The organism is Mesorhizobium sp. M0983 (assembly GCF_040318975.1).
GTDB lineage: Bacteria > Pseudomonadota > Alphaproteobacteria > Rhizobiales > Rhizobiaceae > Mesorhizobium.
The window spans coordinates 1-40743 of record NZ_JAMYNH010000035.1 but is presented as its reverse complement, the minus strand read 5'-3'; the positions used below and the strand labels follow the sequence as shown (position 1 = coordinate 40743).

Genomic DNA, 40743 nt, shown 5'->3' with positions numbered 1-40743 from the left:
TGTGAATTGCAATCATCTCGACCATGTGCCTGCGTAGAACCGCGAGATGCTCTTCGTTCATCGGCTTCATGACGGTGGGGCGCTCCTCAACCAGTCTGCTGCCAGAGAGCCTTATATCCTGTTCGTCACGGTAGCGCCCGCGATCATTTCCATTACGGGTGCCCAGGGCAAGCGTGGGTGACAGTCACAGTCTTGGCAGGCTATCGCCGGCGGCGACTCTTGAGATTTTGGGCGCGCCGCAAGGGTCGGATCGATCTGCGACTCAGACGATTATCCGCGCCGCCCGCCCGAGCGTGCGTTCCGCGTCATTGTAGTAGTTCGAGGCCTGCTGCACAGAGCGATGCTGCGACTGCTGCATGGCTTCGGGCAACGGAATGCCGCGGCGTGCGGTTTCGGTGAGATAGCCGGAGCGCAGGCCGTGGGCGGAGAAGGCTTGCGGATCGAACCCGGCCTCGGCGATGCGGCGCTTCAGGATCAGATTGACGGCCTGCGGCGTCAGGGCGCGCGCTTCGAGATTGCCCCAGCGGTCGATGCCGCGAAACACGGCGCCTTCAGTGACGCCGGCGCGCTCGAGCCACGCTCGCAGCACCGTCACCGGCCGGCCGACGAGCAGCACGAAAGCGTCGCCATCGGCCTGTGTCGTCTTGGTCCGGCCGAGCCGGATTTTTAGGCAGGGAATTTTTTGCCCCTCTGAATCCTTGGGATCCGCTGGCACCGGCTCTTCTTCGATGAGCTGTTCGACGCGGAGGTCAGAAACCTCGCTGCGGCGGCGACCGCCCGAGGCGAAGGCGGTGATGAGCAGCGCGCGATCGCGCATGTCGACGAGGCGGTCGCCGGCGCAGGCCTTCAGGAGGGCGGTCAAAATGTCAGCGGTCACCGCTTTCTTGCTCTTGCGGTTCCGCGGCCGGGCGCCGGCGCGCACCGCCAGTCTGATGGCGCTCTGCAGCCCCGGCGCGTTGAAGTTTCCGACAAGTCCGCGCCATCTGGTCAAGGTGGACCAGCTCGACAGGCGCCGGCGCACGGTGGACGGCGCATGCGGTCTTTTTGTCACCCGTAACAGGCCCTGGGCTACCAGCGACGCCGCTATGTCAGCCGGCATGCCATGGGTCGGATCACTCTCGCGCCGGGAAGAATCCCACAGGTGGTGGGCGACGAATTTGATCAAAAGCGTTTCCGGCGCCGGCCAGGGCAGCGGAGAACCGGTGCCGGCAAAAGACCATGCCTCGAGATAGCCAAGGTCGGAGGCCAGCGCGCGGAGAGAGTTTGCGCCGATGCCTTCTTTGGCCAGGTGGCGCAGCGTTGCGACATCGTCGTCGGTCAGGATTTCGGCCAAAAGATCGCGCCGGTCGAAGGGCAGCACCGAATCCAATGCGTCGAGCGCCTCGGCGCGTCGAACACCATTGCCAGGTGGCCGAGCGACGAGGTCAGTTGCCATTGGCGAGCGGTCCGAAAATGCGGACTCCCTTGCCGCGCGCGGCAACGGCGAGCTTGCGATCGAGGGTCGCCAGCGGCAACTCGGTTTCGATGGCCAGCGCAAGGTAGGCGGCGTCATAGGCACTGAGACCGTGCGCGGCCGCTAGCGCCAGCACCGCGCCGTCCGACCCGCCGCCGGCGTCCTCCAGCGGCAATCGGCGCAGCCGTGCCATGGCGGTGGCCGCTTCGCCTGCGGCGATGCGGCTACGCCGCTCGGCCATCAGCACGACACTGCGCGCCTCGTGCCAGAACAGCGACGGCACCGGCGATCGCCCCGTCAGGCCGGCAACCAGGGTCTCGGCGACCGCGCTGTGCTCCTCCGGCAGCAGCCAGGCCGCGGCTATGGACGCGTCCAGGACGAGACGCATCAGTAACGGTGGCCTTCATGCTTCCAGGCCAGAATTTCCTCGGTGGTGACAGGTTTTGCGTGGGCCCGCGCGGCGCGGACCTCTTCGATCAAGGCGCCCAGATCCTGGTTTTGGGGAAGGCGGGACAGCTTGGCAATGGGATCGTTGCCGCGCGAAATGATCACCTCCTCACCGGCCTCGACCTTAGCGAGCAGTTCCGAAAGGTGGGTTTTGGCCTCGCCAATTTTCACCGTGATGGTCATTGTTTTGTCCTCGTAGGAGCTTGCTGTGCGCTATGCGACTCGCGTCGCGCTGAGCCCAGCCATGCACGACAAACACGGTTCTGCACCACGATAGCGCCGATTCCACAGGTTGGTCAAGCCTTGGTCTGATCGCTATCGATAAGAGAGAATTATCGATAGTGAGAAGGCCCGAGAAAATCCCCTGCAAGTCAGCTTAGATGCCGGATAGCTTGACTATCGCTGAAGGCGCAGCGGTAGTCGGCAAGTCAATGGTCCTCGCTTGCCAGTTCTACGACCGCCGCCTCGCTGCAGAGCCGACGATGCTCTTTGTTAGGTTCGTGCCCAACCAAGAGTAGGGCTTTCGGTCGCAGATGCTAAGGAGGCACTAGGTTTCCCTCTTCCTTGGCCGCTTCGCGAAACGCCCTGCGGACCACTTCGGGTTTCACCTGATCGATCATGGCATCCATGCAGAGCTGCACTGCGCTGTGCCACTTGGGGCCACGCTTGGTCCACTGCAACAGTTGCTCGGCGGCTCCCTCGACGTTGTTGCACTGATAAGCAATGCCAGGACGGGTGGTCCTTACGGAGACCGGCGGAGAGAACCAATGGAGCGACATTCGTACATAAGCGATGGCTTAACTAAGAGTTCCCTCAACCACGCCCGGTTCGAGCAAGGATCAGGTAAACCGGCTCGGGGCCTTACTCCTCCGGCCAGCCCTGTTGCGGAACCTATTCACTGGCCGCAAGGTTTGGGTGGAAGGTCAGGAGTGTGCCATGAGTTCCAAAGCTGGGGATGGCCAGCTCTCTTTCATTGAGTTCCAGTCGCCCACGCTGGTCGAGAATGCGCCCGAGGGCGGCGAATGGCTTCACGAGATCAAATACGACGGCTACCGCACCGAGCTGATCATTAAGGGCGGTAAAGCGCGGGCCTTCACGCGTCGTGGCTACGACTGGTCGCATCGATACCGACGAATTGTTCAAACAGCGGCGGGCTTGCCGGTGAAGGCGGCGATCATCGACGGGGAGGCTGTCGTTCTCGGCGACAGCGGCCTGCCGGATTACCAAGCCTTGGAACGGGAGTTGGGCAATCCAGACTCGGCGAGGCTCATCTTCTACGCGTTCGACCTGCTGCACCTCAACGGGCGCGATCTACGACAGCAGCCGCTGGTGAGGCGCAAGGCAGCCCTAGAGAAGCTGCTTAAGAACTCAGCGCCGACACTGACCTATGCCGAGCATCTGGAGGTGAGCGGCACGGACGTGTTTGAACATGCCTGCCGAATGGGCTTGGAGGGGATTGTCTCCAAGCGCACCGATGCCACGTACCGCTCGGGTATCCAGACGAGTTGGCTCAAAGTGAAGTGCATCAAGAGCGACACCTTCCCCATTGTCGCTTTCGTGGAAAAGCTCGGCGCTCACCCGCGCCGGATCGCATCGCTCTACATAGGCCGTCGCGAGGGCGACCGACTGCTCTATGCCGGCAAGGCTCGCAGCGGCTACACCTTGAGCGCTGCGCGACTGGTTCGAGAGCGGCTTGACCCGCTGATCATCAGCAAGTCGCCTCTGTCAGAGCCCATTGTGAAACCGAAGGCGACATGGGTCAGACCGGACGTGCTGGCCGAGGTGCAATTCAGTGGCGTAACAGATCGCGGCGTGCTGCGTGAAGCCGTGTTCAAGGGTCTGCGAGAAGACCTCGTGGCGATCCCGGCCAAGCCTCCTGCGCCATCAAAGCGACGTGGGCCAGCCCGGGAATATGGCGTTCCCAGCGAGAACATCCTGCAACTGCTGCCCGAGGCGGTCTCGCCGTCCAAAGAAGAGCTTGCGCGCTATTGGCAGAGGGTTGCCGATCACGCACTCGTCCATCTCGGCCACCGACCGCTGAAGCTGGTCCGCCATGCTCTCGGCGCAACCTTTTACCACAAGGGCGCGCTGCCGAAGATCCCGCCAGCAGTGCATCAGTTGCGCGTTCAGAAGCGCGAGGGTGGCGAAGGTGTGCGCGTGTGGGTGGACGACCTTGCCGGCCTGCTAGGGCTGGTCGAGATGGATGCTGTAGAGCTGCATGCTTGGAATGCCACCGTTGATGACATCGAGCATGCCGACCGCATCGTTCTGGACCTCGACCCGGGTGAGGGGGTCGAGTGGGATGAGGTCATCCGGACCGCGCTAGCGCTCCGCGACATCATGGGAGCAGAAGGCCTAGAGAGCTGGCCGAAGGTGACGGGCGGCAAGGGAATTCACCTGATGGCCCCACTTGCGACGAAGATCCCGCACGACAATGCCCGGCTCCTTGCCCGGTCGTTCGCCAAGCGCCTCGCTGAAGCTCATCCTGATCGCTATCTGCTCTCCGCCGCACCGGCAGCCCGAAAGGGCCGCATCTTCATTGATTACCTCCGCAATGGGCGCGGCAACACGGCGGTCGGCGCCTTCTCCCCACGAGCGCGACCTGGCTTCCCAATCGCTCATCCCGTGACCTGGAGCCAGGTTGAGGCAGCCATCCGTCCAGATGCCTTCACCATCGACCGTCCGTTCAGGGCGGCCGTCAGAAAGGCAGCGTGAGGATCAAGGGCAGGAAACGAAATTCCCGGCAGGGATTTTTGTCAGCAGTCGGCGAAGACGCCTAGCGAACAATGGATCACTCAACTATTTGCCGCAGAGGTCGAGCTCTATCCAGGCGAGCGCATGATCACTCGGCTTTTGCCAACCTCGCAAATCAGCGTACACGCCGGCATCACGTAACCTGTTCGAAAGTGATGGGCTCACGAGGAGATGATCCATCCGGAGGCCGGAACTCCGATCATAACCGCCCCGGTAGGAGAAGTTCCAATACGTGTAGATGCCTTTCTGTGGAGGGATGCGGCGGACGGCATCAATCCAGCCGTTACCCAGCATTTCGGCGTAGGCTTGCCGGCTCTCCGGAAAGGTGACTGCGTCCGCCTAGCCAACGTCTCGGCACCACGGTTGCCACGAACGAGCTTTTATCGGCCGCACGGCCGCAAGCCGCTCTCCCATCTGGTTTAGACATTGGTCATCCTCTCGGCTCTCCCTAACCGCCGAGCGTGGGAAAAGGTTCACTTCGCCGGTCTCGAGCATCGGGGATCACTTCAGGCGCCATATTCCGCGGAGTCCGTCAGGCTGGTGAACTTTTAGGGCCGGCGCTGCGTTCCGTGCAGCGAACTCGGTTGATGCACAATGACGGAATCCAACGCTCGTCCCGCGCCGCAGAAAAAGGATGCACGTGGTGCCGAGGCCCGCTTTTCGTTCGATCGAATGGCGATCGAGCGGTTTCAGCAAACCTTTCCGCGTGCCAGATGGAGCGACGAGCGCAGCAGCTGGTTCGTACCCGGCAAGACGGCGGCCCGGCGGATCGACCGCTGGCTGGCGCAAGAGGCAGCGCTACGGGCGCCCCATGACGATAGCAAGGGACGCGATGCCTTCGCCTTCGACCCAATATCGAGCCAGTATCTGGAGATCGCGGACGACCTCCGCATTCGCACCTCCTATTCGAGGACCGTGCTTGAAGAATTGCGCGCTGTTCCGTGGGCGAGTTGGGACGATGAGTTGCGGGCTTGGAGAGTTCCGTTCCGCTCATATGAAGAGCTACGGCGCCGATGGCCAAGCATCGAAAAAGCTGCGCAGCATGCCGAACCGGAGGAGAGGAAACGGCGACGAGCAGCCGCCAGGAACACCGAAGCATATAAAGCCGCACAAAAGCGGGCTGCTGAACGCCGGCGCCATCGCTATCCGCTGCCAGCTCAAGATCTACCTACTCTGGGCCGCGCTGTCGCAACCGAGCAGTACGGGATTGTCGTCTTCACTGAAATTTCCGGTGAACTGGTTGAGCTATCCGACGTAGCCGCCTTCTACCCCCGCGCAATGCCTGCGAACGGCGACTTCGTTTGGGGCAGGTGGCGTTCGGCTACGCTGGCCGAACTTGTGAGCACATGGCCCGCTCGGCTATCCGCCGGGCCGACCGAACGCTTCAGAGGCTGGTGGAGGCCAACGCTCGCCGAACTTAGAGTTGCCCGTCGAAAAGCCCGCGGCAGTGAGCGTAGTAGGCGAAGTCGCGAGCGGTAGATGCGGCGCTCACATCCGGCGTTAAGGCGGCCGCAACACACGGATTCTTCGGTCGGGCGGAGCTTGGGCAGGTCTACTGCTGACTGATGGCGACCGCCTTGGGTCCAGCCTGTGTGGAAACGCATTGATTTGGTAAAGTGATTCCCCGATCAGAGAGGGGAGTCGGGTATCGCTTGGAAGTTAACCGCAAGAATTGTCATATCGCTCCTTAGCAGCGTGGAGAAAATGTTCGTCGCTGGATACCGCCCTTACAAGGCGGAAAGGGCACCGCGGCGGAAATGACAAACCCGCCGAGCGCGAGGCGCGGCGGGCGGTCACGCGTCGCGCCAGGCTGGGCGGGGGCTTGGGGTACGCCTGGTGCAGCCCTGTTCCATGCCGGCGAAGCCGACTGACAGCGCGCCTGGTCAGGTGCCGGCCGCTGAAGGCGGCTCGAGCGTCGACGATGCGGAGACGCACACCCGTCCTTGAGGCCATGCAGCGTGCCAGTCTTAGCGACCCCCGGCCGGGCGTGCCGATCGGCGAGCTGATCGCCCGCCTGCCAGCCCGTCTCCGCGCCATGACACCTCCGAAAACAGGATCCTAACCGTCCTACAATATCCTCGGGGGTGTGGGGGCAGACAGCCAGGCAGACAGCCCCCACGGGGTAGCTCACCGCCCCAGCCGGCGCAGGAGCCGCCAGCTGAAGTAGAGCAGGGCCCACAGCACGGCCGAGGCCAGCCAGCTAACTGGTGAGCGTGACGGTCAGGCCGGCGAGCGTCAGCGCCGAGGCGCCGAGCACGGCGAGGAGGCCCCGGAACCCCTGCCGAACCGCGCCGACAGGCGCGTGAACCGGCCCATGTCCGCCGCGGATGTCCACAGCTTCAGAACATCCGCCGTGGCGCGGTAGCCTTGCGCCTTGGCGACGATGCCGAGGAGGTCGGCGGCGGCTGTGCGCAGGGTGGCCAACGGGGCAGGGCGCAGCACGCCCGTAAGCGTGGCGCAGGCGGCGGCGAGATCGCCGGCCCTGGCGAGAGTCACCGTGGCGCGCAGCGCCTCGCCATCGACGGCGTCGCCGGCGAGCCGCACCAATTCGCCGCGCAGCGGCTTCGACAGCCGGCCGCCCTTGCTGGCGGCCTTGAGAACCGTGGCCCCGACGCGTGCCGGCGTGGTGGCGCCGAGGATGGTCACCGTGACGACCGCGATGGTGAGCCCGACGGCGGCGAGGCCGAGGATGACCGGGTCATAGGCGGCGCCGTCGAGATAGGCGCAGCCTTCGTGGATCAGGTCGCGCACGTCGCCGATGCCGTGCATCGGTGACCAGGGCGCCAGCCAGGCCAGCGGGGATTGTCGCGTCGCCGGTGGCGGCGCCGTGCCACGTATCCCTGGCGACCCGGCCGAGGTCGGTGGCCTGCGCCGCACGACGCGGTCGCTCAGGCTGGCGGGCAGGGGGTGTGCAGCTGGTCGGCCAAGTCGTGCAGGCTGGCGGCGAGCTCGGGGGCGGCGTCGGTGAGCGCCTGGTCGACTGAGGGCCTCGAATACATGGGCTGATTCAACAAACCCGGCCTGGATTCGGTTCCATGGCCCGCGCGTCGAAGGATTGAACCGGAAGAGTCCGGCTGCGTTGTTGGGACTGGAACGGCAATCCTCGGAGGAAGAAATGGCAAGCACTGGAACAACACGTGGACGCGATCAGGACCGTGCCAGGGTCGCTGGTGGGCAGGATCATGAAATGAAGTACGAGGCGGGCAAAACCGGCGCCAGCAAAGCTGACGTCAAATCGGCGGTGAAGTCGCTCGGCAACAGTCGCAAGAAGGTCGAAGACGAGCTGGGCAAGAAGTGAACCTCGGCCGCACAGGATGCCGGCGAAGTTGGCGATACCAAGAGCTGGGGGTTCAGCGCAACGGGATAGGCCACGCCCCCCTGCGCGCCGGTCGCCGCCAGTATCTCATGAGAGGGCATGCACATGACCCGCATCGCCACCTTCAATGTGAACGGCGTCAACGGCCGGCTGCCTGTGCTCCTGAAGTGGTTGGGCGAAACCGATTACGACATCATTTGCCTGCAGGAATTGAAGACGTCGGACGACAAGTTCCCTGTCGATGCGATCAGAGAGGCGGGTTACGGCGCCATCTGGCACGGCCAGAAATCCTATAACGGTGTGGCAATCCTCGCTCGCCGAATCGAGCCGGTGGAACGTCGACGCGGCCTACCGGGCGATCCAGACGATACCCACAGCCGCTATATCGAGGCCGAGGTAGATGGGATAGTCGTAGGCTGCCTCTACCTGCCCAATGGCAATCCGGCGCCTGGCCCAAAGTTCGACTACAAGCTGCGCTGGTTCGATCGTCTCATCAGCTACGGCCAGCATTTGCTCGACGACGGGGCACCAAGCGTTCTCTGCGGCGACTATAATGTCGTTCCAACCCCAATCGACGCCGTGGTGCCGAGGCGATGGCTGGGCGATGCGGTCTATTTCCCGGAGAGCCGGCAGGCCTATGCCAAAATGCTCAAAGGTGGCTGGATCGATGCTGTCCGGCGCATCCATCCGGAGAAGGGCATCTACACCTATTGGAATTTCTCCTACCGGGGCGGCTTCGATCGGAGTTCCGGCCTGCGCATGGACCATCTCCTGGTGAGCCCCTCTCTTTCCGACCGGCTGCGTAATGCCGGCGTGGATGTCGAGCTTCGCGGGTGGGAGAAGCCAAGCGACCATGCGCCGGCCTGGATCGAGCTCAATTGAACCACGAGGAACACGGATGGTCGAACCGGATTATCCCGAAATGAACGAGTCAATCGACAATATCTCTCTCTACGCGGCCGGCGGCTACAGCTTTGCGGTTGAGACGCCCCAAGAAGGCCGGACGCAGAACGCCCACGATGCTGAGACCAGGATGTTGCGAGCCAAGAAACTGCTCACTTGGGTTTCGCGTTGCCTTTTTCGTTCGGCTTCTCGGTTCGACGCAAGCTGACGAAGGTGATCCAATGAAAAATGTCGCTGCTTACGGATCCCAATCTTCCGATGGGCTCACTGCTGCGGTGCCGCGCCCTCGGAGGAATCGCGGCGGATGTGTCGAGCGGGGAACCGCCAAACGCAACAACCGCCTACTGGCGGCACCGCTCCTGCTGCACCAGGATCATCCACCATATGAGTTCGCCTACATGCCACTGAACAAGCTCAAGAATATCGAGGACTACTTCGTCGGCTGCCAAGTCGCCGAAGGCAAGGAAGCGAAGATCGTGGGTCATCAGGACAAGTCCGAGGCGCAGAGCATTGTCAGGGAGGCGGTCGGGCCTTGACGAAATTGGACCAAGCCCTGCGGTTTGGACCGCTTCGTGAGCGCTGGGTTCACCTCTGCGTCGACATGCAACGGATGTTTGCCGAGGCGACTGAATGGCACACGCCGTGGATGGAGCGTGTATTGCCCAATGTCGTCGCCCTCGTCGAACTTGATCCGGCGCGGACGATCTTCACCCGGTTTATTCCCCCTCAATCTCCCGACGACGCAGTCGGCGCCTGGCGGCGGTACTATTACAAGTGGGGGACGATGACCCGCGATCGGCTCGATCCTCAGCTGATTGATCTTGTTCCGGAACTGGCGCGGTTCGTGCCGCCCGCTTTGCTGGAGGACAAACCCGTCATGTCCGCTTGGCACGGGTCACTGCATGCTCGCCTGCGGTCTGCGGGCATTGATTCACTCATCGTGTCAGGCGCGGAGACGGAGGTTTGCGTGCTCGCCACTGTGATGGGGGCGATCGATCTCGGCTACCGGGTGGTCATCGTGGCTGATGCGGTATGTTCCGGAGCTGACTCGACCCACGATGCCATGCTCGCGATCTATGAGAGCCGCTACGGCATGCAGGTCGAGACGGTGACCACCGCCGACCTCCTGGCCGCGCGGCTGGACGGAATGTTGTGACATCAGGAGCACCACTGCGCATGACGGAACAGGAAATGATCATCGACGGGTTGGGCGTCACTCCGAGTTTCGATGTCGCGCTGGAAGCGCGCCGGCGCGTGGACTTTCTCGTCACCTATCTTCGTGCATCGGGCCTCAGTGCGTATGTGCTGGGGATCAGCGGCGGAGTGGATTCACTCGCCGCGGCCCTTCTGGCTCAACGGGCCGTCGAGGAACTGCGAAAGGCGGGATACGAGGCAAAGATTCGTGGCGGTTCGTCTCCCGTACGGCACTCAGGCGAACGAGAAGGACGCCCAGCGAGCTTTGGACACCATAGGAGCGGATGAAGTGCACCGGGTCGACATCAAGCCGGCTGCCGATGCGATGCTGGATTCGATCAAGCTGGCCAGTGTCGAGCTCGGCGATGCCGGCCGCGAGGATTTCTTGCTTGGCAACATTAAGGCGCGTCAGCGCATGATCGCCCAGTTCGCGCTCGCCGGCGCCACCCGAGGGCTGGTCATCGGCACCGACCATGCGGCTGAGGCATTGATGGGCTTCTTCACCAAGTTCGGCGATGGTGCCGCCGACATTCTTCCGCTTTCCGGGTTGAACAAGCGCAGGGTTCGCGCCTTGGCAGCGCATCTGGGCGCTCCGTGTGAACTTGTTGACAAGATCCCGACCGCCGATCTGGAGAACCTCGTTCCGCTTCGGCCGGACGAAGATGCATATGGTGTCTCGTACGATCAGATCGACGACTTCCTCGAAGGCCGAGAGATCGACGAAGCGGCGCGCACGCGCATACTTCATGTGCATTCCAGCACAGCGCATAAGCGAGCGCTTCCGGTCACAGCCATTGCCATGACTAATTCGCCATTGCCGCATCGCCAATAACTGCCTCACGATACACGGCCGACGTGCTCGCCGCAGCCACCGCGAAGCCGAGCCAGAGCCATTCCACGCGAGAATGGTAGGGCCTGCGCGAGGCTCAAGACGTCCCCTTCGCCCGCGCCCAAACTGCCCGACGGCTAAGCCGGCATCATCGAAAACAATGAGATGTAGGCGCGACTGCAGAGTGCATTATTTAATCGATTGACTCGCGGAATGCACCGGCAGTTAATCTGCCCGGTAGGGCAAAAGAGGGGCCACGAACTGGGAGCAAACGATGACTGTGCAAAAAGAAGAGGACTATCGAACCAACAGAGCCGACTATGACATTGCTGCGACGCATAGCCGAGCGACCGCTGAAGGCGATCGCCACGATTTACTGGCAAGAAGAAAGTCGCTGTGGGTAAAAGATCGGCGATCTGCAAAATTGGCTGCAAACCCGTCGGAAAGCTCGCCAGAGCCGAAGGCCAAACCGCGCGGTTATTGAATCAACGCCAGTCACTTCGTCCTGCTATCGTCAAGCGCGCCCCTGCGGGGGGCGGCGCTTTGCAGTGCATAGCGGCCGAAATGGAAATCGGCGGATCGGGTCTCATTACGATCGTGCTGCGCGAGTGGCTGGAAACTAACGCCTAGCTGCCAAGGCGGGAGATCGACGAAAACGGATGGGGACGCGTAGACGCGTCTTCCGCGATCGCGGAATTACCTGAAACGCCAAGCTCGCTACTATTCACGTGGCGGACCCCAACCCGCCAGGCCGGCGCCGCCAAGCGTTCTTACCCCACGCCCCCAGAGGCGCCGGCCGCCTTCAGAAGGAAGGCAGCCGAGTTTGCGGGTTTCTGACACTCCATCGCCGGTCATGTCAGCAGCGTGTACTCTCATTCAGAAGAGGAAGCTTACGGCAAGTGCCACCACTCTCCGCGATTGGCTCACAGCATCCTGACACTTGCGGGTTCGGTCAGATCAGGCATGGCGCTTGAAGGGTCCGGCAACCTGTTGGCGTCTGGTCCAATCAACCAATGCGAGCCATAAGGCCGTTGGCAACCGCGACCTATAGCGTGCTCACTGGCGATGTGTTCTGTGGATGGCTCCCGTTGAAAGAGGCAATTCGTTGTTCTGGCGCATTGGTTGGGTGCCTGTTCATGCAGCCATTTGAAGCTGCTGGCCCTGATGGGGTCGGCGACGCTGCTGCTAGCCGCAACGTGCACACCGCGATCCATGACGCGCTTCGCCTATGCGCGATACTTTGTAGCGAAGCACAGGTTTGTCGAAAGGAGCGAAGTCCTTTTGCCATTTCAAGAAGCGGGAATCGCCGGAAATGCGAGTGGGCGTATAGCTACGATGCTGACCATGCCTCACCCCCTTGAAAGCCCGGAAGAGGGCCGGCAGCGGGTGGTCGCCTTTAAGGTGGCCTAAGTGTTTGATCCCGAGCTTTGATGGTGCATTCTTTTCTTCCGAATCGAAGGAGGCACTATGGGCCAGGTTCTTCACGGCAGCGCCACGACGACAGAGGCAGTCCGTCGAGCAATCAAAATAGTCAAGAGAGCCTGAGAGCGCTGGCGAAGCGCTACGGGATCAACCAGAAGACGGTCATCAAGTGGAAGGGGCGGACGTCGGTCGCCGATGTGCCGACGGGGCCGAGGAACCCCTCCTCGACGGTGCTTACGATCGAGGAAGAGGCAATGATCGTCGCCTTCCGGCGGCACACCTTGCTGCCGCTCCATGATTGCCTCTACGCACTGCAGCCAACGATTCCGACCCTGACGCGTTCATCCCTGCATCGCTGCCTGCAGCGACATGGGATCAGTCGTCTGCCGGAAGTCGAAGGCGACAAGCCGGCCAAGATCAAGTTCAAGACCTATCCGATCGGCTATTTCCACGTCGACATCGCCGAGGTGCAGACGGCCGAAGGCAAGCTGTACCTCTTCGTGGCCATCGATCGGACCAGCAAGTTCGCCTATGTCGAGCTGCACAAGCGGGCCACAAAAATGATCGCGGCCGAGTTCCTGCGCCATCTCACCCCGGCGGTTCCCTACAAAATCCACACGATCCTCACCGACAACGGTATCCAGTTCAAAAACCGCGAGCAGGACCGCACCGCCATGGAGCACATCTTCGGGCGCACCTGCCGGGACAGCGGCATCGAGCATCGCACGACCAAGGTGAAGCATCCCTGGACCAACGGACAGGTCGAAAGGATGAACCGAACCATCAAGGAAGCCACCGTCAGACGCTTCCACTAGGACAGAACCCGACTGCGCATCCCAAATCTCCCGCCTTCATTTCGCGCGAGACTTTCCCTTCCGAAAGAAAAACGCAAGCTCCGCCCGCCGGTGACCTAAGGGTTTAGTCCCGGCATTTGATGGAGAGGATCGAGCCTGAATCGTTTTGGCTCTTTTGTCCAGATTTTGCAGATGAATTCGTATGGTGTGAGTCCCTTCAGGGTCTTTAGCCTGCGTCCGAAGTTGTAGGCGCTGACGAAGTCTGCGAGATGGGCTTCGAGCTGCTGGTGTTCAGCAGGAATTGCTCCGCGAGTTGGCGCAGCAGATTGCAGCGTTGGAGATTAGAGTCAGCGAACTTGAACAGCGCTAGTCGAATGCCCCGCCAATCTATCGCTGAAGAGCTTGAAAGCGCCGCCGACCGCATCGCGGACATCTCACGCGCGGATCTGCAGGTCATCCTGCGCCGCGCCGCATTAATGCTTAGAAACGTCTCCGGCGCCCGCAACGGAGGACGCTCTCAACTCCATCGCGGCTGAAATGAAAATCAGTAGATCCGACCGCATTCAGATCGTGCTGGAAACCAACGCCTATCTGCCGGTCCGGGCGATCGATGAGGAAAGCGAGACGGACGGCAGTGCGCAGGCTGGTACGGGACCTCTATGCAGAAGACCCGCCGCTACATTTGCGAAGCGACGGGCCTCCGCCCCATTCCCCCATACTGACCTTGCAAGTGCGGTGCCAGACGCATTGACCCATTCCGGGGCACCTTATGGCTATACACAGCGGAATTTCCACCACGTACTTCGTTCGCATGTTTCGATTCCATTAGCTTGAGCGCATGTATTCGCCAGCCAGGCGAGCACCCCCGAAGGCTCGCTGGTCAGGCCCAGCGGCCTCCAGCTGCCAGTCCCCCCGCAACCAAGCCGCTGGGCCGTCCCCGTTAGGGCGAAGCGCTAAGACCTTGCTTGCACCGCTCAAATGAATGGCAATTTTCCGTCTGAATGCGTTTACGGTCCATTGTCTGCGACCAGCATGGGTGTCGCGTGGGAGGCACAGTAACTCCCCTTTTTAAAGGCGTCGAGATGCTACGAGCACCGCAAAGCCAGTTCCTGAGACCTGAAGATCGGGCGATCTGCCAGCGGGTGGTCGACCAAATAACCGCCGACGCTAAATGGTACAGCACCTCGATAGACGGTCAGATTCTGGCCTCGACGACGCTGACTCTCTTTCAATCCGGGGTCGTCAATGAAACGAATTTGCTGGCACATGTTCGCGCGCGCCGCCACGACTTCACTAAGCTGACCGGCTAGCTCTTCACCTTCGGCGTGATCTCTTCGATCTTGGCGCCGGCCCCCGATCTAGCGCGCCTCCGGCAAGTTGCTTGGACCTCTCCTGCAAAGATACTTTGGTGCAGATTAATTGAGGGAGGGCTAAAATGAAATGTGCAATTCTGGCCGTATTGGCGGCTTTGACCTTGGCTTTTGCGACCAGCGCCTATGCACACAGCGGCGGCACCGACAGCAATGGTTGTCACAAGAACCACAAGACAGGCGACTACCACTGCCACTGACTATGCGGCCCTCTGAATGACCCGCCTATCTGTTGCGGAAGAGCTTTGAAAGCGCCGCCGACAGCATTCACTTCCCTCCTCGTCATGACGAACAGTGTTCGTTCGAATGATGCTATTCCGTTGCCTTGAGCGCAAGTTTTTGGTCAGCCAGCACAGCGCCCCCTCTTAAGCTTGCTGGTGGTCAAGGCCCGCGATGAAACGGCCAATCAAATACGACCCCAAGCGCCACGTGCGCTACGATCCGGACCTGCTGCCCCGCACGGGGCACAGGTACAAGCCAGCCAAACCGGCCCACGATGCCGTATGGTGGCCCAATGTCATCTCGGCAATTGCTATTGCCGGTTTCTTCCTCACGTTCATCTGGAGCTAAGACAATGCTACCTTTTGTGCAGGCAGATGGCTCTCAGGCAGGCCGTGCTCAGCCTTTTGTGCAAGAAGTTCGTACCGCGGGTGCTCATTCCGTAGTTCCTTCGTCCCTGAAATCCTGCAACGACGCGTGCCGCAAGTCGTCCTCGCCGCGCAGATGCTTCACACGGCCAATGACTGGCGGCTGGAGAGTTTCCCGACGCTTGCGCAGGCCCAGGGCGCTGCAAGCCCGACCTCGCTTGCGGCGGAGGTCGCAGGCAAGGTCTGGCTGTTCACGCTCGGACCGAAGGATGGCTCCACGCCCGACGGAACCAAGGTCGTCGAGATCGGGCCCCTTCCTCCGATCAGCGCGAGCGAGCATTTGCTGCGCGTCAACCGCGCCGGTGGAGCGCCCGGCGCCAAGTCGCAAATCCATACACATCCGGGACCGGAGGCCTTCTACGTGCTGGCCGGCAAGCTCGGCCAGAGAACGCCCTACGGCGTGACCTATGCCGAAGCCGGCACAACCATGACCGGACACGGGGCCGACACGCCGATAGAAGTGTTCAGCGCCGGCACAACCGATCTCGATGAGCTGGCCATCTTCGTGCTAGACGCCGACCGGCCGTTCTCGTCGCCGGCCAAGTTCGACTGAGGCGAAATTTCGCGGGGTGGCGCGAATGTTCGTTCGTTGAGCAGGTTCAGCGCCCGCTTTAGGTCAAGATGCAGTTGGCCGATGGCATCGTAATGCTCACGAAACGGCTTGAGGCCAACTTCGCGTCCCGCAGTTCACGCTTCAGTAGCGAAGCCTGCTTTCACCACACGCTAGCAAAGCGCGAGGCAACCAAGAAGCCCGCGCCTCTGGCGGAGAGCGCGGGCCCGATCGGGTTGCGGCCCGATCTGCAGCGGGCAGTGGAGGGAGCGTGCCTAATGGTCACAGGCAATTATTAGAAATCCCTAAAGTTCCACCCTGACTAGAGCGACCGACGCCGGCAGCGCCGAGGAGTTTACTTTGGCTTTGTCGCGCAGATCGCGAAGCGGTGCTGGGTGGCGCGTTCGAGCGCCTTGGGCCAACTCATCTGTTGAGCTTGGGCGTGATGGATCGCAACCAGTTTCCAGACGACGACGGGCTGATCGAACCCGGCTTCGGCCAGCAGGCGCCCTATCTCTTCCGCCCGTGCGCCGCCCGAGAAATAGACACCGGCAAGAATGCTCTGGTGGCGTCTGGCCATGGAGGCGAGGTCATTGTCCACGACCCGCGACTTGCCGGTTGTGAGCTTCTCCCAAAGTTCCCGCAAACTCGTCGCCCAGTTGCGGCTGACAAAATCGCCGTCGATGACCAGCAGCTTGCCGCCGGGCTTCAGCAGCGAGAACCATTCGGCAAACGCGGCCTTTGGCTCCACCAGCGTCCAGACTAGGTGACGAGTGGCGATGACATCGTAGCTCGCCTTGTCCTCGAGCGTCCGCTCGGCGTCCCCTATGATGAAGCGTATACCGGCGCCGCGGTTTTGTGCCTTGGCGCGTGCCTTGGCGAGCATGGCTTCTGAGCAGGTCGAGGTCCGCCACCACAAACCCCAGATCGTGAATCAGATGCGAAATCACGCCCGTCCCACAGGCGAGATCCAACGCCACCCGTCCGACGCCGGGTCCGAGGTGTTTGCTTATGAGCGCATCCCATGCGGCGCGCTCCTGCTCGGAAAAAATCTCGTGACCGACCTGCAGGTCGAAGGTCTCGGCGCGATCGGACCAATGGTCCCGAATTTCGTCGCGCAGCGAATAGTTTGCGTGAGCCGTCATCACCCGAAATGCTCTCCCCCAAAGCGGTACATTGGAATTGCTCTGAAAGATAATTCTTGATTACACCTCCGGTTCGCCGACAAATGCATCGTTATCGCCGAGGGCCGGATGTTCGCCTGCGGCACGCCGGAAGATGTCGTCACGCCGGCGCTCTTGCGTGATGTGTACCGCGTCGAGGCGCGGATCGAGCGCTGCTCGCGGGGCATCGGTCATGTAATGGTGGATGGCGTCGCGGACGAAACGGCAGCAGCTTGGCGGTTCCAACTTCTCTGACGGGGATTGTTAGGGCCTCGCCAGTGGGAAACGCAGGGCGCGCGGGGGGCCTCGCGCGAGCCAGTTATCCGATCACCCGCCCAGATTTTTGTCTCAAACATTCTGGCCCCCTTAAGGAACAAATCCGCTCGAGGTGCAGTTCGGTCCTTTTAAGATGTAGGCCCGAATCTGGTTGAAATCGATAAAGCCAAACAGAAGGTTATTGCCGAAGTTGTGCGGCGGTGGATCACCTCAGAGGTAATCCGCAATTACCTTCGCAACATGCTAAATCTGCCTGTAGAACGGGAGCTGCCGGCTGAGCAAAGGTATTTGCTGGAGGAACTTGATAGGGCCGACAAAGAGTGACGTATGGCTCTCCACTGGTTCAACCCTCCGGTCCCTGTCAGGACCGAGCGTCCCGGGATCATCCGCAACGTCAACAACGCCGAGAAAGCCGGCGAGGAGCTGATAAAGTGGACCAAGCGTGGGCCTTGCTGGGACCTCGCGGTGCGCGTTTGCATGGCCGTGATATTCGACGAGATGGGAGCTGAGGAGGCCCGTAAGGCATTCCTGGCTGCCGATAAGGAGGAGGGGACGTTACTTCCCCCCAACGGCAAATAGCTAAATTCGATTGCAAAGTCAGTCTCTAGCCACGAGGGCCCGCCGCCCGTGAGAAAAGCGACGGGCCCGACAGCGGGTGCATCCACGAAGAATCGACCGCTGCGAGTTCTAAACCCGCGAGGGCCTGCGTTGTTCCCTTATCAGCGGAGGCTGCAACTGGGTTGGTCAGCAGCCTCTTGCCGCTCTAAGTTCATCCTCATGGGTCCCTTCTGGTTCTCTCCACCGGTCTACGTGAAGACGAAACGTCCAGGCATTCGCCATGGGGTCAGCCACGTCGAGGGAGCCGCCGAGGAACTCATGGCGTGGGACACAAAGGGCCCGAGGTGGACCAAGGCTGTCCAATCCTGCGTCGATGCATTCGAGGGCAAATCCTCCCCCCAAGAGGTCCGTGAAGCCTTCGAGGCGGCTGCCAAGGAGGCCAACGTGTATCTCTCCCCTGAGTAGGAGGTATCATGGCAACCCATTGGTTCGTCCCTCCGGTGTTCGTGAAGACTGAAACCGGTGTCAGGCATGGCTGCAACAATGCGAGGGCAGCCCTTGAGCAGCTCAAAACGTGGACCCGGAGAGGACCCTGCTGGCATAAGGCGGTGACGCTGTGCCTGTCAGATCTGGAGGGCGATTCGATTGACCCTCAGGTGGTGCGAAAGGCCTTTGAGGCTGCCGCAAAGGAGGCCAAGATGTATCTCTCCCCTGAGTAGGAGGTGTCGTGGCAACCCATTGGTTCTCCCCTCCAGTGTACGTCAAGACCGACCGACCTACGGGTCTAACAATGTCGAGGGTGCCGCCGAGGAACTCCTGAAGTGGACCAAGATGGGACCTAAGTGGCGGAAGGCTGCACAACTATACATCGACGCGCCGTCGAGGATCGGGCGACTCCGGAGGAGGCCCGTAAGGCCTTCGGGGCTGCTGCTAAGGAGGAGGGGATGTTCGTGCGAAACGTTGGCGAATAGATTCGCTATTTCGGTGCGTTAGCCTACAGTCATGAAGTCGCCAGCCAACTGTTAGGCAGCCGGCGATTGAGAGGGTGTCGTACTCTCGCCTCGTGAGGTGAGATGTTTAAGCGTTACGTCGGCACAAGCGCATTTTATCCGAATGATCTTGCGCTACTCCAACGAGTGTTCGACGAGATATGCGCAGACGGCAACCACGATGCAAGCTCGGGCGACGCTGAGATAATCGCGTCTACGCTATTGCAATTGTTCCAAGACGGAATGACTGACGAAGCGGCCTTGCTCGCTGAGATGCGCTCACGGCAACGCGACTTTATCCGTCATACTGGCTAAGCATCAGGAAGGGGTCTCCCGTGTCCCTGTGCCCCTCGGCTGCGTGATCGCGCACTTTTTGATCTAGCCATCGACAGCAAGCTGCGTGGCTGTGATCTTGTGAAGCTTAGGATCGGCACGTTAGTCGCAGGTCCCGAAATTCGGACTCGCGCGATAGTGTTTCAGCAGAAGACAGGTCGTCCCGTTCAATTTGAGTTTATGGCTGACGCCCGAGCGAGCCTGCTCGCAGGGCTTGAGCGGCATGGGGGGGACAGTCGAAGACTTTAGCTGAGAATCGGCGTGCAAAATTGACCCCATAAGCCGGGGAATCGGCGTCCAATTTTGCCCCCCCCCCCCTGATGCTTTGATTTGCGACCATCGGCTCGTCGTGGCGAGCGGATGGTGTGGGGATGAAGTCGGTGGATACGATTGCCCGGGTTCGGCGCGCCTTCCATGTGAAGGGATGGTCGCTCAAGCGGATTTGCCGCGAGTTGCCTGTGTCGCGGAACACCGTCCGCAAGATTCTCAGATCCAATGAGACATCGTTCTCCTACGAACGCGACCGGCAGCCCAAGCCGAAGATCGGTCCGTGGCAGGATCAGCTCGACGGGTTTTTGAATGGCAACCGTGGCAAGGCGGCGCGCGAGCAACTGACACTGATCCGGATTTACGAAGAGCTTTGCAGTCTCGGCTACGAGGGTGGCTATGACGCCGTCCGCCGCTACGCGAAGAGCTGGGCGAAGGCGCAGGGGTCGGCGACGGCGGACGCCTATGTGCCGCTGTTCTTCGCGCCGGGCGAGGCCTACCAGTTCGACTGGAGCCACGAGATCGTCCTGATCAACGGCGTGACGGTGACCGTGAAGGTCGCCCATGTCCGGCTCTGCCACAGCCGCATGATGTTCGTCAGGGCCTATCCGCGCGAGACGCAGGAGATGGTGTTCGACGCCCATGACAGGGCCTTTGCAAGTCATGTGGGCAAGGGCGGCGGGATCCATCCCTTCAGCTTTCAGGGCGTCCTCATCCCGGCTATCAAATATGCCCTCAATCTCGGCGTCATAGGCAAGCAGGGTGGTCGGCTGAAGGCTGCCGCCTGATTGGCTTCCCTCAGCGCCGTCACCCCCGATAGCGAAGAATAGAGCGCTGGTACGCCCTTTGGATCGAATCGTCCTCGGCGCCGCGGCCCGACAGCGGATGTCGCGCATAGATCGCTTGTATCGGCGGCGCATCGGATGTGCCCCTCCAATGCCATCAGGGGCAATGTCGAAGTGGCGCTTTCGTATCGCTTGGCGATCTGCGCGAATGGCACACGCTGCGCGCCTGGTGCAAAAACTGCTCACATCATGCCGAGGTGAAGGCCGCTGGCCTGGTCCGGCGCTATGGCAAAGATGCGCTGTTCAGCACGGTCGAAAGGGCCCTGTTCTGTACGAGCTGTGACAGAGGCGGCCCGGTCAGGTTGGAGATCCACAAGCTGCCGAGGAACTGAAGCGCTCGCCTAGCGGGGAAGGTGGCCGGCGCCGCTGGGGGGGGCGTTGGGGTAGTTTGCCTGAATAGGCGCCGGCCGGGCGGGTTGGGGTCCGCCGCGGTGGATAGTACCGAACTTGGTGATTCAGGTAATTCCGCGATCATGGAAGACGGCCTACGCGCACCCGTCGGTTTCGCTTTCCTCGTCAACCGTCTTCACTGTGTTAAGGCCCGCTATTCCAAACATTACTGGATCAGTGAGGAAGCGCTCGTCTGGCTGGGAGAACGGACGGCGCTGCACAAGTGCGCTGAACAGATCTGCCGTGGAGCATCTGGCGCGCATGAAGGAAGCCGCAGGTGCCTAGCACGCGAGGGGGAAGTCGCGCGGTCGTCTATGATCTTAACTGCGCAACGACCACGCCGCGGGGCGCCCGGGTTGCGAGTTTGCCGGAGCTTGCGCAACGAGCAGTATACCAGTTGCTGCTTCTGACCTGCGAAGGGATCGCCGCATCGTGGGCTCGGAGGGAGAAAGCAAACGAACTTGGAACTGGGCTGCCTGAGTGTAACGATTAAGTATCGATAAGAGGTCATTATCGATAGTGAAAAAGCCGCCAGAGAAAATCCCCTGCAAGTCAACTTAACAGCCGGATAGCTTGACTAACGCGAATCAGGCATCATGAAAACAATGGCTTACGACATCGGTCTTTTGTCCCTCGACACCCTCATCGCGCCCGTCGCGAAGGCGACCGAGGCTTTGGCGCGGCTTGATGAGCGACTGGCGCGTTCCCCCGTCCGCGACGGTTTTGTCGAGCGCCAGCACTTCGCCGACGCAGCCGCCGCGCTGTGGATCGAGGGCGAGCTCGCCCATCTTGAGGACCTGGTCCTGCACGACGCCCATATGGACATTCGGACGCCGACCCATGAGCTCACCCGGGCCCATGCGGTGCTGCGAACCCGCCGGCGAATTTTTTCGCAGAAGCCGGACTGGGCGCTCAGCCGTGACGGTTTTTTGGCCCTGACCGGCCGGGGTGGCGCCATGTCGGAGGCGGAACAAAAAAACCGGGAAGGGCAGGGGGGTGGAAACAGCGTCGTTGAAGCCGATGTTCGGGACGATATTGAGGACGAGCTTCTGGCTGAGGAGTTTGCCGAGATCGATGCTGTCCTGGCACGCTCGTCGAAGATTCTGAGCGGCGCCGACGTGCCTGCTCGAAGAGAGGAGATGTCACTTCGTCACCGGCCGGAGCCGCAAAACGGCCTGATCTACGATCTTGACTGGAATGAAGAAGAACGGCTGGCCGAATGGCAGGACGTTATCGCGGAAACGCGGGAGTTGCCGGCGGTGTTGCGCGCGGCGATCCTGCTCGAAGCCTGGGCGGACATCGAGGTGCTTCAGCATGGAGTTTGGCTCGGGCCGCTACTTGTTGCCGCGCTGCTGCGGCAGGAAGGCCTTGCCGCCAACCATCTGGCCTGCTTGCATCTCGGTGCCAAAAACATCCCGCGCGAGCGGCGGCGGGCGCGCAACCGGTCGGACCGGTTGCTGGCCTGCCTTTATGCTATCCACGACGCCGCGCTGGTCGGCCTGAAGGAACACGATCGGCTGGTGCTGGCAAAAGGCCAGATGGAGCGAAAACTCCGCGACCGCCGCACCAGCTCCAAACTGTCCGAGGTCGAACTCGTGCTGTCGCGGCCACTCGTCTCGGCAGGCATGATCCAGGAGCGGCTAAAAGTGACAAAACAGGGGGCGCTCAATCTGGTCGGCGAGCTCGGGCTGCGCGAGATGACGGGCAGAGGAAGGTTTCGAGCGTGGGGAATTGTGTAGTCCGCAACGCAAGGTTCTCTCCCTTACGAAGTTATCCAACTTGACGAACTTGCGATCTGTAACCATATTGATGACAGCAGGAGGTTCTTCATGGCCGCTCCAAAACCAAGCAATCATAGCGGGTCCGCGTCGCATGCGGGAGTCGCCACCCTGAGCTTCACCACAAAGCTTCCGGCACAGGCAGACTTCAAGAAGGTATTGCTCGAACGCTATCAGGAAGCGATCGCACGCAGCCGGAAGATCGGCCACCGCGTATCGTTCCGGGTAGAGGTCGATCCGGCGGCTGATGCGCAGACGATCACGCCAGTCGAAGAGCAACCGATCGCTTCAGACGACACCTTTCCCGTCGAGGACACGGGCATGCCCGATGCCGAACTTGAGGCGGCTCTTGCCGGAGCGCGCGCGCGTGGCCGCAAGCGTGTTGCCGAAATTGTCGCCGGCGAGGGCATGCTGAGCGCGGATGCCTTTGCCAAGCTGCTCGGCACATCGCGGGTGACGGTCAACGCCAAGCGGCAAAGCGGGCAGGTGCTCGGGATCGATGGCGCCAAACGCGGTTTCCGCTTTCCTGTCTGGCAACTCGACAAGGACGGTCGTCCCTTCGGCGCATTGCCGGCGCTGCATGCCATGTTGGGCAACAGTGCCTGGGCCGTCTATCGGTTTCTGGCGTCGCGCCATGGCACCCTCGATGGGCGGACGGGCCTTCGAGCCCTTCAGCAAGGTGATGACGCCTCGGTGTTGGCCGCGGCGGAAGGCATGGCCAGGGGCGATTTCGACTGAATGCCCGGCGTTCCACCTCCACCCGATTTCGCAGCCGCAAAGCTCGAAATCGAGACCATACCGCGGGGTCGGACGTTCGGTCGGATCTACTGGAGCACCTATCCTGATCCATTGGGGTACGGGAAGTCGCCGAGCCGGTTCAGCGATCCTCGACGCCGTCTTTACGCCAACCGGTTTTGGCGTTCTTTACCTCGGTGACTCCTTGAAGGTGTGCTTCCTAGAGACCGTGCTCCGCGACCGCCGCGAAGGAATCCTTGACGATCTTCCAATAGAGGAGGTGGAGCTGACCCGACGGCGCTATGCGGATATCGCTGTGGCGGCGTTGAGGGCACGTTCCTGCTCTTGATTATCGCCTGTGAGCTGTGCGCGAAAATCGGGAATGGAAGGGCCGGAGGCAGGAAGCACGGCCTCAGTCCGAGGCGCTAATCAAGCGGGTCGGCAATGATCGCGAAAAGCTCAACACGGTCGGAAGCGAAACTAAAGAAGTAGTCGCGCGTTGGACGGCGGATAACGCTGTTTCGTCTCTGAGTATGGTTTAGGTCAGAGTGGTCAAGCCAACGTTGCGTAAGGCAATCAATGCGTCGAGCGCTAGTCAAGCGAAGTCGCCCGCTCGTGACGAGGTCACTTTAGCGCCGCCCGCTTTCCGGCCGGTCCAGCTCGCAACGCTCGTGGACACGGTCCCTGCCGGCGATCGTTGGATCCATGAGATGAAATACGACGGCTACCGTATTCTCGTTGCCGTCGGCGGTGGCGAGGCGCGAGCCTACACACGATCTGGCCTGGACTGGTCTAGCCGTTTTCCCTCGATCCTCTCCGAGGCTCGCAAGCTCAAGGTGCGCTCCGCCCTGATTGACGGCGAGGCCGCGGTTGTCGATGCGGAAGGAAGATCTAACTTCCAAGCGCTTCAAAATGCATTGAAGGGTGCCCCGGCGACTATCGACTTTTATGCGTTCGATCTGCTGCAGCTCGACGGCGAAGATCTGACAAGGCTTCCTCTTGTTGAGCGCAAGGCGAAGCTGGAGGCGATCTTGCCTGCGAAAGATCCCGTCCTTCGTTACTCCGACCATATCCTCGGCCGCGGAGAAGAGCTGCTCGATCGCTTCTGCGCAGCCGGCCTTGAGGGCGTCATCTCAAAGCTCGCGGATTCGAGTTATGTGGCGGCCCGCGGCGCAAGCTGGCTGAAGATCAAATGCATCAGGCGGCAGGAATTTGTGATTGTCGGCTGGACGCCGTCCGACAAGGTCCGCGCGTTTCGGTCCTTGATCCTTGGCGTTCATGACCGCGGCAAGCTGCGTTACGCCGGGAAAGTCGGCACCGGCTTCGATACCGCTGAACTTCTTCGTCTCTTGAAGATCATGGCGCCGCTTGAGCAGAAGGCCGCCACCGTCGACGCACCACGCGCCGAAGTGCGCGGCGCACACTGGCTCCGTCCGAAACTGGTCGCTGAGATTGCCTTCACCGAAATGACAAATGAAGGGACGTTACGACATCCGAGCTATCTTGGTCTCCGCGAAGACAAGAAGCCGGAGGCGGTCGTGCTCGAGACGGAACGTCATGCAGCCGATCTCGCCGCGTCTGCGACAACCGCCATCGCGATAAGTAACCGTGACCGCGTCATCTATCCGGAGTCCAACATCACCAAGGGACAGCTTGCCGACCATTACGCAGCGGTCGCGGCGATCATGCTTCCTTGGGTTGGCAGCCGGCCGATCAGTCTGGTTCGATGCCCACAGGGCCGCGCGAAGAAGTGCTTCTTCCAAAAACACGACGCCGGCAGCTTTGGCGACAAAGTCCACCACGTCGGCATCACGGAGAAGGACGGGCACGAGGAACCATATCTCTATGTCGACGATGCCGACGGACTCATGACTTGCGTCCAGATGGGAACGATCGAGCTGCATGGATGGGGGGCTCGGATCGAGGATGTCGAAAAGGCCGACCGCCTCGTGTTCGACCTCGACCCCGATGAAGGCCTCGATTTTGAGGCCGTCCGCGCCGCTGCCTTTCAGTTCCGCGCTATCCTTAAATCGCTGGGGCTTACGACTTTCCCGATGTTGACGGGAGGCAAAGGAGTGCACGTCATCGCGCCGCTCACCCCTGGCGCCGAGTGGCCAGAGGTGAAGGACTTTGCGTCTCGCCTGGCGCAGGCGGTCGCCCGGAGCGATCCGGCCCATTTCACGGCCGTGTTGTCAAAGACGCGCCGCAAGGGTCGCATCTTTGTGGACTATCTACGCAATCAGCGCGGGGCGACCGCGATCATGCCCTACAGCGCGAGATCACGTCCGGGCGCTCCTGTCGCGGCACCGATCACGTGGGCGGAGATGAAGACAATAGATGCGCCCTCTCATTTCCACGTGGGCGATGCTCCTGAATTAAAGAAACGCGCAGCCTCCAAAGCTCTGGCTGGATGGGGTCGCGCTGACCAATCCTTGCCCAATCTGTAGCGTACGTGAAGAGGCAGTAAAGCCGGGATTTAAAGGGCAACGCGGCGCTCATGGCCTTGCCTGATTGGAACCTGCGGAGATCGGCCTCCGTTTGGCTGAAGCCATGGCAAAAATCAATCCGAGGACCGTCGCCAGTCTTTTGAGGGAATACGCACAACGGGCGTCTATGCGCGGCGACAATCCCTATCGCATAAAGGCGTACTTGCGCGCGGCAGACAGTCTGACGGCGCTGTCGCAGCCGCTTGATCGGATCATCGCCGCCGGCGCCCTCACCAAGATCCCGGGGATCGGTGAAGCGATCGCAGACATCGTGACCAAGCTTTACCAAACCGGCACGCACCCAAGCCTTGAGAAGCTGCGCGAGGATGTTCCAGCGGGCGTGATGGAGCTGTTTGCCATACCCGGGCTTCGTCCCGATAAGATACTGAAGCTTCATCAGGCGCTCGGCGTGAACTCGCTGGCGGAGCTCGAGGCCGCAGCAAGAGAAGACCGCATACGCCCAGTCAAAGGCCTCGGCGCCGCGCTTCAGACAAAGCTCCTGCAGAACCTGGCCATCGTGCGAAGCGGCGAAACGCAACTTCACCTGCACAAGGCCGCCGCTCTTCTCGAACATGCGGTCATATCAGTGAAGCAAGAGCATCCAGAGTTTTCGCGCGTCGAAATTGCAGGCGACTTCCGGCGCGGTTGCGAGCTCGTTTCCGATTTCGCCCTGGTAGCGCAGGCCAGAAAATCGACTGGAATCGAGGATACGACCCTGAGGCTTGTTGTCACGGACAGGAAGCACTTTGGCGCGCGCATGCTCGAGGCAACCGGTTCGGCAGACCACCTCGAGCAACTGAAGACGTTCGCGGCCGACAAGGGGTTCACCCTAAATGCCGACGGGCTTCATCGCGGGAGAAAGCTGATCGCGTCAGCGACAGAAGAAGAAATCTACCAAGCTCTAGACTTGCAGTTTATCGAACCTGAATTGCGCGAAGGCAGGGACGAGATTGAGCGAGCGGCAAAGCAGAAGCTACCCGCCCTCATTCGGGATGAAGATCTGCATGGCATCCTGCATTCTCACACGACCGCATCCGATGGCACCGAAACGCTTGAGGCAATGGCTGAAGCCACGCGCAAGCGCGGTTTCGAATACTATGGTGTCGCCGATCATTCGCAGTCCGCTCACTACGCAGGCGGCCTTTCGTTGCAGGAGATTGCTGAACAGCACCGCGAAGCTGACCGGCTGAACAAGGCATACAATGGAAAATTTCGCATACTGAAGGGCATCGAGGCGGACATCCTGGCGGATGGCTCGCTCGATTACCCGAATCATATCTTGGAGCAGTTCGATTTCGTCGTCGCGAGCGTGCACAGCCGCTTCAAGTTGCCCAAGAAGGAACAGACGGAGCGTATCATTGAGGCGATCGGAAATCCTCGGACGACAATCCTCGGGCACATGACCGGTCGCCAGCTGTTGCGCCGGCCCGGTTATGATCTCGACGTCGACAAAGTCCTCAAAGCGTGTGCAAAACACGGCGTCGCTGTCGAAATCAACGCACATCCTTGGCGACTCGACCTCGACTGGCGCTGGCATCAAAAGGCACTCGATCAGGGCTGCATCTTCAGCATCAATCCGGACGCTCACTCGATCCGCGAGCTCGACCACATGCATTGGGGGGTCGAGATGGCGCGCAAGGGCGGTGTCCCTGCGAAGCGGGTCCTGAACGCGATGCGTTTGACGGCCCTCCTTGCGCATCTCGCACGGCGCAGGCAAACGTCCTAACCTGCTTGTGCGCCCGGCCTATCAGCGCAGGAGTCCGTCATTCTCAAAATCTTCCCAGCCGCGCAAACTGGAGTGCGAGTTCTCATCGGGGCCATAGCCAACTGAAGCTGCAGTTCCGCGGCCGCTTCTTTGAGCACGTTTCATAGCGGCCTTCCCCGCGGCTCGCCGCCTATTCTCTGCAGCTGTCGCTGCGTCCTGTTCGCGCCAGACCGTAACCAGGTCGCGGTCAAGCACATCCTCCACGTGCTGCGGGTCGAACACGTGAAAGGTGATGTTCCTTGCCCGCCCGCGGAGTTTCACCGTTTTCGTCCCGGCGCTCTGCAAGCGACCATCTTTCAGCCAGCGGTGCCGTTCGGCCGTCGAGATCGTCAGAATGTCCTCGATTTCACGGGGGATTACGGGCAGGTCTTCGATATTCTGCAGTGCATTGGATACGATCCCGAATACCACCTGCACATCATTCTCGGTGCCCTCAGACAGGCGCAGGGTAAGCACGCGGGACTCGATATGGAGCAGTTTCCTGAACTCCGTTGGAAGGCGGGCGCGTATTTCAAGGAAAATACCCCTCGCTCTGACGGACGATCCAAGCGTTGCAGCCGGGGTTAAAGGCCACTCTCCAATCAGTTTCGCTGTTGCATTGATTTTTCGGCGTGTGGACATGCCCCTTTATATAGGTCACCGATTGTCGGCAGCGATGAGCCGATCGCAAAGCCAGCAGAGTTCTAATCCGCCAGCGGTCTGAACCATGATGCCCAAAGGCGCAACCACGATTGTTAGCGGGGCCGCTGATTGTCGTCGCCTTGCGCTTACCGACAATTGTGCTTCACCCGTTCCGGGCTTCCTTGTGGGTGCCGGGACCAACATGTGATCTCCATAATGCGTAAGAGCCGGAGGCCCATCGCCGGCGACAAGGCGATCATTGCAGAGAAAGGTTACGATCGATCGGATGCCCGCGGCCTTCACCCGAAATGTTGCTGGGCGCCTCCTTCGACAGCGCGCCCATGCGAGACGTCCTGGCCGGGCGCGCCGCCTGTTGAGAGCGACGATCGCGAATGCGCGAACGGCTGGACGGCAGGTGAAGCGGGGTCGCGATAGGCGCATATCGGACTTGCTAGCCGTCGAACTCCGGCTTATCCGTTCGTCCGCCCATTATCCGGCTGGACAGCGCCGCGCCCTTGGGCTGTTCAAAGTGCGCTTGCATCTTCCCTACGCCGACAAGCGTGGCCGTTGTATCGCCGTAGTGTCAACCCGCTGAAGTCCGGCGGTGCTTTCTCAGCCGAGTGATCGCCGACTTGTCGACCGTGATCACCCCGCCGCAGTCAATCCGCACAGTGAGTTTGTTTGCTCCGCGATCGATGCGGGTGACGTCCCCAACAAGAACCACTCGGTCTCCGGCCCGGACTTTTGGGTGGCGGATCAATCGTATAAGGATGGTCATACGAGGGAATGCTCACCCTGGCGCGCTCATCGCCAACCTCAAATTCGCGAGGCATGTTAACGTGCAGCATGGTCTTCCTCCCGATGCTTTCCCTAATTGACGCTTTGCTAAATTAATGCCCGGCCAACCAGGTTGGTTGTTTGCAATCGACTTCGTACGGTTCCGCACAGTTCCAAGCTGGTATGCACTCCCAGTTGGCCTCGGATCGGTATTGTGTGCGTCAAATTCTGCAGAAATGGTTTGACAGTCAGCGATGACCTTGGCGCGCCCCGTCCAGCCACGTGTTAGCGGAGCGGCGGACTTCCTCTCGGTCCGGCGATGGCCACAAACGAGGAGCGTGGAGCTGAAATCGATCTTTCGCCTTCAGGTACGTCGTTCCGGTAAATTCGAAGAATGCCGACGCCGGAAGCAGGTATCGAGCGCGCTTTGATGCTACGGCAACGCCTACAAGCAATTTTCGCTATGTTCCCTTGGCGGCAATGATCGATGGGCATCCTCGATCGTTGCCGTCCGCCGCCGCTCCTATTCAGTTCCAAGCCGCGGAGCTCGCTCGTCGACATCGGAGCCGGTGTTAACCAGCTTCCGCGCCGATCCCTCACTTCAAGATCGCTACGTTCCCACCGATCACCGCTTGGCGCTGTCGCTGTCCGCTTCGGCCCGCGCAAGGAACTGCTCGGTCGTTGAGGCAAGATGGGTTTTCAGCCAATCCGCCATCGCGACTTCCTCTCGCAGGTTCTCTTCGCAAGCCCGAAGAACCTCGGTTTCGCCGAGCGATCGAGCAGCGGCAATCAGGATCGTGTAGGAGGCGATTTCCATGTGCTCGAACGTGTAGCTCGCCAGCGATCCTTTCATCACCTCGTCTCCAGCGAAGACGCCGCTCAGCGATTGCGCCATCGCCGTCAGCTTGCCGCCAGCATCCTTCATCGTGGATGAACCCTCGTCCATCTGATCGAGACAAGTCTTCAGCCGGGCAGCCTGCTGCTTAGTCTCGTCGAGGTGCTGTCGGATTCGGTCGCTCAGTTCGGGATAATTCTCGATACGACTCAACTGCCCGTTCAACATCGTCTCTGCCTGCTCTTCCATGGCATGAGCGTCTCTAAGCCATTGGACAAACCATTCCCGACTTTCTGACATTTCGAATCTCCTTTGCTACTTAAGGAAAAACTTTCGGAAGAAGACATTGTTCCGGAGCAAAGCCCGCCGAACGGCCCTTGACAGTCCCAGAGGATCAGCGACGTAGCGGATCTCAATTCACCTCACGAAGATCCTCAGCAATGCGGGTGAAGGCCAAGATGGCGGAAGATCGGCGCAAGGAAAACGGGCCATGGACGCGAGACGCGCCGATCAACCACACCTGCTCGCCGCTGCGCGTTCCATTACAAGGTCCAACTGGCACTGGCCCGCCTCCTCGCCATCCCACGCGGCGACGTATTGAAGCGCCCCGCATGGCATACCGCGACCGCCGTCTGTCGTCCCGGGCAAGTAAGAACGGCAAGCAGATGAAACTCCCAGCGCTCGGCGAAGCTGAAGCGGTTTCTTGAGGAGGCGCTGATCGCGGCCGCTGGCGCTCCGCATTGAGCCTCGTGCCTCACCGCACCATCACGTTCGCAAGGAACGCGACGGCCTCTCCGCTCGTTGATTGCTTTTCGAATCGAGCCGCCGTCATGCCCTCCATATCGATACGCAAAACGGAATACGATCCCGACAGAAGAATCCTCTCGGTCTGGTTCGTGGCCAGCGGTAAGCGGTGCGAGTTTGAGGGGGTACCGCCGGAAACTTTTGCCGCTTTCCGGGCGGCATTCGCCAAGGGCCGCTATTTCAACGACCATATCCGCAACAATTTCCGCTACCATCTGGTTGCGACCCATAGCGACCCGGGATGACCTGACCTGCCGGTGTCTCAATCGTCCTGTCGCTCCAACCGGCGGTTGGTGGACGCGTCGCCGCTGTTGCCCTAAGTTCGCTTTCGGTCCGCGCGCACCTCGCAAAGCCCACCCCCGAAGTCCCTGCCTGGTGCAAAGGCGCTTGATCGGTCCCGCCGCCCTGGCAGTGTGCGGCGGGATTTTTTGCGCTCCAGGTGGAACACCGGGGTGCGGGCAAGGTTCGGTGCACGCAGTACATCCTCCATACGATATTGCTGCACGATCGGCTGACTCCGATCCGGCCCGCGTCTCCTCAATCCAGAGACGCGGGCTTTTGGCGAATGTCTGTGGATCAGCGCGCCATCAGGTCTGTTCAGCGCTAGAGTAGAGGCGATCGCGTATCTATCTGACCGAAAGCAAACAGAAGCGAGGCGTGCCCCACTGAAAGCACAAGCAAGCGCAAAGGTTCATAGACTGATGCTCGGCTGGCGGCAACTTGCTCGCCAGCCGAGTTGAGTTCACGCGGTGGTCGGGGGAGACTGGCCAGCCACACGCTGGTGATTCCAACCTGTGCCGATGTGCCAATCAGCAACCTTCGTCCGTCTTTTTCACCTGGCCTGGCGCGGCGGTGTTGGCGGTCGTGTCCTGCTGACCTGGCGCAGCCTGCTGAGCGCTGCCAGTCTGCTGGCCGGGCGCGCAGTCTCTGGCCGAGTTCGGATTTGTGGTGCCGCTGGTGGTGGTCGTGTCGGTGCCCTGATCGCCGGACATGTTGGTCCCGCTGCTCGTCGTGCCGGTGCCCTGACCCGTCGTACTGGGCATGGTTGTCGTGGTCGAGGTTCCGCTCGTCGAGGTTCCGCTCGAAGTTCCGCTGGTCGTCTGGGCAAAGGAAAGCCCGGCCGACAGCGCCAGGACGGCCGAAGCCAAAAGGATGCGTTTCATCTTCCTTCTCCTGTCTGAATGCGCGGGATGCGCCTGGCAAATCGAACAGGCAGACAGAAGGAGTGTTCCCCGATGAAGTTCAACTTTTGTAACTCTGGTCGTAGGTCAGCCTTAGGATGGCCGGCGTATACTAGAAGTCTCTTGAAGAAGACACTGCCCGCACCAGAATCCATGGCATGGCTCGGAGAATAGGCATTGGTGACCAGGTGTCGATTACTGCCACGGTTCGAAGGCGGATAACAGAGGACCGCGTAAGCGTCTCGATCCCAGGTTACGACTTCCCACATTCCATCATCGACCACATCAAGGTGAACCGAGGCCAGCAAATCGACCTGAAAGGCGAGGTCACTCGCATCGACGAGGACACCGTGACGATCGACCTCGGGCCGCTGGTCACGGTCGACCGTGACAAGGTCCGGCTAATGGAGAAATATCGGCCGCCAAAACGACGAAAGGCACTTGTCGTTGCCCCGGATTAGAACCGACAACATCGCGACAGGCTATGAGGGCAGGCCGCATGACGGGCGATGCCTATCGCGAGCTCTCGAGTTCCCTTGCCATCGACGAGGGTGCTGGCGGCTGAAACCCAATGGCACTGCAATTCCGAGGTGAAGACTTCGTGGCTGCGGCACTCCCAAAATGGCCACCTGTGAATTGATCAAATACGTCCGCTAAGAGGTCGATTGTCGACTGGCGGCTTTCCTATTGCAGCGGAATCTGATTCCAGACTCTGCATGAGCCGATATGACCTGACCGACTTCGAATGGCACGTGATCGAACCACTTTTGCCCAAAAGGCCACGAGGGGTGCCGCGTGTCGATGATCGGCGCGTGCTAAACGGCATCTTCTGGGTGCTGCGATCCGGTGCGCCTTGGCGGGATGTACCAGAGCGGTACGGTCCACGCACCACCTGTTACAATCGGCTTCGTCCGATGGCGGAAAGCAGGTGTGTGGGACCGCCTCGTGGACGCAATCACCAAAGGCCATGACGGCAAGGTGCAGATGATCGACACCTCTATTGTTCGCGTCCATCAGCAGGGCGCGACGGCAAAAAAGGGGGGTCGAGATCATTGTCTCGGTCGTTCCCGAGGCGGGCTGACAACCAAAATCCATGCTCTTGTCGACGCCAAAGGCATGCCGATCAAATTGATGCTCACGGCAGGTCAGATGAGTGATATTGCCTCGGCAGCGGACCTGATCACGGATTTGCCGGAGGGTGCCATGCTGCTCGCTGACAAGGGCTATGATGCCAACGCCTTGCGTAATGCGGTCAGCGAGCGAAAGGCATGGGCCAACATCCCGCCCAAGGCCAACCGCAAGGACCCGATTTGCTTCAGCCCCTTCTTGTATAAGGACCGCAACTTGGTTGAGCGCTTCTTCAACAAAGCCAAGCAGTTCCGCCGCATCGCAACCCGCTACGACAAGTTGGCTGAGAACTATCTTACCGCGCTCAAACTCGTCGCAATCCGCATCTGGCTACGCGGTAATGAGTCTACGTCCTAATCTCGCATCGCTCGATAAGCTTATTCGAAAGATGACGGCCATCTAGCACCGCCATTGGCGCCAAGCGAAGTTGCGCGGAGATCCAAAGTGATCTGCGCGCTAAGTGTTGCGCTCGCTCGAACGCGACTGCTGGTCGGCCGCATCGGCCGATTCGCCCAGCGTGTCGGCGACCGTGGCACCTCGCGCACCCATCGGCTGCTGCGCATCTGTGGTGGTGTCCTTCGCTGTCTGATGCTCCATCTCGGAATTCAGCTCCGCACCTACAACCAGGATAATCACGGAGATCCAGGTCCACATCATCAAGCCGATGACTGCCCCAAGGGCTCCATACGTCGCGTTGTAGTTGGCGAAGTTTTCAAGATAATAGGAGAATCCTATCGAAACTGCGACCCAGACCACAGCCGCGAGGAAGGCGCCCCATGTCGCCCATTGCCACTTTGCCCTTTCGCGGCTGGGGCCGTAGCGGTAAATCAGCGTGATCCCGACGCCGACCATGATCAGCATCATCGGCCACCGAAGGATCCGCACAAGGGCTTCGGTCCAGCCGCCGAGGTTCAGCAGCGCAAGCATGGCTGGCACAATCCCCACCGAGACGATAAAGCCGATACCAATGAGGATGGCGCCAAGTGTGAAGCCCAACGCCAGGAGATTCAGGTGGATAAAACCGCGCTTTTCACTCTCCTCGTAGGCGATGTTCATGGCTTCGAATAGCGTCTTTATGCCGTTACTAGCGCTCCACAGCGCGACGGCAAGGCCGAAGATGAAGCCGAAGCTGAGCGCGCCAGTCTTCTGAGCGGCTAAAGACGCAAGCTGAGATCTGATAATATCCAGACCTCCCGAAGGCAGTACGCCGCCAAGGAACGCAATGTGCTCAGCGATGGTCTGAGGATCGGCGACGAAACCGTAGATCGACACAAAGGCGGCAAGCGCTGGAAAGAGGGCAAGAAGCAGATAGAATGCGGCCCCGGCCGCGATCAGCATAACACGGTCCTCGGTTACCTCAGCAAAGACCCGCCACAGCACGTCCTTCCAGCCGCGGCCGGGAATCTCTGACGGCCATTCGGCATTGCGTCCGCGGCCCTCCCGTTCGGCCCGCCGCTCAAGTTGCACTTTATCTTCGTAAGCGTCCTCGGTTGTTTTCTTCGACATGGCTGTCGGTCCGGACCATCTTCTTCGCGGGGCAAACGTATAATAGCGCCAAAGGATGCAGGTGCAGACCTGCGCTCACAAATAAACATCCGCCGGCTGCAGAAACACTGCGCCATCCTCATGCGACGAGTTCATTTAATCGCGACACCGCCTGCCCAGGACGCTCAGTGGCTTGTTCGAGCGACCAATGAGAATAGCCAGCTTCCACCATCTCGGCTATTCGCGGTAGTCGGCTGAAACAGCATCGTCGGCTCTGCAGGGAGGCGGCGGTCGTAGAACTGCCAAAGCGCGAAATATCGGCTTGCCCGACTAGCTTTGCGCCTTCAGCAGACGCTCTAGCGTTGAGAAGTCCCTCATGTCGCGGTAGGGGGTCAGGTCAAGATCCTTCGGGATCTTCTTGAGCTTCTCTTCGGAGATCGGTTTCTCGTTCTTTTTGTTGACGGCCTGGTAAGCGGACCAGCCAACACCCGCCGCCTTCACCGCATCGCGTTCGGCCCGAAGGGCGATTTGATGCGCGTGCAGATAATGAAGCCCGAGTTCGTCTAGGAGGGCCTTTTCAACGATCTCGTGCGTTAGCAGAAATGGGGCAAGCCGAACTTGGCCGATTTCCAATCCATAGTGCGCGGCATATGGCGATCGATATAAATCGTCTTGCCATCTTTGCTGTAGCCGGCAATGTAGGGGATGTCGAAATCGTGAACGATCTGCACCCGACGGTGCAGCGCCCGCACAACATCGCCCAGTACAGCATCGTTGACGTCTTCGGAAACGTGGCGGACTTCGTCTTCAAGGTTCATTTTTCCACACTGAGAGTAGCGGGGCTTTGCTCCCATAGACCGGATCCTTCCGTGGACGGCCAATCTTGCGTATCGTTTCTAGTGCCCGAAACCCTGCCGGTTCCGCTCGCAACTCCAAGCACCTCATGTCTGCGCGAATGGTAATGAACGTAGTGGTAGATGCCGTCCCGCCAGCTGTCACGCCAACCATTGGCCTCGGAAGCTCTTCCAGCACGGCCGCGGAGTCGAATTGCTCCATCGGCTTCACCGCCCCACAATAGATCATAAATGGCCAGCACGGGTGGTTCGGCACGAGGCCATCATCCTTGAACCGAAACTCAAGTGGCTTCTTTACCTTCACCAGTTCGGCGAGTTCTTGCTTTCTCGGTCGCGCAATACCCGACGCCTGCTCGGCAGCTTTCTTCACGCTCTCAGGAATACCCACGCCGAATCCTTGCGCTGGATGAGACAGTATAGAACAGAGCGGTGGGGAACGCCTCCGCTCTGGCTCAACTCAACCAGCGGCACCGCACTTTGGTCGTTTTGCCGGACGGCCGCGGTCAAGCTGCGGCCGCGAGCTGACCAATAAGGGTTTAATTATTTGGATATCCGAGTTCAGCGGCCATGGCGCTCCTCTCTCGGAGTCGGAGCATCATCGGTTTGCTGGCGATCTCTTGCTCGGCGCGCGGCACGTGCCTTCGAGGCAGGCAAGGCGTGTTGAGATAATCCGCTTCGTGAGCCTCACCGTAGTGCTGGAGAATCTTCGCGTCCTCTGTATCCTCCGCAGGCAGCAACGGCTCGGATGCGCGCACCGCACCTCATGGATCTTGGTCGACGTCCCCCTACGATCCAACAGCAGAAGCAGAGGAGTCATCGCCCCGTCCGATTTGCTAGCGATCGCGACAACTCGCTGAACATCCGCATGGCTGTCAACGCGAACATTGAAGAGTATTCGGGCTCCAGATTTATCGGCGCAGTCGCCTGCTACGGAATCGAAGCTGGCCGCTGGAAAATCTGCAGCTTGGACAATCATCTCGATCAAAAACCGTTTCAAGTTGATCTTGTCCGGCTTTTCCAGAGCGGCATGAACGACGAGACGATGCTGCTCATTGCTGCGCGGGCACGCCATCAGGATCTGAAACGGACAGGTTGATCGAACAGAGCCGTTGGCCCTTCGGCTGCTTACTCGCTTTCGCCTTTCGAAAGCCGCGGTTTCCGGTTTCGGCCCAATATCAGTCGTGATCGCAGGCGGGGGCGTGAAATCGACGTTGCATTGAGGGCAGGGAAGGGCGCATTTCTCTCCCCAATAATACCCTCGCAGGACAACTGGCTACTTTCCGTCGCGCGCCAGTTTGACGTGCGCGACAGAGATGCTCTAGTCACGCGTTCCAAAGTCAATTTTGATTGAGGCGTGACACAGCGTAATCCAGCATGGCCGACGGGTATGGAGCGGGATCATTATGCGTCAACACACCAAGGGCGGAATCATCAGATTTATCAAATGCTTGTGTGCCAACCTTGGAGGGCAGGGGTCGTTAACTGGGGTATGTGCCGAGTGACCACTTGTGATCTTCCACGCTCGGGAATGGTCGCATTTGCTCAGTATCCTGACGTCCCGATCAACCACGGATTCCGAACACTCATCTTTTCTCGCTAGTGCTCGGGACGGCTGAACGGCCTCTCTACTACTCTGGTGGAGACGCCTTTTCGAGCGGTAGTTTGCGTGCGGGCCTGCAGATAACGAGGATCGATTTGTCCCAGCGATCCAACTCGCCGCTCGGGTAGAGGATTGCTTTGCCGATTTTGAGGAACGATGGCCCGATCCGCATGCAACGCCAGTTGCGAAGAGTCCCTTCGCTCAGCTGTCCGCGGTAGCGAGCGATGACTTCTTCAGGGGTGAGGTAGTTCGGGTCAGGCATGGGTTTTATAGGTAGCAGAGTTGTGCAACAGCTTGTTGCACCCGCGGCCCCATCGGATCGAGACCGAAGGAGAATGCCGGCGCCGTCACCGCGGACTGATCGTCGTGACCCGAAGCCGCCATTGAACGGCCTAGGCGATGATGGACGTTGAGGTCGGCTTGCGCGTGAGCTGAAAACGGACATTCCTATGGGTCGCAGAACGCCCGACGGGCGACCCCTAGCTGACATTTGCCTTAGATATTTTCCGGCGTGACTATTTCGAAAGGAATTGATCGCTGAAGGGTGGCGAACGGTGCTTGTGGTCCAATGACATCAATCATGGTTTGGACAAGAAGGGCCGAGGTTGCGTCGAGCGGATGACAGAGAGCTGCAGTGATCAACCCTTCAGACAGTCCCTTTCGGGTTTCGGGTCCAATATCACGGCAAACCAGCTTGATCCCCGAACGCTGCTCGAGAGTTGCCTCCCTTAGCGCACGGAGGACGCCGGTTATTCCGCCGCCGACGATCAGAATGCCCACAAGGTCGTCAGTCGCCTTCAGCAACTCGGCCACCATGCGGTACGCCTCACTCGATTCCTCATGGGTCGGACGACTTTCCTCCACTATCAGCCGCGGAGCATGCTCGCGCAAATAGGACCGGAAGCTGGCGTCTGCGACGTCCTGGCATTGATACCGGTGGTTCCCTATGAACACCGCGATGCGACCAGGGCCATGTGTGGTCTGGGTGATCAGGAAGGCTGCGGTGCGCCCCAGCTTCCAGTTGTCTGTGCCTACATACGCCGCCCGTTCCGGCGCTGATTGGTCGGTAATGTAAGAGATGACGGGTTTCCCGATCTCCTTCAGAGAACGGATGGCCTGGCCAATGATCGGATGATCTGCGGCGACTACAGCGACAGCGTCGCACGACTCGCCGAGCGCGACGAGGCGGCTCGAGATAGTCTCCGGTGTAAGCAGATCCACAAAGTCGATAACCGGCTCGATCACCTCGTCCCGGCGATCGCGACAGGCGGCAACGATTTTCTTGCCGAACAGCTGGTAGAGATCGCGAGTGGACTGCTGCAGCAGGAACCCCAATCGGTATTGTGGCGATAGCTGACGGGCCCGGTTGTCAATCGCACCGATGCCGTAAAATCCTATTTCCGCCGCAGCGCTTTGAACGCGTTGAACAGTTTTCGGGCGCACGGAAACGGTCCCATTCAGAATTCTGTTTACGGTCGCTGTGGATACGCCTGCGGCGATAGCGAGATCGCGAATTGTCGGCCGAGTCATGAACCTCACCTTCGTTTGTATCATGATGATTGAGCTTAAATGATACAAATATCATTTTGATATTATTTTCGACTACTACAAATATCAACCCTCCGATATGAAATGTGCCAGCTAGGGTGTGATCGGATGATGGCTCCCGGCGGCTAGATCCACGCTCAAGACTGATCCGGGCACGGAGGTGCTGTTACGATGGATGACCTTCAGTATGGGACACGCGACAAGCGCGGCAATTGGGCGCCGCACCGCCGCGCCGAACCGGCGCCGTTGTGGCATCGTCCGTTCAATGCAAGAAAGGTCATCGCCTGGCTCCCTGAATTTTTTTGGCCGTGGAATGCTTTCCACATCGCCACATCGCTCCTCTGGGTGAATTTTCTCATCCCGAACTGGCAGAGCCTGGCAAGCTTGTCGCTGCTCAACTATTTTTGGCTTTACGGTCTGAACGCCGCCGGCATTTTCCTGTTTTATGGCTTCTTCGAACTGCGCTTCTACGTTCATCGTCGGCAGGGCACGCGCTTCAAATACAATGCCAAATTTCCATCTGATGTGCCGTCCGACGTTTTCTGGTTCCAGCGCCAGAACCTAGACAATTTCCTGCGGTCCTTCTTTGTCACCATCCCGCTGTGGACGGTGGTCGAGATCGTGATGCTGTGGGTCTACGCCAACAGCTGGGCGGTCTGGCTGCCCTGGACGACCAATTGGCTCTACTTGTCTTTCTTGGTGCTGCTCGCGCCGTTTGTTCACGAGGTTTATTTCTTTCTGCTGCACCGCGCGATCCACTGGCCACCTGTCTATAAGTGGGTCCATTCGGTTCACCACAATTCGATCAATCCCAGCCCATGGTCGTCTCTTTCCATGCACCCCGTGGAAGGCTTCCTGTATCACGCCGAGGCGTGGCTGCACCTGCTGATCCCATCCAACCCGGTCTGCGCCTATTTCACGCTGCACGGCGCCGGCTTTGGCGCGGTCAACGGTCATCTTGGCTTCGAAACGTTTGAACTGACCGACAAGTTGAATCTCGATAGCCATTCTTATGTGCATTACCTGCACCACAAGTACTTCGAGGTGAACTACGGCGGAGACGGTCTCGTGCCGCTCGATAAGCTGTTCGGTACCTGGCACGACGGTAGCAAGGAGGCCGACGACGCGATGAAGGCGCGCTTCCTCAAAAAGAAGGAGAAGCTACGCGCCAAACAGCAAGCCCGTGGCGCAGGCTCGGGTATGCCGGCGGAGTGACGGAGAGGCATCAGCGCCTATGAGGAGAGGGCGCGGGGCAGCAGAACTTAATTGAACACCTGCAGGGCGGGTGAAACCTGGGAGGACTACTGTGAAGCTTTTAAAGACACTCATATCGGCAACGGTTTTGACTGCATTCAGCACCGGGGTGACACTTGCCGCCAACATCTTCGTGATCGGCGGCAAGCCGGACGATCCGTTTTGGTCGATCGTCAAGCGGGGTGCCGAAGACGCCGGCAAGGTGGTCGAGGCCCAGGGCGGTAAGGTCACCTGGCTCGGTCCCCAGAACTATGACAATCTGGGTGTGGACGCTGCCGAGCTGATCCGGCAGGCAATCGACCAGAAAGCCGATGCCATTGTCGGTCCGGACTGGGTGCCAGAAGCAATGGATCCTGCGTTCAAGGCCGTCAAGGATGCCGGCATTCCGCTGGTCATCTACAATGCTGGCGGGTTGAAGGCGGCCGATCGCCTCGGCGCGCTGAACTACGTCGGCTCTGACGACTACAAGGGTGGCGTCGCGGGCGGCGAGTACCTGGCCAAAGCCGGCAGCAAGAAAGGCGTCTGCATTAACACCCTCCCGGGTGCAGCCAATATCGAAGCTTATTGTGGTGGCTTCAAAGAGGGGATGAAGAATGGCGGCGGCGAGGCCGACGTGTTGCCCTTGCCCGCCACGTCGTTCGGTTCAGCTACAGCTGTCGCGCAGGCTGTGAAGGCTTATTTGCTGCAGCACTCGGACGTGACCGCCGTGTTCACCATCGGTAACGTTGACGCCAATTCCGCCATGAACGGCCTCACCCAGGCCGGAAAAAGTGATAAGGTTCGTCTATGCGGCATCAACTTCGACGAGACCATCCTGAACAACATCAAGGATGGGAAACAGGCCTGCGCGATTGATCAGCAAGGCTACCTGCAGGGCTACCTCGCCGTGGCGATCCTGAACGGCAATGTAAACTACGGCCTCACCGTGCCCACTCGTGAGATTCTGACTGGACCCGGCATCATCGACAAGGCTTCCGTCGATGCAACCATCGCCGGCGTGAAGGCCGGGACGCGATAGCCCCTTTTCACTGATGGCCGCCCTCGCTTGAAACGCGGGCGGCCATTCCTCCCTTCTCTGCGGCGGCTCCATCGTGGCCGGCCGCTTGCTCGCGGATTACCCTAATGGCACATCCCGTGACGTCCACATTAACCCCGGTGCCGAACCGCACGCGGTCCCGACTAGCCCTCGGCCGGCTGGCGCGTCGACCAGAGTCGGGCTCGTTCCTCGGCCTGGTCGCAGTTCTGCTTTTCTTTGGCCTGTTCGGGGGAAGTGCCTTCATGTCGGCAGCCGGCCAGCTGGTTGAACATCGCGTCTGAGATCGGGATCATCGCGCTGCCGATAGGGTTGCTGATGATCGCCGGGGAACTCGACATCTCGGTCGGTGCCGTGAT

At 60.2% G+C, this 40743-nt stretch carries 40 protein-coding genes and 12 pseudogenes; 34 read left to right on the top strand and 18 right to left on the bottom strand.

Translation table 11 applies throughout. The features are described 5' to 3' along the window. The 5 genes and pseudogenes from NKH71_RS31335 to NKH71_RS31315 form a co-directional block, all read right to left on the bottom strand. Positions 1-94 (bottom strand): annotated as a pseudogene (locus NKH71_RS31335) (protein-L-isoaspartate(D-aspartate) O-methyltransferase); the annotation flags it as partial. A 168-nt stretch (positions 95-262) separates the two neighbouring features. Further along, entirely contained in the window at positions 263-1435 is a 1173-nt protein-coding gene (locus NKH71_RS31330) for a site-specific integrase (RefSeq protein ID WP_352592150.1), read from the bottom strand. After that, positions 1425-1841 (bottom strand): type II toxin-antitoxin system VapC family toxin, encoded by a 417-nt coding sequence (locus NKH71_RS31325; protein ID WP_352548630.1) that lies wholly within the window; start codon positions 1839-1841, stop codon positions 1425-1427. The genes NKH71_RS31330 and NKH71_RS31325 overlap by 11 nt, the downstream gene beginning before the upstream one ends. Further along, positions 1841-2083: a type II toxin-antitoxin system Phd/YefM family antitoxin gene (locus tag NKH71_RS31320; RefSeq protein ID WP_031195006.1), complete on the bottom strand. Its 243-nt coding sequence runs from the start codon at positions 2081-2083 to the stop codon at positions 1841-1843. The genes NKH71_RS31325 and NKH71_RS31320 overlap by 1 nt, the downstream gene beginning before the upstream one ends. A gap of 353 nt (positions 2084-2436) precedes the next feature. Beyond that, complete coding sequence (locus NKH71_RS31315) at positions 2437-2679, bottom strand: DUF982 domain-containing protein (RefSeq protein ID WP_352896012.1); 243 nt, start codon at positions 2677-2679, stop codon at positions 2437-2439. Between the two features lie 157 nt (positions 2680-2836). Here NKH71_RS31315 and ligD (NKH71_RS31310) point away from each other — a divergent pair, with 157 nt between their 5' ends. Both ligD (NKH71_RS31310) and NKH71_RS31305 read left to right on the top strand, forming a co-directional pair. Next, a complete protein-coding gene (ligD, locus tag NKH71_RS31310) occupies positions 2837-4615 on the top strand; it encodes a DNA ligase D (protein ID WP_352896009.1) in 1779 nt (592 codons plus the stop codon). A 633-nt stretch (positions 4616-5248) separates the two neighbouring features. After that, positions 5249-6133, top strand: a complete 885-nt coding sequence (locus tag NKH71_RS31305; RefSeq protein ID WP_352548626.1) for a hypothetical protein — start codon at positions 5249-5251, stop codon at positions 6131-6133. A 756-nt stretch (positions 6134-6889) separates the two neighbouring features. On the opposite strand, the gene NKH71_RS31300 is transcribed toward NKH71_RS31305, so the two are convergent. Further along, on the bottom strand, positions 6890-7531 hold the full coding sequence (locus NKH71_RS31300; RefSeq protein WP_352896006.1) for a hypothetical protein: 642 nt from the start codon (positions 7529-7531) through the stop codon (positions 6890-6892). A 238-nt stretch (positions 7532-7769) separates the two neighbouring features. On the opposite strand from NKH71_RS31300, the gene NKH71_RS31295 reads away from it, so the two are divergent. The 8 genes and pseudogenes from NKH71_RS31295 to NKH71_RS31260 all read left to right on the top strand — a co-directional run. Then, on the top strand, positions 7770-7952 hold the full coding sequence (locus NKH71_RS31295) for a DUF3606 domain-containing protein (RefSeq protein WP_352896003.1): 183 nt from the start codon (positions 7770-7772) through the stop codon (positions 7950-7952). A 123-nt stretch (positions 7953-8075) separates the two neighbouring features. Continuing rightward, positions 8076-8852 carry an exodeoxyribonuclease III gene (gene xth, locus NKH71_RS31290; protein WP_352717661.1) on the top strand — a complete coding sequence of 259 codons (777 nt, stop codon included), beginning with the start codon at positions 8076-8078 and terminating at the stop codon, positions 8850-8852. 16 nt (positions 8853-8868) lie between these two features. Then, positions 8869-9081, top strand: coding sequence for a hypothetical protein (locus tag NKH71_RS31285; RefSeq protein ID WP_352896001.1), 213 nt, complete (start codon positions 8869-8871; stop codon positions 9079-9081). A 13-nt stretch (positions 9082-9094) separates the two neighbouring features. Continuing rightward, positions 9095-9409: a hypothetical protein gene (locus tag NKH71_RS31280; RefSeq protein ID WP_352496216.1), complete on the top strand. Its 315-nt coding sequence runs from the start codon at positions 9095-9097 to the stop codon at positions 9407-9409. Beyond that, a complete protein-coding gene (locus tag NKH71_RS31275; protein WP_352895999.1) occupies positions 9406-10029 on the top strand; it encodes a cysteine hydrolase family protein in 624 nt (207 codons plus the stop codon). Before NKH71_RS31280 ends, NKH71_RS31275 begins: the two co-directional genes overlap by 4 nt. Before the next feature lie 20 nt (positions 10030-10049). Beyond that, positions 10050-10899 (top strand): annotated as a pseudogene (gene nadE, locus NKH71_RS31270) (NAD(+) synthase). A 271-nt stretch (positions 10900-11170) separates the two neighbouring features. Next, positions 11171-11380 (top strand): hypothetical protein, encoded by a 210-nt coding sequence (locus NKH71_RS31265; RefSeq protein ID WP_352895996.1) that lies wholly within the window; start codon positions 11171-11173, stop codon positions 11378-11380. Positions 11381-12363: 983 nt separating this feature from the next. Continuing rightward, positions 12364-13130: pseudogene (locus tag NKH71_RS31260) on the top strand (IS481 family transposase); the annotation flags it as partial. Positions 13131-13228: 98 nt separating this feature from the next. On the opposite strand, the pseudogene NKH71_RS31255 reads toward NKH71_RS31260, so the two are convergent. Continuing rightward, positions 13229-13402: pseudogene (locus NKH71_RS31255) on the bottom strand (IS481 family transposase); the annotation flags it as partial. 84 nt (positions 13403-13486) lie between these two features. On the opposite strand from NKH71_RS31255, the pseudogene NKH71_RS31250 reads away from it, so the two are divergent. The 5 genes and pseudogenes from NKH71_RS31250 to NKH71_RS31230 all read left to right on the top strand — a co-directional run. Then, a pseudogene (locus tag NKH71_RS31250) lies at positions 13487-13751 on the top strand (hypothetical protein); the annotation flags it as partial. A 443-nt stretch (positions 13752-14194) separates the two neighbouring features. Further along, positions 14195-14422: a hypothetical protein gene (locus tag NKH71_RS31245; RefSeq protein ID WP_023722175.1), complete on the top strand. Its 228-nt coding sequence runs from the start codon at positions 14195-14197 to the stop codon at positions 14420-14422. Positions 14423-14547: 125 nt separating this feature from the next. Beyond that, positions 14548-14682: a YHYH domain-containing protein gene (locus NKH71_RS31240; protein ID WP_156948257.1), complete on the top strand. Its 135-nt coding sequence runs from the start codon at positions 14548-14550 to the stop codon at positions 14680-14682. Between the two features lie 193 nt (positions 14683-14875). Next, positions 14876-15052, top strand: coding sequence for a hypothetical protein (locus NKH71_RS31235; protein WP_023722174.1), 177 nt, complete (start codon positions 14876-14878; stop codon positions 15050-15052). A 126-nt stretch (positions 15053-15178) separates the two neighbouring features. Beyond that, positions 15179-15682, top strand: a complete 504-nt coding sequence (locus NKH71_RS31230; RefSeq protein WP_352592177.1) for a cupin domain-containing protein — start codon at positions 15179-15181, stop codon at positions 15680-15682. Between the two features lie 352 nt (positions 15683-16034). On the opposite strand, the pseudogene NKH71_RS31225 reads toward NKH71_RS31230, so the two are convergent. Further along, a pseudogene (locus NKH71_RS31225) lies at positions 16035-16827 on the bottom strand (class I SAM-dependent methyltransferase). A gap of 63 nt (positions 16828-16890) precedes the next feature. Here NKH71_RS31225 and NKH71_RS31220 point away from each other — a divergent pair. The 6 genes and pseudogenes from NKH71_RS31220 to istA form a co-directional block, all read left to right on the top strand. Further along, positions 16891-17097 (top strand): annotated as a pseudogene (locus tag NKH71_RS31220) (hypothetical protein); the annotation flags it as partial. Positions 17098-17445: 348 nt separating this feature from the next. Beyond that, a complete protein-coding gene (locus NKH71_RS31215) occupies positions 17446-17697 on the top strand; it encodes a DUF982 domain-containing protein (protein WP_352895993.1) in 252 nt (83 codons plus the stop codon). A 198-nt stretch (positions 17698-17895) separates the two neighbouring features. Further along, complete coding sequence (locus NKH71_RS31210) at positions 17896-18141, top strand: DUF982 domain-containing protein (protein WP_352496234.1); 246 nt, start codon at positions 17896-17898, stop codon at positions 18139-18141. Positions 18142-18149: 8 nt separating this feature from the next. Beyond that, positions 18150-18395, top strand: coding sequence for a DUF982 domain-containing protein (locus NKH71_RS31205; protein ID WP_352496211.1), 246 nt, complete (start codon positions 18150-18152; stop codon positions 18393-18395). A 621-nt stretch (positions 18396-19016) separates the two neighbouring features. Beyond that, a pseudogene (locus tag NKH71_RS33580) lies at positions 19017-19229 on the top strand (integrase); the annotation flags it as partial. A gap of 140 nt (positions 19230-19369) precedes the next feature. Continuing rightward, a pseudogene (istA, locus tag NKH71_RS31195) lies at positions 19370-19924 on the top strand (IS21 family transposase); the annotation flags it as partial. On the opposite strand, the pseudogene NKH71_RS31190 reads toward istA, so the two are convergent. After that, positions 19925-20174, bottom strand: a pseudogene (locus NKH71_RS31190) (RES domain-containing protein); the annotation flags it as partial. A 469-nt stretch (positions 20175-20643) separates the two neighbouring features. Between NKH71_RS31190 and NKH71_RS31185 the strand changes: the two are divergent. The 6 genes and pseudogenes from NKH71_RS31185 to NKH71_RS31160 form a co-directional block, all read left to right on the top strand. Beyond that, a pseudogene (locus tag NKH71_RS31185) lies at positions 20644-20785 on the top strand (nucleotidyltransferase); the annotation flags it as partial. Between the two features lie 320 nt (positions 20786-21105). Continuing rightward, on the top strand, positions 21106-22239 hold the full coding sequence (locus NKH71_RS31180; protein ID WP_352791597.1) for an RHE_PE00001 family protein: 1134 nt from the start codon (positions 21106-21108) through the stop codon (positions 22237-22239). A 90-nt stretch (positions 22240-22329) separates the two neighbouring features. Beyond that, complete coding sequence (locus NKH71_RS31175) at positions 22330-23016, top strand: XRE family transcriptional regulator (RefSeq protein WP_352496210.1); 687 nt, start codon at positions 22330-22332, stop codon at positions 23014-23016. Continuing rightward, positions 22913-23362 carry an RES domain-containing protein gene (locus tag NKH71_RS31170; protein ID WP_352496209.1) on the top strand — a complete coding sequence of 150 codons (450 nt, stop codon included), beginning with the start codon at positions 22913-22915 and terminating at the stop codon, positions 23360-23362. Before NKH71_RS31175 ends, NKH71_RS31170 begins: the two co-directional genes overlap by 104 nt. 199 nt (positions 23363-23561) lie before the next feature. Beyond that, positions 23562-25460, top strand: coding sequence for a DNA ligase D (ligD, locus tag NKH71_RS31165; protein WP_352895990.1), 1899 nt, complete (start codon positions 23562-23564; stop codon positions 25458-25460). 103 nt (positions 25461-25563) lie between these two features. Further along, positions 25564-27225: a DNA polymerase/3'-5' exonuclease PolX gene (locus NKH71_RS31160; RefSeq protein ID WP_352592210.1), complete on the top strand. Its 1662-nt coding sequence runs from the start codon at positions 25564-25566 to the stop codon at positions 27223-27225. 21 nt (positions 27226-27246) lie between these two features. Here NKH71_RS31160 and NKH71_RS31155 read toward each other — a convergent pair whose 3' ends face one another. Together NKH71_RS31155 and NKH71_RS31150 are read right to left on the bottom strand one after the other, a co-directional pair. Next, entirely contained in the window at positions 27247-27885 is a 639-nt protein-coding gene (locus NKH71_RS31155; protein ID WP_352496206.1) for a hypothetical protein, read from the bottom strand. Between the two features lie 1402 nt (positions 27886-29287). After that, entirely contained in the window at positions 29288-29797 is a 510-nt protein-coding gene (locus NKH71_RS31150; protein ID WP_352483325.1) for a ferritin-like domain-containing protein, read from the bottom strand. Between the two features lie 530 nt (positions 29798-30327). Between NKH71_RS31150 and NKH71_RS31145 the strand changes: the two genes are divergently transcribed. Then, a complete protein-coding gene (locus NKH71_RS31145; RefSeq protein ID WP_352496205.1) occupies positions 30328-30546 on the top strand; it encodes a KTSC domain-containing protein in 219 nt (72 codons plus the stop codon). Positions 30547-31110: 564 nt separating this feature from the next. Here NKH71_RS31145 and NKH71_RS31140 read toward each other — a convergent pair. Continuing rightward, on the bottom strand, positions 31111-31464 hold the full coding sequence (locus NKH71_RS31140; RefSeq protein WP_352496204.1) for a hypothetical protein: 354 nt from the start codon (positions 31462-31464) through the stop codon (positions 31111-31113). Between the two features lie 176 nt (positions 31465-31640). Here NKH71_RS31140 and NKH71_RS31135 point away from each other — a divergent pair, with 176 nt between their 5' ends. Then, positions 31641-31943, top strand: a complete 303-nt coding sequence (locus NKH71_RS31135) for a KOW domain-containing RNA-binding protein (protein WP_352895987.1) — start codon at positions 31641-31643, stop codon at positions 31941-31943. 255 nt (positions 31944-32198) lie between these two features. Continuing rightward, positions 32199-32967, top strand: a protein-coding gene (locus NKH71_RS31130; RefSeq protein WP_352895984.1) for an IS5 family transposase whose coding sequence is annotated in 2 segments (ribosomal slippage) — positions 32199-32387 and positions 32389-32967 — 768 coding nt in all. Because the reading frame shifts where the segments join, the coding sequence is not laid out codon by codon here. A gap of 99 nt (positions 32968-33066) precedes the next feature. Here the strand turns inward: NKH71_RS31130 and NKH71_RS31125 are convergent. From NKH71_RS31125 to NKH71_RS31110, 4 genes are all read right to left on the bottom strand, one after another. After that, positions 33067-34116 carry a YihY/virulence factor BrkB family protein gene (locus tag NKH71_RS31125; protein ID WP_352895981.1) on the bottom strand — a complete coding sequence of 350 codons (1050 nt, stop codon included), beginning with the start codon at positions 34114-34116 and terminating at the stop codon, positions 33067-33069. A gap of 309 nt (positions 34117-34425) precedes the next feature. After that, entirely contained in the window at positions 34426-34728 is a 303-nt protein-coding gene (locus NKH71_RS31120) for a hypothetical protein (RefSeq protein WP_352895979.1), read from the bottom strand. Beyond that, positions 34689-34913: a hypothetical protein gene (locus NKH71_RS31115; protein WP_352895977.1), complete on the bottom strand. Its 225-nt coding sequence runs from the start codon at positions 34911-34913 to the stop codon at positions 34689-34691. Before NKH71_RS31115 ends, NKH71_RS31120 begins: the two co-directional genes overlap by 40 nt. Further along, positions 34903-35337, bottom strand: coding sequence for a hypothetical protein (locus NKH71_RS31110; protein WP_352895974.1), 435 nt, complete (start codon positions 35335-35337; stop codon positions 34903-34905). Before NKH71_RS31110 ends, NKH71_RS31115 begins: the two co-directional genes overlap by 11 nt. 477 nt (positions 35338-35814) lie before the next feature. Between NKH71_RS31110 and NKH71_RS31105 the strand changes: the two genes are divergently transcribed. Continuing rightward, complete coding sequence (locus tag NKH71_RS31105) at positions 35815-36045, top strand: hypothetical protein (RefSeq protein ID WP_352895971.1); 231 nt, start codon at positions 35815-35817, stop codon at positions 36043-36045. Between the two features lie 532 nt (positions 36046-36577). On the opposite strand, the gene NKH71_RS31100 is transcribed toward NKH71_RS31105, so the two are convergent. Further along, positions 36578-36811, bottom strand: a complete 234-nt coding sequence (locus NKH71_RS31100) for a helix-turn-helix domain-containing protein (protein WP_352895968.1) — start codon at positions 36809-36811, stop codon at positions 36578-36580. 233 nt (positions 36812-37044) lie between these two features. After that, positions 37045-38079 carry a LacI family DNA-binding transcriptional regulator gene (locus NKH71_RS31095; RefSeq protein WP_352895965.1) on the bottom strand — a complete coding sequence of 345 codons (1035 nt, stop codon included), beginning with the start codon at positions 38077-38079 and terminating at the stop codon, positions 37045-37047. 189 nt (positions 38080-38268) lie between these two features. On the opposite strand from NKH71_RS31095, the gene NKH71_RS31090 reads away from it, so the two are divergent. The 3 genes and pseudogenes from NKH71_RS31090 to NKH71_RS31080 form a co-directional block, all read left to right on the top strand. After that, the gene (locus tag NKH71_RS31090) at positions 38269-39312 is read left to right on the top strand and encodes a sterol desaturase family protein (RefSeq protein ID WP_352792028.1); all 1044 of its coding nucleotides are present in this window, start codon (positions 38269-38271) and stop codon (positions 39310-39312) included. A 112-nt stretch (positions 39313-39424) separates the two neighbouring features. Next, a complete protein-coding gene (locus tag NKH71_RS31085) occupies positions 39425-40369 on the top strand; it encodes a sugar ABC transporter substrate-binding protein (protein ID WP_502900441.1) in 945 nt (314 codons plus the stop codon). 104 nt (positions 40370-40473) lie between these two features. After that, a pseudogene (locus NKH71_RS31080) lies at positions 40474-40743 on the top strand (ABC transporter permease); the annotation flags it as partial.

What these genes read in the sequence shown, in the direction of transcription:
- xth (WP_352717661.1), top strand. Translation starts at nt 8,076, where the DNA reads ATGACCCGCATCGCCACCTTCAATGTGAACGGCGTCAACGGCCGGCTG.
- NKH71_RS31210 (WP_352496234.1), top strand. Translation starts at nt 17,896, where the DNA reads ATGGGTCCCTTCTGGTTCTCTCCACCGGTCTACGTGAAGACGAAACGT.
- NKH71_RS31180 (WP_352791597.1), top strand. Translation starts at nt 21,106, where the DNA reads ATGGCTTACGACATCGGTCTTTTGTCCCTCGACACCCTCATCGCGCCC.
- NKH71_RS31285 (WP_352896001.1), top strand. Translation starts at nt 8,869, where the DNA reads ATGGTCGAACCGGATTATCCCGAAATGAACGAGTCAATCGACAATATC.
- NKH71_RS31235 (WP_023722174.1), top strand. Translation starts at nt 14,876, where the DNA reads ATGAAACGGCCAATCAAATACGACCCCAAGCGCCACGTGCGCTACGAT.
- NKH71_RS31105 (WP_352895971.1), top strand. Translation starts at nt 35,815, where the DNA reads ATGGCTGTCAACGCGAACATTGAAGAGTATTCGGGCTCCAGATTTATC.
- NKH71_RS31095 (WP_352895965.1), bottom strand. Translation starts at nt 38,079, where the DNA reads ATGACTCGGCCGACAATTCGCGATCTCGCTATCGCCGCAGGCGTATCC.
- NKH71_RS31280 (WP_352496216.1), top strand. Translation starts at nt 9,095, where the DNA reads ATGAAAAATGTCGCTGCTTACGGATCCCAATCTTCCGATGGGCTCACT.
- NKH71_RS31135 (WP_352895987.1), top strand. Translation starts at nt 31,641, where the DNA reads ATGGCTCGGAGAATAGGCATTGGTGACCAGGTGTCGATTACTGCCACG.
- NKH71_RS31330 (WP_352592150.1), bottom strand. Translation starts at nt 1,435, where the DNA reads ATGGCAACTGACCTCGTCGCTCGGCCACCTGGCAATGGTGTTCGACGC.
- NKH71_RS31100 (WP_352895968.1), bottom strand. Translation starts at nt 36,811, where the DNA reads ATGCCTGACCCGAACTACCTCACCCCTGAAGAAGTCATCGCTCGCTAC.
- NKH71_RS31305 (WP_352548626.1), top strand. Translation starts at nt 5,249, where the DNA reads ATGACGGAATCCAACGCTCGTCCCGCGCCGCAGAAAAAGGATGCACGT.
- NKH71_RS31320 (WP_031195006.1), bottom strand. Translation starts at nt 2,083, where the DNA reads ATGACCATCACGGTGAAAATTGGCGAGGCCAAAACCCACCTTTCGGAA.
- NKH71_RS31140 (WP_352496204.1), bottom strand. Translation starts at nt 31,464, where the DNA reads ATGAAACGCATCCTTTTGGCTTCGGCCGTCCTGGCGCTGTCGGCCGGG.
- ligD (WP_352896009.1), top strand. Translation starts at nt 2,837, where the DNA reads ATGAGTTCCAAAGCTGGGGATGGCCAGCTCTCTTTCATTGAGTTCCAG.
- NKH71_RS31170 (WP_352496209.1), top strand. Translation starts at nt 22,913, where the DNA reads ATGGCACCCTCGATGGGCGGACGGGCCTTCGAGCCCTTCAGCAAGGTG.
- NKH71_RS31205 (WP_352496211.1), top strand. Translation starts at nt 18,150, where the DNA reads ATGGCAACCCATTGGTTCGTCCCTCCGGTGTTCGTGAAGACTGAAACC.
- NKH71_RS31160 (WP_352592210.1), top strand. Translation starts at nt 25,564, where the DNA reads ATGGCAAAAATCAATCCGAGGACCGTCGCCAGTCTTTTGAGGGAATAC.
- NKH71_RS31115 (WP_352895977.1), bottom strand. Translation starts at nt 34,913, where the DNA reads ATGAACCTTGAAGACGAAGTCCGCCACGTTTCCGAAGACGTCAACGAT.
- NKH71_RS31295 (WP_352896003.1), top strand. Translation starts at nt 7,770, where the DNA reads ATGGCAAGCACTGGAACAACACGTGGACGCGATCAGGACCGTGCCAGG.
- NKH71_RS31150 (WP_352483325.1), bottom strand. Translation starts at nt 29,797, where the DNA reads ATGTCAGAAAGTCGGGAATGGTTTGTCCAATGGCTTAGAGACGCTCAT.
- NKH71_RS31215 (WP_352895993.1), top strand. Translation starts at nt 17,446, where the DNA reads ATGGCTCTCCACTGGTTCAACCCTCCGGTCCCTGTCAGGACCGAGCGT.
- NKH71_RS31125 (WP_352895981.1), bottom strand. Translation starts at nt 34,116, where the DNA reads ATGTCGAAGAAAACAACCGAGGACGCTTACGAAGATAAAGTGCAACTT.
- NKH71_RS31145 (WP_352496205.1), top strand. Translation starts at nt 30,328, where the DNA reads ATGCCCTCCATATCGATACGCAAAACGGAATACGATCCCGACAGAAGA.
- NKH71_RS31315 (WP_352896012.1), bottom strand. Translation starts at nt 2,679, where the DNA reads ATGTCGCTCCATTGGTTCTCTCCGCCGGTCTCCGTAAGGACCACCCGT.
- NKH71_RS31155 (WP_352496206.1), bottom strand. Translation starts at nt 27,885, where the DNA reads ATGTCCACACGCCGAAAAATCAATGCAACAGCGAAACTGATTGGAGAG.
- NKH71_RS31245 (WP_023722175.1), top strand. Translation starts at nt 14,195, where the DNA reads ATGCTACGAGCACCGCAAAGCCAGTTCCTGAGACCTGAAGATCGGGCG.
- NKH71_RS31240 (WP_156948257.1), top strand. Translation starts at nt 14,548, where the DNA reads ATGAAATGTGCAATTCTGGCCGTATTGGCGGCTTTGACCTTGGCTTTT.
- NKH71_RS31265 (WP_352895996.1), top strand. Translation starts at nt 11,171, where the DNA reads ATGACTGTGCAAAAAGAAGAGGACTATCGAACCAACAGAGCCGACTAT.
- NKH71_RS31175 (WP_352496210.1), top strand. Translation starts at nt 22,330, where the DNA reads ATGGCCGCTCCAAAACCAAGCAATCATAGCGGGTCCGCGTCGCATGCG.
- NKH71_RS31090 (WP_352792028.1), top strand. Translation starts at nt 38,269, where the DNA reads ATGGATGACCTTCAGTATGGGACACGCGACAAGCGCGGCAATTGGGCG.
- NKH71_RS31325 (WP_352548630.1), bottom strand. Translation starts at nt 1,841, where the DNA reads ATGCGTCTCGTCCTGGACGCGTCCATAGCCGCGGCCTGGCTGCTGCCG.